Raw genomic sequence first — 57671 nt, 5'->3', positions numbered from 1 at the left:
TTGTGCTAGCGGATTTATGCAAGGTGAAGTTGCAGAAGCGGTTGGCGATATTATTCCCGATGCATCTTGGACAATGAGTTCACTAGAGACGGTTATTGGTACGCTAGACACTACAGGTGTGGGGACTGTTGTTAAGATGGAAGGCGCACCAATGGAAAAGTCTAAGCCTGTTGTTGCAACAACGGGTACCGTTACTTTTACTACTGAAAACACTGAAAGTGTTGAAACCGCAATGGGCACAGAGTTGAAGCCTGGTCAAAACATCGAAGTTCACACCGTTATCAATTCAGCGAAAGCTATCTAAGCCTACGTTTTCCTCAGACTTATCAAGAGCCAACTATGACTTATATAAAAGTTATTTTTTCTGCATGTCTACTATTTGCGGTAAGTGATGCCTTGGCTCTTGATATGTCTGCTTCTGGTGAACAGCGTGAGTTTCATGTTGATACCCAAATAGAGCTGGATAAGTTTTATGACCGAGAGATCATTAAATTTGAGTTTGTTAAAAAGAACTGGGAGCTGCAGTTCGATGGTCGTAATTTCAAATTTAATGATATTTCAGATGTACTGCAATTAGAAACCTCGATAGGTAAGAGTGATCCACTAAACACTTACACCCTTAATCTGCTTGAAAATAGTTCCGCCTGTTATGACGTCAATGGTGCGCCGACTGACAGTAAGAATTTAGTGTCTGTAACCGTAGATGGTGAAGCGATCAATAAGGGGGAAGGGCTAGATAACTTGGAGTTTGACGGCGTTAACCGCGTAGGTAAATACAGTCACTTTGACGTTGAGCTTAAGTTTGCACCTGTCAGTTTAAAAGATGACTACTGCGAAGGGATGATCAAGATGAGTATAGAGCTAGCAATATGAGATACAACAAAATCGCCCTATCGATCCTATTTGGCTTATCTTGCACGCTTACCCCACAGTTATCTTTACCCGTATATGCCTCGGTGAAGAGTGAGGGGATTGCAATCCCTGATGAGTTTGCCGAGCTCTATTCTGGCAGCACTGAGGCGTTTGATTTTCAGCTAGCCAGTGCTAAAGAGCAGTTGGTTATTAAGCTCAACTCAACGCCTACCTCTGCGTCTTTAAATAGGGAAAGCAAGGTCAGTGTTGAGCAATACTTGACCCGTCTGAATGTTAAGCGAGAGGCGGTGGCTGACATTATCACGGCAATGAAAAATATTACGACATCTTCTTTATGTCTGGGAAAGGTGTCTGAATGTGAGTTGATGCCTGAGCGCTATGCCTTTACTTATGACTTTGAGCATAAAAAGTTGAGCTTATTTATTAATGCTGACTTGATTGATAGCCAAAAAACGACTCGCCAGTTTCACGAGGCAACTAATCAGCAATACGGTGTGATTAATAGTGTTAATTTGAACTATCACTACTTTGGTGATGGCGGAGCGTCGCTTATAGGCCGTGATGAAACCTTGATAGGCTTAAAGTATGGCTCGATAAAATCGAGTCTTTATGCCGATACTGCGGCGAATAAATTTGAAGCCGAGCAGCTATCTTATGACTTTGAAAGTCAAAATCGACGCTTTCAATTTGGCCACTTTAAGTATGGCTATGAGCAAAATACCACAGCGTTTATGGATCTATCCGGTAGTTATTCTCAGGATATTATCAATTACTCGTCCTCGCAAAACTTGATCGATGGTGGTAAGCAAAATAATCGCCGCTTGTTTTACATCTTGCCCAATAAGGGACGAATAGAGGTCTATCGAGATGGACACTTAATCTATAGCAAGAATGTGGATGCCGGGCAGCAAAGTATCGCATTTCGTGATCTTCCCTATGGTTCATACACGGCCTCGATAGTGGTGATCTCTGCCGGGCGAGAGATCTTAAAGGAGCGCCAGCAGATTGTTAATAACAGCGCTTTCTCGCTGAATAAAGGTGAATATGACTACAGTTTCTCTGCGGGGCGATTCAACGATAGATACGATAATAGTTATGACGGCGGCGTAGAGCAAAGTCAGCTAACTAAGATACAAGCTAAGTTAGGTTATTTAGTTGGCCCAGACAGTTTTATACAGGCCGATGGCTTTATTCATGATGGCGATTACTCCTATAAACGCACTGGCGGGCTTAATGCCTACCTTAAAACGCTAACGGAGCCTTATTCGCTGCAACTCGAAAGTAATAACTTTGTTGAAGGTAAGCTTTCATATCAGTTAACAGATAGCACCATGATAGGTGGGCGAATTTTGTCAAACTCAGACAGTACCTTGTCTGAGCTAGGCGTTAAGACATCATTGAGTGATGACTCTACTGCGCAGTTGAAATTCGCTTCGTTTTCAAATGGTAGCCAATTTATTGCAGCAGATGTGAGCTTTTACAATATCGGTGTTGGCTATGAGAAGTTTGATTCAGCCGACAGCGATTTTGGTTTAGATAACTTCATGTTGTCCAATACTGGTTACCAGCGCCTTAATGTGAACCTTTCTTCTGATCTTTGGGGCGGACAGGGCTATGTGCTTTATGTGAATAATAAGCTCGATGCTGAAAACGAGGCGCAACCGTTTCTTGATCAAAGTGATTATTGGTCGGTGAGTGCAGGTTTTTCACATTCGTTTGTAGCGGATTCAGTGATTAACTTTTCGGCGACATTTCAAGGCGGCGAAAGCTTTGGTGTTAAAGACGACTGGTATGCCAGCGTGCTGTGGTCTGTGCCTTTGTCTGCTGGATGGAGTGCAAGCTCATCGGTATCGGTGAGTCGACAAGGGCTCGATGAATTTAGAAACAGTGTGGCTAATGACAGGCAATTGAGTCGTAACTTGTCGATGAATAACGAGCTCGGGATCAGCTATAACGGCACCGATATCGAGCGCAATATGAGTAGCGATCTATCCAGTAATATTAATTACAACAATGGCTATGTGGCGTCAGATACCTATGCCTATATCAGCTCAGATGGCACCCACTCTGTAAGCTCAAGTTTTAATAGCACTCAGGTGTTATCGGGGAAAGGAGAAGTCTATTTTAGCTCAGAGCAAAGTGACGCTTACATCATTGTTGATGCGCAGAATCAGGGAAGCGATGACGCTCACCGTGGGCTGCTTTCTATTTATGATGATAACACGCTGAGCTATAGCGAAAATATTGATCGAGAAGAGACGATTATTCCAGTCAATAAATATAAGGCATTCAATGCGCGTTTAGACACGGATTCATCAAATTATATTAGCGATCAAACGCGAGAAGTCTCCGGTTATAGCCTGCCTGGTACCGTGATCTCACTGGATCTCGACTTAGTTAAAGTGAAAACCTTTATCTCTTCTTTTGATGATGTGAATCATCAAGTCATTGCTGACGTTGAGTGTACAGGAGAGGGCTGTATTGATGTCGAACAGGTTGAAGAGGGCGTGTTTAAGATTTCTGTGATTGCGGGCTCTGATTACCAGTTGGTATCAGAAAACCAAACTTGTGTGACACCGACCCTAGATAGAGACTCGACTCACATCGTTAATACAGGCAATAACTATTGCCTACCGGGTTTAGACAATGATGACACATTAATGCTGGCACAAGATAAGTCGCTGCAAGCGGTCACTATTGATGGCAATGAGTATTACTTTATTGGTGTTTTTACCAATGAAGATGAACGGGTGAATACAAACCGCAAACTTGAAGAAGTGGGTTTGGCAGTCATCACTCGCATCGTCGGTCAGCGGCAATATCTTTACGTGACTAATGAGTCAAGTCTTAGCGCTAGCCAAGTATCGCTGTTAAACGAATTAAGCCTTTATGCAAAGAGTCTGATTGAAGATGACAGCTTTGCTCACAACTGGAATTAAATTATGAAGATGACGAAACCTTTATTATTGATCATATTATCTCTGTTTGTTTTCGATGCATCAGCGATGGCGATCAGTAGTTTAATGCTAACAAATCCAGAGACCAAAGCTGGGGTGTTTACCTTAGATAATACAGATGAAATTACTTACTTCCTTAAGACTTCAGTGTCGAAGGTTGAGATTGTTGATAACAAGATTATCAAGACGCCTTACACTCGCGATAATCTTGATTCGTGGGGCATAGCCACTAAGCCTTCTAAATTGGTCATTGAGCCAAATATGGTAAAAGAGATCCAAGTGGAAAGTATCTGTGGTGAACGCTGTGATACTGACAAAGACCAAGTTTATCAGATTAATATTGAGCCGGTCTCCTACAGCACCGAAGGTAAGCAGCAATCGAAAATCAACATGTTATTTGGCTTCTCACCTTATTACATCGTACCGGCTAAAGTGAGTCAGGTTGAATATTTACTCGACTATAAAGGCGACACGATCACGGCGAAAAACTCAGGTAATACCATGATCGATATCGTCATTGATCAATGCGATAAAGATGGGATTATCGATGAGGATGATGACAGAGCATTATGTAAAGCCAATTTCACCATATTGGCTGGCAGAACCCGTGACGTTCACGTTCCTGAGGTATTACAAGCCGAGGAGTTAGAAGTGATGGTGTTAAATCATGATGAGTCATACCGCGAAGAGATCCGCTTGAGCCGAGGAGAGTAAGATGTGCCTTGCAGTCATCAAACAGCCACTAAAGGCCTGCTTTGATTTTGTCTTGATGCCGTTGTTCGTCAGTGTATTGCTTAGTACATCAATGTCCGCGAGTGCATTTACCATCAATGGTACGTTAACTGGCGATAAGCTCGAGTGGGCTAATGCCAGTAACGATGGTGAGTATATCCGCCCAAATTACTGGTTTACTCCTGTTAGATTGCCGCAGACGACAATGTGGGTGCCTGGTACTTACACCACACCTACGCAGATGAACATCGAGTTGTCGAGCGGTACTGAGCATGTGTCTATGCCGATTAAATTAAGCGGGGTGAAGTATCAGCTTAGTGGGCAGCTCTCGCAAAGTCCTTATGCCGATAGTTATCCAGTTTGTGAACAGTCGAGTGTAGCCGCAACTACGACTGTAATGAACACCAGTCGCAATGGGTTCTGTATTGCCGATAAAAGCATTCAGTTTGCTAGTCCTACTACGCCCTTTAAGCGCTATCAGCCAGTCATTCGTTTCGATAAAGCCGAGCTTATTACCCGATTAAAGGGCAAGGCTAAAGGAATATATTCGGGTACCGTAACTGGGGTCATTAGCTATGGATTTAAGGCCAATATTTCTGAAGCGGTAAAAACCTACCGTAATATTCCCATCACTTTTTCGATGCAGATCGCCTACAACCCGAGTGTAATTAGCCGTATTAATGTATTGGGTCACGGCCATATAACTCCTGAATATGACACCTACAAACATACTGTGAGTGGCAATACGGGGTTTAAGGTTTCGGTGTTAGGCCAATTTCAAAATGGACTGACATTTCGGTTAATTAACAAAGATACCGATGACTATAACCTAAAGCCGGACTCTGGCAGTGCGACTCAGATCCCATACAGCATTAGCTGCCAAGGATGTAGCAGCCAATCAGAGTTAGTCGCTAATGGCCACTTAGTTGACATAGGCGAAGCAAAGATAGATGCGCCAGGTGCCACTATGATCCCCTTTATGCTCGATGTTGGCTTTGAGAATGTCTCAGTGAATGACGTAGAAGAGAAACGTTATAACGACAATTTTACCCTGATGTTTGAGGTGCAGTTGTGAAGATAACTCTGAATAAATGGAGTTCGATGGGAATGAGCCCGATAAAGTTTATCTGTTTTGTCAGTATATTCTTGCTCTGCCAGGATGCTGTGGCAGCTAAAAGTTTTTATAGTGATGGTGATTTTTATTTTGGTGGCAAGCTGGGTGGCGTATTACTGGACAGTGAAGAGCCGCTAGAGCCGGGGGAGAACAAAATGGTTAACCTTAGCTCGGGTTTGACCCTAGGATATAACATCAACTCTTATTTATCGGTAGAAACGGATATGAGTTATCTAGGCCAGTATCAAGATGAGCTATCTGGAGAAGATAAAAACTTATTTGCAATCGGGGCTTCTTTGTCGACTCGATATCGACTCAGTGATGATGCCGCGCTGTATGTTAAATTAGGTCCAGCCTGGGTTGAAGATAACGTGTCGCTTAGTAGTGGTTTAGGTATCAAGTATCGACTATCACCCAACTGGGAGCTTGATAGCGGATATCGCTGGATTAAAGATACCCCAAGCACTGATGATGACTTGTATGAGTTTACGCTAGGGATTAACTATAAGTTTGGTGTTGTCTCACATCAGCCTGTACGCCCAGCGGTAGAGCCAACGCTTAAACATAAAAAGAAAGTTGAACTCCTTGACGCAACATCGACAACCGCCATTACGGTATCGAAACCCGTATCAATCAGTGCTAAAAGTTTATTTGGATTTGATAGTAGTAAGCTTGTTGCCACTGAAGCTTTAGCTGAGGTGCTAAAAAATGTAATAGCGAGTAAGGATACTGAGATCTGTATTACCGCCTACACTGACAGCTTAGGCGCGAAGGAGTATAACTTAACGCTATCGAAACAACGCGCCGAAGCGACTCGAAGCTATTTTATCTCCAACGGCGTAGAGCCAAGCCGTATCCATGTCGATTGGAAAGGGGAGGCGAGCCCCGTAGCTACAAACAGAACCGCTGAGGGGCGAGCGTTAAATCGTAGAGTCAAAATCGAGCTCAATTAATGCCCTTGGTACTATATAGTGCTGGTATTAACAGCCAGAGGATCACTGTTTACGGCTAAAATCTTTTGATTAAGCGTCCTGCAACTAACAGTCACTGTGTTTGACGGTAATGACAGGCTCTGTGGCGTTAATGGCATTTTCATAACGAATATGGCAGTTAAAGCTGACGCTTTTATCATTAAGATCTTCAGAGAAAAAGATATAAATGTGATTATTAGCCGTGGATTTGTCGACAAAGAAAGGCGCTGCATCATTATCAAGTTTGATAGTGGTCAGTGATACTGAGTCGATATCAAGCCAAGCGCGAACCTGACGATTAAGCTCATCGAAGCTATCATTGCCATCAACGGCGGGGTAGCCATTGTAAAGCGGAATAGTGACTCCTGCATATTCAATGCTTCCAGAACCGACATTTTCTCCTTCAATAACAGCCTTGCTGTGGACTAAATCCAGGCCACTTTTCATGGCACCAGCGATACCATCTAGCACTGCGACTTTACTGTCGGCGTGAAAATTAACAAACTTGGGCAAGGCGATAACCGCTAAAATTCCCAGTACGATGATGACCACGACCAATTCGATTAATGTGAAGCCATTTTTGGCAGTCTTGCTGAGTATCATATCTTACCTTTGCTTAGGTTGTTCTAGCATCACTTGGCCAATATACAGCTGCAATAACCCATCTAGCTGATTGAGGTTTGCACCCGTTATTTGCTGGATCCTATCGAGTCTATAGCGTAGCGTATTTCGATGAATAAAAAGAACATTAGCACATTGCTGCAGATCACCAAAATGCAATAAGTAAGCATTCATCGTTTTTATCAATTGACCATTTTTGTCAGCCTTGACTAATGCTTGATAGGGGCTGAGTAGTTCTTTGCCGCGCCAATTATCCTTAAGCACTGATAATAGCACCTGTAGCGAATAGTCTTCGTAAAGGTATTTACTGTGTTCGGGCTGCATCTGTTGGCCAATGGTCAAGGTTTCTAATGCCGTCTGGTAAGAGCGATTAATCTCTTCAGGTTTAGGAAAGAAATGTCCTAGTGAGATCTTTAGGCGACTATTAAGCTCTTTTGGAAGCCTACTGAGGAGTTGATCTATACGTTCACTTTCAAGAGTCGGGTCCCAAGATTTCCCATCAAGAAAAGCGGGTTTTAAAATCACTAATTCGGTCATCGACGTCATCGCTACAAGATTTCCGCGCGACGGATTCTCTAGCAGGTGCAATACTTGCTTTAGCATCGAGTTAGCTGTGGTTTCCTCCTCGTCGGCCTGTACTTGAATAACTGCAGCAACACGCGGTGCATTGAGATCAATATTAAGCTGTGAAGCCCAGTTACGTTGATGCGAAGTAAATGCCCCCTCTGATTTAATCAGCTCAATGATCAGCTCCTCTTTTTGCCGAGACTGCCATTGAGCTTGTTCTATGGTATTGGCTTGCTCGACGATGATCTCGGCGGTCATCTTGAGTAGCTCACCGTAGCTACGCAGCTTTTCTGGTTCTCCAGTGATACCAATAACACCGATGATCTCCCCTTTATAGTGCAATGGAAGGTTGATACCGGGCTTTACGCCTTGGAGTGTACCTGTGCTGTGAGTGCTGATCTCTACGGTGCGCTTTTGACTAATAGCCAGTAATGCACCTTCGTGTATGGCACCTATGCGATGGAGTTCTCCAGAACCTAAAATAACGCCATGATTATTCATAACATTGATATTATGACCGATGATCTTCATGGTGCGCTTAACAATCTGCCGTGCTAATGAACCATCTAGAAAGTACACGTTTATCCTCACTAACGACTCAAACTGATGAAAGAGACTAACTGAAATCGAGCGATGATACAGTGCCTTAAACTTCTAACTTGTGGCATTACTTTTTCAGCTAATTGTGAGCTTAATACGTAATTAGCCGCGCAGGTTATGGCTGTTTTATTAGTGCAGCAACCCGCTGTTGCAATTGAGGAACGATCTCTTGTTCAAACTCGCTATGACGCTTAAGCCAGATATTGTTTCTTGGGCTTGGATGTGGCATTACCAAGGTATTTGGCCACAGCGCCTGCCAGTTAGCCACAGATTGTGTGACACTGAGTTTCTGTTTTAGGTGCCACTCGATAGCATATTTGCCGACTAATAGCGTCAGCTCAATATGTTCAAGCCGGTTTAATACGTCCTGACGCCACTTTTTGGCACATTCGGGGCGCGGCGGTTTATCGCCGCTCTGTTTATCGGCTGAGGTGTAACTGCCTGGATAACAAAAACCCATGGGCAAGATGGCAAACAAGTTAGGGTCATAGAACTGTTCTTTAGTGACACCAAGCCATGTGCGTAAACGCTCGCCGCTAGCATCACCGAAGGGGCGTCCTTTATAATGCGTCTTTTGCCCAGGGGCCTGACCAGCTATAAGGATTTTGGCGTACTTGCCTAACTGAACAATAGGCTTAGGTTCAAGAGGCAAAAACTCAGAGCAGATCTGGCATTGAGCGATATCTGCTTGGAGTTGAATGAAGTTACGTTCGTTAGGCATAAGACCTGTCTTGGTATTAGTGCTGCTAATTTAGCTATATTGAATGATTTGGTAAGCCCAATAGCCTAAGTAACCGTAGCCAATAGCCAGAGTTGATAGGCTTAAAAACTTCACCTTAATATCGTCTTGGCTAATCAAGGCTACATGGGCGCAGGCGATAGCGAAAACGGCGATGGGTGTCACGTAAAAGGCAGCGATTAATAGCGCGATAGCGGCAAGTGCGATAATAAGTGCACTGTTTTTAGTGGGGGCCTTAGTGGCAGATAGATTTAGCTGTAGAGGTAATAAGCTTAGTCCTACGCTAACAATTATCACACCGATATTCATCCAAATTGCGCCTGCGCTATCGAAGTAAATCAGTGCGATAAACAGTGCGATAACGGCAGGGATAATCGCAATTAAAGTGTGCATCTTGGCAAAATCACGGCTGTGATACTTACCCGTAAAATAAAACAGGCCGTTGAGCAGTAGGTTGAAGAAGCTAAAACCACCTAGAGTGATGGCTAATAGCAATACATTAGTCGTATCTGACTGCATGGCAAAGGCTGGTAGCGGTGCAATAAAGATTGATAGAAGAACTGCTTTATACAAAGTTGTTGAACGAGTCATGAGAAGTCTTTAGATGAATATGATGATATTAAGATCTACTAAAGCAGCAATAAGTTCAAGATGAATGGAGAGGAAGCCCGTTTTTAGCGCTAGTTTTTATCTCTGCGGTGATCGAGCTCACTTAATTTGTAGTAATACCAACTATATCCTCGTAACGATTAGAGCTGAGATTGGCCTGATAGTGTTATCGTAACCAACTCCATACTTGTGCTGGAATTCACTTAATTGTTCGGGATGTTAGGATCGACTTGTAACTCTATAGTTTCTGCACTAGCTAAACCGTATTAGGGTAAAAAAGGCTCACCACAAAGGGCACGGAGGACACTAAGAAAGGTAACAGCTCAAGCCTTAAGCTTTTCCTCCGTGAACTTGGAAAGCGTAGCGCTTGGTGGTAGATAAGCCTTATGGAAAAATAAGAGCTGACCTAGATTTGTCCGAGCCCATTAATTTTAGGCAATAAAAAACCCGCATTAAGCGGGTTTTTTGTGTATCTAATACCAGTGACAGATATTACTACAAACGGTAACTTACGCTAAGCATGATCAAATGTGCGTTATAGTCGTGGCTATTGCTGCCAAAACTCAACACATTCGAGATGCTATCAGGCGCGATGTCATTTGCTGCATCATTGTCTTTATAGTTTTCCATCTTATAGTCTAAGCGCAGATCCATCTTTTCTGTCGCTTTGTATAAGGCGTAAACGTTGACGTTATGCACTTTAGCGTAATAATCACCGTAGTCACCAGTAATGCCCTGAGTGACTTGGGTGTTACTGTTAGAGTCTGAGTACGTGTAATCAACACCTAGACGAAGCTTCTGATCCATTAGATTGTTATAGCTAAAGCCTGCACCGATAATATCGAATTGATCTTCAACTACACCAAACCAGTTGGCTGCACCATTATTGCTGCTACCCGCTTGATCTGAATCGATGTTCTGACGGTTATAAAACGCCGTTACTGTCATGTCATCATTGATTAGGTAACTAACACTGGCGTCATAACTCATATCTTTCGATTCAGTTAGGCCTATTTGTGTTTCGTTATAATCATCAAGTGCGTAACGAGCACCAAAGTCTAGCGTCAGACTATCGATTGGGCTGTGAGTCACACGGGCTTCGATTTGCGTACGCTTTCTATCGGCAAGATTGTATCTGCGCAGTAGATCATTTGACTCGTCAGAAGTCCACTCAGATGCTTGGTAATGAGAGCCATCACGTTGACCATAGCTACCCTTGACCCACATGTTCCAGTTAGCAAAAGCGCTGAGCTGGTACTTAGCCCAAAGTGTGCTTTCGTCAGTGGTTTCGCGATCAGAATAGCTACGCTCATCTTTACGGTAGTCGAATCCACCTTCAAGCTTATGGCCGCGTGCTAGACGGTAGTCTGCACCCAGCTTAGCTTTATGAGTGGTGATGTCGTAAGGCGTATTGTAAGCCACTTGACCTGTTGTTGAATCGATGCTGATCTGCGTCCACTCTTCAACATTAGTCTTGTTATCGCGGTCGCTATAATCGTAACTTGCGTTTAAACGTAGCTGACGATTAATACGAGAAACAACCTTCAGGGTTGCACCTTGAGTATCGACCCGGCCATCTAGTGATTCGCTTGGCATTTGATAGCCGTAACCCGATGTGTTGAAGTCCTGATCTTGAGTCATCTGGCCCAAGTAGACTCGACCATTCATCACGGTACTGCCTGCAACATATTGACCAAGAACTGAAACGGTATGCGCTTCGTTATCAGGGTCTAAAGACATGTAGCCAGTTGTTTGCGCACCAAAAGTTGGGCTGAACGCATTTTCAAAAGACAGTTCACTATACTCATTCTTGAAGATTGAGCCGTTATAGTTTACTGAAGTAAACCAGTTGTCACCAGAGAAGCTAACGCCCGCTTCAAGGGTATCTGTGGTGTAATCAACAGGCTCGGCAATCATCATAGATTGATTATAAAAACTACCCGATGCTTGTTTTAGACCAGTCTTGTCTTCACGTTGATAGTTAACGTAAGTGCTCCACAGCGTTTCAGCTTGATACTCGAAACCTAAGCCTGCGCGTTTACGCTTAAGTGAAAGCTCAAGTGGATTAAGACTTGAGTACAAGTTTGTCATATCTTGCGTGCTGCCGCCATGAACCCAATCACCCGGTAGGGTAAGGTCATCGCCACCGATACCTTGATAAGGGCTCATCGCCTTATCAGTTTTGTAGGTTGCGATTTGACGGTAGTTTAGGTTCAAGTTGTATTGACCCGCTTTACCTGCATTGATCTCTGCGCGGCTATCTTCCATGCCTAGATTTTCAGCTTCGATAGTGGCTTGGTAGCCATTTTCGCCGGTGTATTTCACATCGGCGTCAACTTTACCGGCAAAGCCATCTTCGGTAGCAAAAGCATTCGCAGAGCGAATGTCATCGCTGTCGCTATAGCCTGCGCCAATACCAACAGTACCAGCTACACCTTTTTCGACTTTACAGTTTTTGCAAACCCACTTGTCGAATTTTACTTTTTCAGTGTTCGCATTTTGAATGCCATAACCATCAGCCGCAATCGCAGCGCCAGACATAAACATGCCAGCATTGGTTAGCAAAGCGAGCGTGACTAAATTTAATTTGAATTTCATCTTCTCGTCTCCGTTAGCGCTGCAGTAGCTTGCCAGATGGATGGTTTGAACCATGGATCTGGTTATGACAGTTCAGACAGCTACGGCCGCCTGTCATGGCATTGCCGCCGACAGTTGAACCTTGAGCTGTGTTGCCAAAGAGTGCTTGACCGCTATGCGCAGAAGAGTGGCACTGTTGACATAGCTGTGGAGCACGAGTCTTAAGCATACCTTCGTTAACGCTTCCATGTGGGTTGTGGCATGTCACACAGTCTTCAGTAACGGGTGCATGCTCCCACAGTTTTGGGCCGCGCTTCTCCGCATGGCATGAGTAGCAGGTTTCATTAACGTTAGGCTTAACAAGATCCGCCTCGCTCATGGTGCCGTGTGGATTGTGACAATCGCTACACACCATTTGCGCCCACTTCATTGGGTGGCTTGAACGCTTGTTCATGTCAGCTTTTTGCTGAGTATGACAGCTAGTACACACTTCCATTTCAGTGTTCTTAGAAAGAACAGGATCTTTGGCTGTATGTACAGAGTGACAAGAAGCACAAGCAACATCTGCATTGTCATGGTGTCCACCATTCCAATCCATACGCTTGTCATCTTTATGACAGCTCATACAAACACTGTTTTGCAGCTCTGGCGCCAGAGTAGAGTCTGGACCGAAGGCGATCATTGGCTCGTTGCCGCCGCGGTTATGCTTACCCATAGGGCCGTGACACGCTTCACATTGAAGGCCAGCCATTGGGCTCTTGCTCGAATCTACTGAACCGTGAACGCCTTTGAACAGGTCCATCACTTTTTCAGACTTGCGGTGACACATAAGGCAAGAGTCAGCACCTTTTGGTGAGTACTTACCTTCGGCAAATTTCTGATCCAGTATGACTTCGACTTCATCAGGCGTCATCTTGGCATCCCACTTAGAAGCAGTGGCTGTTTGAGCAAAACCAAGTGACAGTACCGCCGTCGCCATTAAGGCGGGTAGTAGGGTTTTTAATCTTTTTGTGATCTTCATAATAGCTTCCTAAACTTGCACAATTTTGAAGAGAAAGTGGGGGGGAGAGACCTCCCCCTTTTTTCAAAACTCTTTAACTCAGTCGATAACGACGAGTCATTGAGAGTTGCGCAAATTACATCTTCACAGAAGTGTGATCGCTTGGTGTAGGTACGTGGCAGTAGAAACAAGTTTCTAGTTGCGCAGCATCTGTTACAGCTTGCTTGTCTAAGCTGTTAACAATTGCACCTTGACCTTCGACGTGAGCTTTGAAACTGTCCATGTTGTAGCTATGGCAAGATACACACGTTGCAGCGATAGGAGTTGTGTATTGTCCGCTATCTGTTGCTAGGGCGCCTTTCTTCTTGAATGCATCAAGATTTAGGTCGTTATGACACTGGTCACAGTTCATGCCAGGGATAACTGCGTAGTCACCAGAGCTGTGTACTTTGTGAAGCTTAAGCTCAAGAGCGCCCATCTTACCACCAGACATATAGGTTCCGTCAGGAGTATGGCATGTAACACAACCATCTACGCCAACAACCATTTCACCATCAACTTCACGGCCTAGTTGCTCAGTCATCACAAAGCCTGCGTGGTACTCTTTATGGAGCTCCCATTCGGTGCCATGACAACTTTCACAAGCTTTGAAGTTAACTGAATCGGTATGACGTACACTTGGGGCTTCACCAGATAAAGTGCCATGTGCCATTGCAGCCTTCATACTTGTAAGCGATACACCTTCTTCACACTTAACGGCTGTTTCACCGTCATTACAAAGAGATAAACCGATTAAGCTAAATGCTGTGTCTGTATCTGTTTTAGCGTCACCGTAAGGTAGTTCTTTAATTACCGTTACGAACTTGCCATCAACAATTTCAACTTTTGGCTCAACAGATAACTCACCATCTTTAACTAAGTTGATAAGAACTTTATGTTCGCCATTGATAGGGTTGTTGTTGTAACCCATAACTGGGTAGTTAGGGCCAACGTTAGTGATGGTTTCTAGCTGTTCGATGTTTGCAATAATAGTTGCAGCATCAATCGCAGTGCCTGCTGCATCGGTAATTGTCACGCTTAATGTGGTATCACTACCAGCGTCAGTTTTAACAGCAGTTAAACTTGCTTCCATACCATACTGGTCGATGAAAGCTTTCTTTTGAACGAAGCCTTCTGTGTGGATCTCTTCAGTCCAGCTAGCGTTATGACACGCAACACAGTTTGAGTTGTCAGCTTGCTGAGAGTGACCTTGACCAGCCTTAAAGTCAATGTTCACGTGACAGCTAGTACAAGTTTCCATGGTTGGAACGCGTGACCAGTTACCCCATTCTGCTAGATCTGTTTCACCTTCTTTAGGTGCAACGTGACAGGTTGTACAGTTATCTTGAATTAAAGCATGTGCTCTTTCTGCGGACTCATTTTGCTTTTCATCATCAGGTAAATGTGCTTCTTCGATATTGTTGTGCACATTATGGATAAGGAAATTATAAGCAACATATGGCTTACCTTTGCTATCAGCCATCTCTTGAGTATGACAAGATGCACAAGTCTCAGAAGAGGTATAGCCGTGGAAGATTTTCTTACCTTCAGCATGACATGAGTTACATGTCTCGGTGGCTACAATATCTTTAGTGTATGTGGCTTCATAACCTGTACCAGAAAAATCTTGAGATAGTTCGGTGCGTGGCACAGCCGTTTCGCCATCGGCGAGTGTTGAAGCGCTGGCGATGATGTTATAGCGCTGAGTCAGCTCAGCATTATAACCTTCAACTGGAATAGTAAAGCTGTAGTTACCGTTTTTTAGATCGACAGGCTTTAACTTGTCTGCATTACTACGAGGTGAGCTATAAGTCTGTTGCCACTCTGCACTGTTACCCGCACCCGTAGCGCCTTGTGGGATAAGTTGTACAACTTTTTTCACTTCAAGCGCAGTTAGACCAACAACAGGCAGGTCTTCTTCGTTTGTCGCAAACACATTGATTGTCGGAACGCCATCGGCATAAGTAACATCGGTCACTTTTAGATTAAGTGTATTGATGTAATCAGCAGCTGGGCCTCCTGGGTTGCCAGGATTACCGTCGTTACCATCGTCGCCACCACAGCCTGTTAGGGCCATAGAGACAGCACCTGCTGCTAGAAGCAGCGCTATTTTAGATTTGTTCGTATTCATCATTTTTTCCCTGCATAGGTTTGGCACTGTCTTAGGCGTGTGGCTCGATTTAGTGAAGCCGACTGTAATTTTTTAATTTCCGCTTAAGTCAATGCTGGAAATAAGATTCCCCAAGGAAAGGCTAACGTAATGTAGGGTTAAAATCTGCATAACAGGTGCCAAGATGTGACATGGATCTTCCTATTTCTAAAGAGGTATAGGGGGGAGGGGGGAAACGTTGTAAAAGTTAAAAATATCGGACTTATATACGTGATAAATGTAATAAAAGTTTTCAGAGGTTGTTGGTTGTGGTTTTCCAGTTATATTCCAAATAAAAAGGGAGGCTAAGCCTCCCTTTTTTGTATTACACGTTAACGATGAGCATAACTAACTAGTAGTTACTTGCCCCAGTTTGCGTGTGCCTCTAGTAGAGAAGCATCTTTATGACAAGTAGCACAAGTCTCTTGTACATCAAGCTTGTCATAGTCTGAAGCTGGAATACCCAATGTGCTTAGAGAAGCACCTTCTTGAACTAAGATACCGCCCATAGACTGGATGTGTGAAGCCCCTGAGCTATCCAATGCATATGGTGCTTGGTGGCAGCTTACACAAGCCGCTGTTTGTGGAGACACAACAAGCTGCTCATCGGTATAGACTGGCTTTCCTTCAGGATCAACACCATTCTGAACCTTACCGAATGCAACAGGAGCTGCATCACCTTTGATCTTACTTAGCGAGAAGCCATCTTCACCGTGACATGCTTGACACTCAGCCTTCTTGAAGAACATCTTTCCACCGCTGTCATACAAGTAGTGCTTGCTGTGAACGATATAAGCTAAGTTAGAGCTTGATGTCTTTCTATCACGAGTACCGTTGTGACAAGTTGCACAGCCATCCATATCGTTGCTGAAGCGGTGCTTGATGTCAGTCGTGTGACACTGCTGACAGTCTGTCATTGCAGCGTGTTGTACGCGTGGAGACTTTTCAACTTTAGTGCCATCTACTTCGAAGTAGAAAGTATCAGATACTGCATATGGGCCAGAGTTAGAAATTGAACCATCTGTAGCCTTTTCACAGTCAGCTACAGCACCTTTGCCGTCAAAACAAACGTGTAATTGGCTGCTTAGAGCGGCTTTAACACCCGCAGTTTCCATTACTTCAGCAACTTTATAATCTGCATCAGTAAAGGTCACATCGATAGAGCCTTCAGCACCCGCTGCAAACTTGTCGTAGCCAATTTTTTGGTAGTTAACAACAAAATCATCATCTACTACACCATTGAATACGATAGCGCTTGTAAATCCACCGTACTTGTATGGGCTAGGGTCGATCTGTGCAAGAGTGACTGTTGCATCGCCATTGGTCACTGTCATGTTAGCAGTTACAGTTTTAGAGGCTGCGTCATAGCTCATGCTGTTAAACGTTACTTTAGTAACAGCAGCTTGTGCGTTGTCGTTTTCAGCATAGTGACCACGTTCTGCACCACGGTAACCGTCTGGATCGTTGTGGCAGCTTACACAGTTTTTCTTGCTGTCTTGAATTTGGTTGTTATCAGAATCCCAGTGCCAGCTTGGCACTGCGTATGGGCTGTTGTGACAGTTCATACAAGTGGCAGTGTCGATATCGCCTTTCCAAGCGTCAGCCATAGCTAGATTTTCATCTGGTTGGTGACAAGTTAGACAGTTTGAAGCCGACTGTGGGTAGATACCGTTATAGTAAGAGTGGCTGTGAATATCGTGAGCCATGCCCTTGATTGAACCATCGAACTGGTATGCTTCACCAACAGCATTACCGTCTGCATCTTTGTCTTGCTTCATGTAAGTGTTGTAATCAGCATGACAGAAAGTACAAGACTCAAGTGTAACGTGTTTGCCACCGTGTAGTGCTAAGGCGCCATCTTGACCTGGACGGTGACAAGATTGACATGTTTCGTTTGCAATGACTGCCTTTGGCAGTTCTTGAGCAGTGTCAGAACTTGGCTGCCAGTAGAAGAAGCTATTATCAACTAGTGTTGAACCAGCATCATTTGCGGATTTCACGCCTAAGTAAATACCGTTAGTCGCTTCTGCATCAAACGCATATTTATCTAAAGTATCAACAGCTTTGTTTAATACTAATGTGTAGCTACCGTCGCCATTGTCAGTTAGACAATCATCACAGTTTTTACCTTGGAAGTATGAAGAGCCAGTGTAGTGGCCTTCACCTTTATCTTTGTTGAAGTAGCTCAACCAGATTTCGCGAGGTGAACCTTCAATATCAGTAGTGCCGACTTCGTCTTCATTACCCATACGACCGAAAGAAACAGCACCAATATCATCTTGCTGTAAACCAAATACTGCTGCGCCGTTTGCGTCAGCTAGATTGAAGTTTACGGTTAGGAAGCCATCTTCACTCACACTCGCTGAGGTGATGTCAGCTTTTACTTGTGATACTGAACCGATAGGTGAGCCAACTGGACCTGGCTTGCCGTCTTCACCATTTTTACCATCATCGCCGCCACAACCTGTGACTGCTAGTGATAGCATGCCCGCTGCAAGCAACGCTTTTGAAGCAGCGCTTAAGTTAAAAAATTTCATCATTTTTGTCCCTGCAATAGTTTTAATCATCACTAACTGCAGGTCTTTTATGAGAATTATTCTCACCTAGCTGCAATTAGTGTGTGGAATTTTATTTCCAACTCTAAGGCTAACTAAGAGGGAGATATTTAGCAGGTGTTTTAACCCCTTTATGTGATTAAGGTCAGACTATTTCTTTAGGGGTAGAAGGAAAAGTGTATTTTTAGGGCTATTTTAATTATCGATTAAGAATTACTCTCAAATAAAATGCTAGTTGTTGCGTAAGTGTGATTAAAATGGTGCTTAAGTTCACCCAGCTTTATTTGAATGTTTCTCCCTTATCTAGTTGATACATAGGGTCGACATTGTGGGTTAAAACATTACCTTATTGGGGATAAAAAAAGCGAAAAGATAATCTTCTCGCTTTTTTTAACTTCATAAAACCTAGCCGATGTTTCCGGCTAAAGTTTAGGCTTATTTGTAGTTAGTCGGATGTACTTTATCTACTCCGAAAGATTTACCTTCTGCATGACAAGTTGCACAGCTTTCTGTGCCTAACTGATAACTACCTTCACTGCCTCGGTATACACCGCCATTTGATTCGAAATGGCTTATCACTGAGCCATTCCCCTCAGTTGTTGGTGCGTGACAAGAAGCACAAGCGGCAACTGTTGGTGAGTAAGTACCATCCTTTGAAAGCGTTGGAGGAGTATCTGATAGGTTAACTAATGTTAACTGCCCTTGATCATGACAGGCTGCACAATCAGCTGCATCTGTAGGATAGGTGATATCACCCTGAGCTTTGTCTCTTCCTCTTGCATACTGTGTACGAGTATCAGCATGTACACCATGAATTAGAACTTTATAATCAAAAGAATGGCTGAAATCATAGTATTTGTGGCCTGGAGCACCAGTTCCATTATGACAGGCAACACAACTACCGTCGGCTAAATTGATAACAGTATTTGGTGAGCCTGAGTGGCAAGTACCACAACTTACATCTGGTTTATCACTGCCTTTATAACCTTGATGAGCGTAAGAGAAATCTGCTTGTTCACCATGGCATGCCGCGCACTTTTCTTCAGACACTGATAAAGAACGAGTCTGTAGCTCACTTGCATCAACAGAGAAAGAAGCTTTGTTACCTTTTACTGCAAGCTCAAAATTGTATGGATCGCTTTCTAAACGTTCGCAATCAATCGTTGCTGTAGGAGTTGGAACTCTTTCGCTGCCTTGTGCGCAAACCATTAATTTGCCATCAATGAATCCTTGACCTAATTCAACAATCTGTGTGTGTATGCTGTCAGCTGTAATCCCGCTGATTGTATAGGTTATAGCGTTGCCTTCAATAGCTGCAGTCAAGTTTTCGTTGTTTTCTAATCCAGCTAGATTCATTGATATTCTTGACTCTGAACGTCCTAGTTCTCCATTTGTAGAGGGTCTAGGTCCCATAACAAACTCAACACCATCGAAAGCCTGAATATTAATCCAGAAGCCATTAATTGCGCTGTCTTCATGTGGAGCAAGTTCGCGATCCCAAGTTAGGGTGAACTCAAGTGTGCCAGCTTCTGCATCAAATACACCATTACTCAACTCATAGGCATATTGCTTTCTAATATCGACGGTCTCATTGGCTTTAGCCATATGGAATAGAGCCGCGCCTTGTGGGTTGCTATCATCAGCATGGCAGCTTGAGCAAGATTGGTTTTCAAACACGCCACGTACATCTGCACCTGTAACGCCATCGGTTTCAGGATCGGCATAATAGTGGAAGTAGTTACCGACAAAACCTCTGTCTTTGCTTTCTCCTGGAGGGGTTAGCCACTCTGCATTATCGACAGGGTTGAAGTCGGCCATGTGACAAGATGCACACGCTTCTTGGCGATGGAACTGGAAGTTTTCGGCTTGTGCTGGAGAGTGCTCCTCATTGATATGACAGGTCTGGCAATTACCCATATCTGTCGGGAAGGTGGTCTCTGTGTAATCGTGTACACTACCGCCGTATCCGGCCATGAGGTAAGTGCCGTCATGGATGCGATGCAACATTGAGCCAAAGTCGATTGTCGCACCCGTTTCAGGATCGCCAGAGTAGGTTGTATGACAAACTACGCAGTTTTCAATTTCGATACGCTTGCTACCATGTAGCATTAATTTTGATGCTGCTGAGTCGTAGTCATCACTGTGACAGCGAATACAGGACTCTTGCAGATCAACGAGATTACGCGTCTCATCAGCTCTAGCTGCACGATCGAGTGCAGGTACAAAATCATAATGAGTGTTAACAAGAGTGGCGGCGCTAAATGTACTCGTTGGTTTAAGCTCTAATGTGACACGGTGTGTCAGCTCTGCATTAAACTCTGTATCTACCGCATCTATCTGTTCATATTCTGAAAGTGCTTTTTGGAAGGTATAGCGATAGGTGCCATGTTCTAGCAGTTCAATACATTCAGTCTTACAGCCTGTCTCAATATTGGCTTGGATTTGGTCGCCAGCTAGATGATTAAAGCCCTCAGGAATGTGCTCTAAATTAGCGCTCTTCACTGTGTTTATATAGCTGGTCCATTGAGTAGGTTTTACTCCTTTATATTGTTCTGGCGTAGCTGGCTGGCCTACAGCATGCATATCACGCCTTTGTAGTGCATCAAGCTTAGCGATGCCAAAGCCCAAGGTGTTAATGTTATCGAATGACTCTAAGCCTGATACCGCGACGTCGTTAGCGTTCTCTAGCTCAAAATCAACGGCGACAACGCCTTCAGTGACTGTGGCATGGAGTATATTGGCTTTTAAGCTAGTAGCCTGTTGAATGTCGACGCCGATGTTACCATTCTCACCGTCTTCGCCATCTTTGCCGTCACTGCCACAACCCACAAGCGCAATAGAAAGTGCGCCAATGCCGATTGCTGACTTTACAGCACTTGTTAATTTATACCGATTCATCATCATTTTCATTCCCTGCATAGGTTAGCTGCTATCTGCTATGAGGTTTTTACCTCTTATTTAGCATGAGGGGGTCCTCAACACGATCCTACCCAAAAGAGGTAGTCGCCTTTGAGGTGGTAGAGGTAAATGTGACTTAGGTCGTTACGCTGATGTTGAAGTGTTAATTTATGTTAAATTTCTTATATATTAGGATGTTGAGTTGAATGGGGTTGGTGATTTAAGCTTGTATTAATTTTAAACAGTCGAAACTTAAGTTAGGCTTAATTGCTGGCGCGAATTTGAGCACTAACTTGATTTGAATCAAAACCGTTGAGCCATAGCAGACTAATCCGTTAACCAAAACTTTACATTTTCAGTGGCGAAATGTTGCTCAGGTTATCGTCAGTGTTTATACGCTGTTAGTGTTTGTTGGTGCTGATGTTGTATCAACTGAGCTGTTGTCGAAAGCAGGTGTTATCGAAGCCATTGGGTGGACAATAAAAAAGAGGCCGAAGCCTCTTTTTACTCGTATTTTAGCGAGAACTTATCGCATCCAGCGTTAGTTGCCGTGGATCTCCATTAACTGCGTTGGATTGTGGCAAGTTGCACAAGCTTCGGCTGCACGAGTTTTCACGTCATCAGCACTCATACCATCTAAAATACCGCCATTGGCAGCGATATGATTTGCTCCTGAGTCGCTTAAGTATTTCTGGTGACAGCTTAGGCAGGCGCCTGCATCTGAAGACACCCAAATACCGGCTTGCTCTTTGGTCTCAAGGTTTGGATAGTTCCATACCCTGTCAGGTGCGCGCCCTAGTTGAATACCGATAACATCACTTCCTTGAAGGCTATGGCAAGTTAAGCAGTCAGTTTTGAGTACGGTACCAGATTGTACGCCTGCATACTTCAAGTAATGTCCGTCGGCTTCATGGGCCTTAAAGGCATAGCTTGTTGCCTTATCATAGTCGCCAGAACCTCTAACAGACTCTTTGGTTGGCTTATCAGATGTATGACAGGTCTGACAGTTATAACCGTTGTTGTAGTGGTAGTTTTCCTGATTGTGGCAGCTCTGACACTTTGCCGCATCAATAATCGAGCGGCGCATAGCGGCTTGCATTGTGTCATCGACACCTGTACCTGACCAAACAAATTGGTAAGGTGGTTGTTTAACGGCAATCGAGCGTGTCTTGTCTGAGCACTCTGTCATGTTGATCTCTGCAACCAAATAACCGCCATTGTTAAAACAAACCTCGACTGCAGACCATAACTCGAAGGTCTTGCCATCGGCATCGGTTGGCATATCGAAGGTTGTGCCAATAATAGTGAATGTCTTGGTCGCGGCATCATAGGTACCGTCTGATAGCTTGAATCGACGTTGACTGTATGAGGCGTCGCTATATGCAGGGAAGTCTTTGTTAGTGTCCCAAGCTACAACGACACGGGTGCCAGTTTCGATAAACTCAGAAGCAACAGCTGCGCCACTACTATCTTGAATTTGAACATCAAACTTAAGTTTGCCGCTAGCATCTAAACCTATATTGCTAAAGGCGACGCCCATTGCTTCGGCATCAACAAACGCTTTGAGTACATCGCCATGACGTTTCTCTGCACTGCCTGTTCCAGGGTAGGTATCGGTTGAGTTATGACAGGATACACAATTGGTGCTGCTGTGAGTTTGAGATGGCTTCTCTGTATGACAACTGACACAAGCTGTGTTGCTTAAATCTGCTTCAAACAGGTCAGCATTAGCGGGGGCACCTTCACCTTCAACGTGACAAGAGGCACAGTTGGCAGCGGGTTTTTGCGGGAACATCACCTTGCCATAATCGTGTACGCTACCGCCGTAACCGACAATTTTATAGGGTGCGGGTACCATGCCCTCGGCAGTGCTGGTTTCTCTATCTTGACCTTTGTGAATAGCATGGATCATATAGGTGAAATCGACACTGTTGCCGCTTTCAGGATCGCCAGAAGTTGAGGTATGGCAGCTCGCACAGTTCGCTAGCGCAATACGTCGACCGCCATGAAGCTCAAGGCTCTCAGGCTGGTGACAGGTATAACAGGTTTCGATAGTCACAACATTACGGGTTTGAATGTCGGTTGTTGCACCAGTAGAGGGCTGCCAGTCGTAATGTGCATTTGCCGTTACCTGAGGTAGTTTTAGCTCTAATGTTGCTCTATGGGTATTATCCTCACCGTAGACAATGGTCAGTGGCTCAGTGACATTGGCGATGTTTTGTTGGAAGGTGTAGCTATAACTACCATCACTATTATCGACTAAGCAGTCATCACAATTACTCGCAGCCTCAACATTTGCTTGAAATTGTGGGGAAGGGTTTAGGTCGCTGGTGTCATCTGGTAGGGGACCGGGCTCTTTTAGCACATTAATATAAGCCTGCCACTGATAGCCTCTATTGTATTCAACTTCATCGATGGTTTCGCTTACTTTGGCAAGCTGAGCAATACCAAAGCGCAAGTCATCGTCTTTATCTAGACCAAGCACGGCTACACCGTTAGCATTTTCTAGATTGAAGTTTACGGTAACTGTACCATCTGTTACCGAGGCTTCGGTAAATAGCGCCTGGACGCTAGAGGTAGAATCAATATTAACGCCAACGACACCATCTTTACCGTCAACGCCATCATCGCCATCGCTACAGCCAAAAAGAAGAGCCGATGCGGTGAGCGCAATTAAACTTAGTTTTAAGTGTTTAATTTTTATATCCATAATTTTGCGTTCCATTGTTTTTGTCACTAGTTTTTGTCGCTAATTGTTTACGTCACAAATCGTTTCTCATCACAAATTGTCGTAGGCCTAAAATGGTCTATTTAGGCCTACTCGTTGTATTATTGTATTGGGTGAACTTTTAACACATCGACCGTAGCGCCTTGTCCATGACAGGTTGCACAGCTTTCGGTGCCGGCAGTGGCATCGGCCTCAGAACCTTTAAACACGCCGCCTTGCTGGGTCATATGCGCCTTTGCGGTGTCACTTAAGTGACAGTCACTACAAATAGCCGATGTTGCACTGGTAAATGTGCCATCACTAAAGGCGAGAGGTTGCACGGCTTTATTAAGAGGCAAGGCTGCCGTTAATACACCTGCCGCATCAGTCGTGTGGCATTGGGCGCAATTACCAATATTGCCGGGGTAGTTAATGTTAGGGTAACTCTCACGAGAGCCTGCATGTAGCGTATGAGCGAGATGTTTATAATCTGCCGTTGACGCTCCTGGGTTTGTTGCAGTCGCATCGGCCACCATATTGCGGTTATGACAAACCTGACACTGCTGTTCTAGATCGTTACGAGAACCATGATAGTTCAGCTGTTGATCACCATGACAACTACCACAGGTCTCATTGGTCACTACCACTCTACGGCCAAGTTCTGTTACCGCTGTGGCACTAAAGAACTGGTGGCTCGACTTGATGGTTGTGCTTGAGTCGGTGTTGGCGCAGTCGGCGAGCATAGTTTGATCGCTACAAAGCTTACCCTGAAGGGCGAGCGTGCCTTTATCTGTTGCAGGATCTGCACTGAGAGTAAGACCTGAAATTTGATAATGGTAAACGCCATTACTACCCGATATTGGCGTAGCATCTTGGAGTTTTATTGATTTAGCACTTCGTGTTGTGTAATCGATGCTTATGCCCCAGTTAGCATAAACACGCAGATCACTAATAAAGCTAAGCTTATCGGCGCTGTCGACGTAGACTTCATTCGTTGCCGGATTTGATAACCTTATTGCGAAGTTAACAGCATCGCCATTAAGCTCAGCACTAACGACTTCAGCCTTGAACTGCCCAAGTACAGTATCGGTTGCTTCTTGACTGTGCGCGCTTATGGTCCAGTCTGAGTTATGACAGGCGACACAGTTGCTGTTATCGACTTGAGTTGGGTGGCCTTGGCCTGCGGGGAAGTCGATATTGGTATGACAACTACCACAGGCTTCCATCGTCGGTACGCGAGCCCAATTCATATTTTGTGCTAGTTCTTCATCGGGAGCGTGGCAGGTTTGGCAGTCAGCCAGTGATACCGGAAACCCGGTTAAGTGCTTCGTGTGCACCATAGGGGCAAATACGTTGCCGGGGTTGCTAACTTTGGCGAGGTTGTGACAAGTCACACAGGCTTGTACTTCGTTGTACTTTCCTTTGCCAACAGGGCCATGAAAAGATAAGTCATCATGACAAGTGTTACAACTCTGCATGTCGAGAATATCTCGTGTGTAAGCGGGTTTACTGCCTTCATCTTGCCAGTCTAAGTATTGATTGGTGATAGGCAGCGCTGTGCCGTCGGGTAAACTGTCACCACCTACTTTTATCACCACACGTTGTGTCGCACCATCAATAAAAGCAATATCATTCATGCCATCAAATGGACCGCTAAATGTGTAGCTGTATTTACCATTCTTATGATCGATAAACTCGCCGTCACAACTGCTAGAGCAAGACTCTGCGGTAAAGTATTGCCACTGACTGGCATTACCTGCATTGGTATAGCCTTGGGGCAGAAGCTGTGCCGCGATATAGGTGGCCGATGGAATGCCGACAACGGGTTCATCGACCTCATTGGTAACGCGGTAATTAATCGTTGCTACACCTGAATCGAATAACACTTCATTTACCGTGATATCTAAGCTGTTGATTTCGCTTGCTGGTGGGCCTCCAGGTTCACCTGGGTTGCCAGGATTTCCATCGTCGCCACCACAGCCTGCTAATACGGCTATTAGCATTAGTGGAATGCTTTTTATTGCGAGTGATTGAGTGACTCGTTTCATATTAATGTCCTTGAATTCCTTTTAATTGACATGGCTTTTGTTAGTAGCTCATGGCTATTACTGGTCGCTCATGGCTGTCATTGACAGCTTAAGTGTTAGCAGCTTATGGCTAACACTGTTCGCTTATGGCTACAGCTGATAACTGAACGTTAGGCCAACGTAGTGAGCGTTATAATCATGGCTAAGATCGCCAAAAATTAACACGTTCGGTATTGAATCAACTGTCAGCCCTTGGTTTAGCCAGTCTGAATCTTTGTAGTACTCAAATATCCAATCAAAACGTAATGCCATTTGCTCGCCTAGTTGATAGGTAGCGAATGCATTAATATTATGTTTATCAGCAAAATAATCGCCGTAAGGGGAGGTCAGCCCTTGGGTTATTTCTGTATCACTCTGACCATCTGAGTAGCTGTAATCTAATCCTAGATCGAGCTTTTTATCTAACAGGTGTATATAGTCGAACCCTGCGCCAACGAGCGTGGACTTTTCATCGGTATTGGCATACCAATTTGGAAGGCTAAAGTTACTGCTGCCGGCTTGGTCGCTATCGCGCCAATCTTGATTGAGGTAGGCATTAATACTGAGTTGGTCGCTGAACATATAGTTAGCTGAAATGTCATAACCTTGAGTATCGACTTTAGTGAGTCCCACCAAGGTGTCGTCGTAGTCGTCATGGCTTGTACGGATATTGGCACTAGCCGAGAGAGCGGATGTAGGGCTATAGCTAACACTGAGTTGATACTCTTGGCGCTCTCTGTCTGCTAGGTACGACTTTCTTAAGTAAGGATTACTTGGATTATTAGTGGTGCTAACAGGATTGTAAGCGCTGCCTGTTCTGTCGCTGAAGTCGGCTTTGAACCAGGCTGACCAAGAAGAGGATATGTTGTAGCTTAATCTGGCGAAGAGACTATTTTGTTGTAACGAATCCCTGTCCAAATCGCTGAAGTCGTTGTGGTCATACTGATAACCCGAGTCTAGATAGATAGCGCGTGAAAAGCGGTATTTTGCGCCTAACTTTGCTTGTTGCTTAGTCCGATCGTACTCGGGGTTTATTGCCGTACCGGCATAATAGCTATCTGTGATGACTTGAGGGTAGGGGTTGCGTGCGGTCTTATTATCTCTATCTGAATAGTCATAGCTGGCTCTAACACTGAGGCTACGAATAACTCGCCCGGTATATTTGAGCTTCATATCGGTAGTATCGACTCTACCATCGAGGTTTGTAACGGGTAATGCAGGGCTTGGTCCGTTAATCGTGGCGGGGAGGAAGGCTTCGTCTTGGGTGAAGCTTGCTAGCCCCATATGCACTAATATTTGCTGACCATTACCACTAAGTTGAGCGTTAGCGCCAATACGGTAAGCTTTGTTGTCTGGTGAAACTGCACTTTGGCCTGTATAGGCTGCTCCAAAGGTTGGAGAAAATGCATTTTGCCAGGTTAAGCTGTTATGGTCGTTCTTGTACTGGCTAAAACTCGAGTCGATACCCGCGAGCCAACCTTTACCGTTAAAGTAAATTTTAGCACCGAACTCATCGGTAGTGTCATCAATAGCCTCTGCAAGCATGGCACTGTTGGTGAGAAAGTTACCAGAAAAGACTCGTTTACCTTCACGTTTTTCATGCTGGTAGTTAATATCAGCCTGATAAAATGTTCCTTTATATTGCGCATCCAATAAGAACCGGTCCCTTTGGCTCTTTAATTCAACATAGTTAATATCATCAAATAAACTTGGCATTTGTGAGGTGACGGCTCCAGTTTGCCAGTTGGCTGGCAAGTAAAGGTCATCACCACTATTAAGGTAAGGCGTTAGGGCGGCATTGGTGTCATAATTTGCTAGGCCTCGGTAGCCTAACGCAATTTGATAATGACCAGGCACACCGGTTTCTACTTTGGCGCTGCCAGTATCATAACCGAGCTTGTTGGCAGTAAAGCTTGTCTCATAGCCAGATTCAGACTTATTAATTAGATCAGCTTCTAGGTGACCAACTGCACCATCGGTATCGGTTCCTGTTGTATTGCCGAAATGTATATCTGACGCATCATTATAAGCGGCTCCTATGCCGATGCTGCCTTCAAAACCCGACTCGCTAGTACAACGCTTACATTGCCACTTAGTGGTATCTGCTTTAGCTCTGTTGGCGTTTTGCAGTCCGTATCCGTCGGCGAATACTGGAGATATACTGGCACTGATTGCCAGCGCTAGTACTGAGAGCTGCTGTCCTGTGCTGATATTTTTGTTTATTCCAAACATAACGGCCACTCCTTGTTAGCGCTGTAATAACTTGCCAGATGGATGATTAGAGCCATGAACCTGCGAATGGCAGTTCATACAACTTTGCCCAGCGTTAAAGGCGTTTGGTTGACCGCCAAAGACCGCATTCGATGTATGGCCAACCGATGCGTGACATTGCTGGCAAAGCATAGGGGGCTTACTGTTTAACATAGCTTCGTTCACACTACCGTGTGGATTGTGGCAAGTCGCACAGTTATCAGTCACGGGCGCGTGCTCCCAGAGCTTGGGTCCGCGCTTTTCGGCATGACAGGAATAGCAGTTTTCATTCACGCTCATCTGTTTGAGATTAGCATCAGATAAACTGCCATGGGGATTGTGGCAATCGGTGCATACCATCTGTTGCCACTTTAATGGGTGAGGTGAGCGTTTATTGATATCGGCTTTTTGCTGAGTGTGGCAGCTCGTGCACACTTCAACTTCGGTACTTCTATCGGCGATAGGGTCGTACCCTGTATGAACTTGGTGACAGTCTGCACAGCTCACATCAGCATTATCATGGTGGTTACCTTGCCAAGCCATGCGTTGGTCATCATTATGGCAACTCATGCAAACGCTGTTTTGTTTGGCGGCAGGAACAGGGGAGTTTGAACCGAAAGTGATCATCGGCTCTTTACCGCCACGATTGTGTTTGCCCATGGGACCGTGGCAAGCTTCACATTGAAGGTCGGCCATGGGAGAGCCTTGAACCTCGCTACCATGTACTCCGTCAAATAATGCCATCACCTTGGGGCTTTTGCGGTGACACATTAAACAAGAGTCGGCACCTTTTGAAGAGTATTGCCCCTCTGCAAACTTTTTGTCGAGTACAGCTTCAACCTCTTGTGGATCTTTATCTTGCCAGGGCGTTGCGAAAGCATTAACACTGCAAATTAGCAACGTTAACGATAACAGGCGCACAAGTTTGCCTGTGAACCATCCAATGTTCATGTTCATCATCTCATTCCCATTCACTTTAAAAAGCGATATTTTTTACTACTTGTACATTAGTAGTTTTGTAAATTACTAATGTGTAATGATAGAGCATTTTTGTGACAAACCCATAACATTTGTGGGGTGTTAATTTTTAAATGTGTCTGGTTTTTATACTGCAAATCAATTAAGTGTGATCTGTGTCAAGTTTACACTTTTAAAGATGTTCGGCTTTGATAATGAAAATGATAGGTGTTTGCGTTTGAGGTGGCAGTTGTGAGGTCAATTTATCTTTAGAGAAGCATTTATTAGTTGAGATATTTATCACATAATGGTGAACACAATTGAAAATTATTATCGTTTACAGTTCTAAATGTTGATCTAGGTAAAGTTATTCGTTGTTCGCCTGCTTTAGAATCAACGTTAATTTCAAAGAGAGTCGAGGCCTGTAAATAGGTGGAATGCAGAATGAAGCTAAGTGAATTAAGTCCGGGCGATATCGCCAGAATTTCTCAAGTGGGTCATATAGACCTACCTGCCGTAGTAAAGCGCAAACTACTTTCTATGGGGATCACCCCAAATACTCGATTCTCCTTGATCCGTAGGGCACCAATGGGCTCGGGTGTTGAATTGGATATCCGCGGCAGTAAGTTATGCATGCGTCGCGATTTAGCAGATATTATTGAGGTTGAAAAAGCGAATGGATAAACAATTTAACTGCGTAACAGTGGGTAACCCTAATGCGGGCAAATCAACACTGTTTAATGCATTAACCGGATCTAATCAGCAGGTTGGTAACTGGTCAGGCGTAACCGTAGAGAAAAAAACAGGCCAATTTGCACTGCAAGGTTCAGACGTTTTCTTAACCGATCTTCCGGGTATATATGATCTTCTTCCTGCAGGTAATAGCTGTGACTGTTCTTTAGACGAGCAAATTGCCCAGCAGTATCTAGCCGATCAACCTATTGACGGTATTATTAACTTAGTTGATGCGACCAATATCGAGCGCCACTTATATCTAACGGTACAGCTTCGTGAGTTGGGCATTCCAATGGTGGTTGTGCTTAATAAGATTGACGCAGCAGTTGAACGCGGTATTCATATCGATATCGCCAAGATGACTGAAGAGTTAGGCTGTCCTGTTGTTGCCGTGTGTTCACGTGAACCTAAAGATATCGAAAAAGTTAAGCTGCAGTTTGTTGCGCTACTCGATGGCAAGGTCTCTGAAGCGCCACTGGTGCTAGATTATGATGAAGAGATTGAATCAGCTGTATCGAATCTATTGTCTCAAGATCCAGAGTTAAGCCGTGGCCGAGCCTTGGCAATGCTTGCAAATGGCTTAGGCTGTGGTAAATGTAAAAACAGTCAAATGGCGAGCGAAGTCGAGCTGTACTCTCAAGCGCTATCTAGCCAAGGCAAAGATATTGAGATCATGATTGCGACAACGCGTTTTAACTACGTTGAGCAAGTCTTTACTGGCTCAGTGCAGAGCGACGGTGCCGAGACCTTCACCGATAAACTCGATAAGTTGGTGTTGCACCCGATTTTTGGGATCCCTGTTTTCCTATTCGTGATGTATTTGATGTTCATGTTTAGTATTAATGTGGGCAGTTCATTTATTGATTTCTTCGATATTACCGCCGGTGCTATTTTTGTAGACCATCTAGGCGCATTTATGTCTAGTCTAGGTTCTCCGACTTGGTTAGTGACCATTATTGCTGGTGGCGTGGGTCAAGGTATTCAAACAGTTGCAACCTTTATTCCTGTTATTGCTGCGCTATTCCTAGCACTGTCGGTGCTTGAAGGCTCTGGCTACATGGCGCGAGCAGCGTTTGTGGTTGATGGCTTAATGCGCCGAATTGGTCTTCCAGGTCGTGCATTTGTGCCTATGATTGTCGGTTTTGGATGTTCAGTACCGGCGATTATGGCAACCCGTACTTTAGGCAGTGAGCGCGAGCGTATCGTTACTGGTATGATGGCGCCGTTTATGTCTTGTGGTGCAAGATTACCTGTTTACGCACTGTTTGCGGCAGCGTTCTTCCCAGAGTCGGGGCAGAATCTAGTGTTCTTGCTTTATATAATAGGTATTTTTGCCGCTATCGGTACAGGCTTACTGTTACGTTCGACTCTACTTCCTGGTTCTAGCAGCGCAGTGGTGATGGAGCTACCAAGTTACGAGAAACCAAAGTTCAAGACGGTAATGGCTCGTACAGGTAAGCGTACCAAGAGCTTTATTATGGGGGCGGGTAAGACCATTGTGATAGTGGTGACTTTACTTAACTTTGTAAATGCAATCGGTATTGATGGTACGTTTGGTCATGAAGATAGCTCCGAATCAGTATTGAGTGTTGCCAGTCAAAAAGTAACACCACTGTTTGCACCTATGGGTGTAGAGCAAGATAACTGGCCTGCAACAGTAGGTATTATTACGGGTATTTTTGCGAAAGAAGCAGTAGTTGGTACTTTGAATAGTCTTTATTCAGACGCTGGCGCAGGTGATGAAGCATTAGCACCAATTAGCGACACCTTTGGTGAAGCGCTAGCGACAATTCCTGAGAACTTGTTTGGTATTTCTCCTGATGACCCACTGTCTATTTCAGTCGGTGATGTATCATCGGTAGAGGCTGCATCAGAAGAACTAGAAGTTGATACTTCAACCTTTGGCGCGCTACAAGCTGGTTTCGCAGGGGTGACTGCTGCATTTGCTTACTTACTGTTTATTTTACTATACACCCCTTGTGTGGCCGCTATTGGCGCATTGGTGAATGAGTTTGGTAGCCGCTGGGCAACATTTGCAGGGCTTTGGACATTTGGTTTAGCTTACGGTGTTGCCACGGTATTCTACCAAGGTGCAACGTTTGCACAGCACCCATTGCAATCAAGCTTATGGATTGGCTTCTTCGCAATAGCCTTAGTTGTGTTCTACCTCTGGCTTAAGAAGAAGGGTAAGAAAACCCAGACCATTATCCCAGGCATTAAAGTGATTACTGAATAACGCGAATAGCGTATACTGTTATCAAATAATAAAAAGCAGCGATGATTCGCTGCTTTTTGCGCTATAAATATAGCCATTAGAGAGGTTTTTAAACCTCAGTCGTTGATCCTTTACAAAATCTGTAGGATTATGCATTTTTAGTCTTTAATCATCGTTCGCAAAGAGGAATTCCATGAGTCATGTGGACACTGAAGTACGTCCTAGTAACTTCATACGTAACATCATAGATGAAGATCTAGCTACTGGTAAGCACACGAGTGTACAAACTCGTTTCCCGCCGGAGCCAAACGGCTTTCTTCATATCGGCCACGCTAAGTCTATCTGCCTAAACTTTGGTATTGCAAAGGACTACAAAGGTCAATGTAACTTACGTTTTGATGATACCAATCCTGAAAAAGAAGATATCGATTACGTTAATTCTATTCAGGCTGATGTGCAGTGGCTCGGTTTTCAGTGGGATGGTGATATTCGTTATTCATCAAACTATTTTGACCAATTACACCAGTACGCAGTTGAGTTAATCACTAAAGGCTTAGCTTATGTGTGCTTCTTAAATGGTGAAGAGACTCGCGAATATCGCGGTACGCTTAAAGAGCCAGGTAAGAACAGCCCATACCGTGACACTTCGGTCGAAGAGAACCTCGCATTATTTGAAAAAATGCGCTTAGGCGAGTTCAAAGAAGGTGAATGTTCACTTCGCGCTAAGATTGATATGGCATCACCATTTATGTGTATGCGTGATCCTATCATCTACCGTATTCGTTTTGCTCATCACCATCAGACAGGTGACAAGTGGTGCATTTACCCAATGTACGACTTTACTCACTGTATTTCTGATGCGATTGAAAATATTACCCATTCTTTATGTACGCTTGAGTTCCAAGACAACCGTAGACTGTATGACTGGGTACTCGATCATCTTGATGATTTCCAAGCGCCAAACAGAACACGTCAGTACGAGTTTTCAAGACTGAATCTTGAATACACCTTGATGTCAAAGCGTAAGCTTAATGACTTAGTTGTCCGTAACCTAGTAACGGGTTGGGACGATGCGCGTATGCCTACGATTGCGGGTTACCGTCGCCGCGGCTATACACCAGCGTCTATTCGTGAATTCTGTAAGCGCATAGGTGTGACTAAGCAAGACAACATGGTTGAAGTTGCCATGCTTGATGCTTGTATTCGCGAAGAGCTAAATGAATTCGCGCCACGCGCAATGGCAGTGATTAACCCTGTTAAAGTGGTTATCGAAAACTATCCTGAAGGGCAAGTTGAGATCATCAACGCTGCAAATCATCCTAACAAGGAAGAGATGGGCAAGCGTGAATTGTCTTTTGGTCGTGAACTATTTATTGATGCTGACGATTTCCGTGAAGAAGCAAATAAGAAGTACAAGCGTCTAGTTCAAGGTAAAGAAGTGCGTTTGCGTAATGCTTACGTGATCCAAGCCGAGCGCTGTGAAAAAGATGCTGATGGTAATATCACTACTATTTTCTGTACTTATGATGATGAAACTTTGGGTAAAAACCCAAGTGACGGTCGTAAAGTGAAAGGTGTTATTCATTGGGTTGAGGCGAGTACTGCAAAGCCTGCAGAGTTCCGTTTGTATGAAAGATTATTCAACGATCCAAATCCAGCAGCTGCAGAGTCAGTTGACGAAGTGCTAAACCCGCACTCGCTAACAACTAAGTACGGCCTAGTTGAAGCAAGCCTGATGAATGCTGAAGCTGAAAAAGCCTATCAGTTTGAGCGTGAAGGCTACTTCTGCGCAGATAGCAAAGACTCAAGCAAAGATAGCTTAGTGTTTAACTTAACTGTGCCACTAAGAGATTCTTTCGAGTAAATCTTATTGAAGTACACGTTAAAACTAAAAAAGCCGACGAAAGTCGGCTTTTTTGTTACCCAAATCTAAGTTAGTTTCTGAGTTTATTTCTGAGCTAGTCAGAATAGGGCCTTAAGCTTATTGGTACATAGGACCGAAGCCGATACTCCAAAGAATGACACTTGAACCCATAAGCCCGACAAGCAACACTAAGCCAGCGGTCACAACAGAGCTTGCGTAAATAAAGCCTTTCTCCTCGGGGATGTTCATAATAATAGGTACACCGGTATAGAGTAGGTAAACTGAGTAGGCAAGGCCTGCAAGCCCGACAACCATCATAAACCAGAGTGTCGGATAAAGCGCCGCTAGACCCACCATAAACAGAGGTGTTGCGGTATAGGCTGCAAGTTCTAGTGCTTGGGTGTAGCTAGGTTTTGCATCGAATGTTTTTGCCATCCAAAAAGCGAGGTAGGCGAGGGCAAATACACCCGCGATTAAGCCTAAATACATGCCGCCAGACATGATCATGGCACTCTGCGCCGTTAAGAACTGACGATCACCAACGCCTAAGTCCCAGCCAATTTGTGACGTCCCGATGAAGGAACAGATAGCGGGAATAAGCGCGACAATGATGATGTGACTCAAACTGCTGCGCAATGCTTCGTGGTTTCTCTCAATTGTTTGCCACTCTTCTTTCGGATGAGTGTATAGCCCCATTAAGTGATTCAATATCATTATAGTTATCCTCGTTTAGCATTTAACTTCTATATTAAATTTGGCTCGCCAAACTACAGACGAACTGGTTACAGCTCTGTGTTTATTTATTGAGTAAAAACTGCTAGGAGTCAAGCCAATCTATTTAAGCATAGGTGTTAAGCTAAGGTTGTGCAGGGAATTGCTGGTAAAATAATGAGCTCGGAGCAGTACTTATCGCTCGAAGTGATTTTGAACAGGGCACGGATCTCATCGCTAAGGTGAGCCGCTTAATTAAAGAGGAGTTTAAGTTTCATGGCGGCGCGCCGAGCTTAACTGCGACAGTCAATTAAACTTGCCAAATCGCACTGTCTGCATAATTGCATAGTCAGCCACTTAGGCAGCTATTTTGTTAGTCATTAAGGGGATAAATACTCGAGAGGCAAGCAGTAAACTACTTGCCGAAAGGGAGTTCGATAAGCTCGATTTTGTCTTGGCTAACACTTAACATGCTGCCTTGCTCATACCAATCACCTACAACGATACGGCGCCTACCGTTAGCGAGTTGATGAATCGCAGGCCGGTGAGTATGACCATGGATCATTTGCTCGGTTTTCGTCGCATTAAGCAATTCAAGCACCGCATCAGGTTCTACATCCATAATGCTATAGCTTTTTTGCTGATTACTGCTCTGGCTTTTAGAACGCAGTTTTACAGCAATATCGAGTCGTTTCGATTTTGGTAAATGGGCATAAAGCCATTTAGCCCAACCCAAATTGCGAAACTTTCTAAAACGTTGGTAAGGCTTATCTAAGGTACAAAGGCTATCACCGTGCAAAATGACAGTAGGGATCCCATATAAATCTACAGTATAGATTTCAGGTAACAGTGTCATACCGCTACGTTTAGCAAAAGCATTACTGATTAAGAAATCTCGATTACCATGAATAAAGAAAATAGGCAGTTTTTGTGAGGCTTGGTATATCGCTTTAGCAAGTTGCTCAGCGAAAGGCTCTGCAATGTCGTCACCAACCCATACTTCGAAGAGATCGCCAAGGATGTATAACGCATCAGTGTCGTGAAGTTGAGTATCTAGAAACCTAAGAAAAGCTTGGGTGATATCGGGGCGATCGGTACTTAAGTGCAAATCGCCCACAAATAGAGTGCGCATCGAGGCAATATTACTCTTCGATGGTTACTTTTTCGATGATAACAGCTTCAAGAGGAACATCTTGATGCATGCCACGGTTACCAGTGCTAACCGCTTTAATCTTGTTTACTACGTCCATGCCTTCAACAACTTCACCAAATACACAGTAACCCCAGCCTTGAGCTGACTCAGACTTAAAGTCTAGGAAAGTGTTGTCGCCAACGTTGATGAAAAATTGTGCTGTCGCAGAATGTGGATCAGAAGTACGAGCCATAGCGATAGTACCGATTTTGTTCGATAAACCGTTATTTGCTTCGTTTTCAATTGACTCGTTAGGGCGTTTTTGACCCATATCTTCAGTAAAACCGCCGCCCTGAACCATAAAACCGTCGATTACACGATGGAAAACAGTACCATCGTAGAAACCTTCTTTAGCATAGTTTAAGAAGTTAGCGGCAGTATTTGGTGCTTTTTCGGTATTTAAAGCTAATTTGATATCGCCATGGTTTGTATGAAGTGTGATCATATTTAAAACTCTCATCATTTAGTACGCTGTCAATAATGGTGGATTCTAACGTAATTGCATAAATCCATAAAGCACTGAGTGGCTGCGTAATTGAATTATGTGCGAGATTGGAATCGAATGCGCCCCCAGAGCATTGCTGTAAAGCTTGTGAATAATCGGGATAAGCTCGCAAACTTGCTTAGTTGCACTATATCTGCTCATTTTTGCGGGCTTTGTGCACGAAAACAGCTTGGAACAGCGACTTTTGCAGTGGTAGACTGAACAACTTATTTCTAAATATAGCCGTTGAAGAGAATAATCAATGTTGAAGCTTTACAATAGTCTTACCCGCCAAAAAGAGCAGTTTGTGCCATTACAGCCAGGAAAGGTTGGCATGTATGTGTGTGGGGTGACCATCTATGACTTATGTCATATTGGCCATGGGCGTACATTTGTATCTTTCGACATGATTGTTAGATACCTAAGATACAGCGGATATGACGTTAATTTTCAACGTAATATTACCGACGTCGATGACAAAATTATCAAACGCGCAAATGAAAACAATGAGAGTTGTGATTCATTAACTGAGCGTTTAATTGCCGAAATGCACAAAGATTTCGATTCATTGAATATGGCACGTCCAGACAATGAACCTCGTGCCACACAGCATATTCCTGAAATCATTGATATGGTCGAAAGACTGATTGAACGTGATCATGCCTACGTTGCGTCAAGTGGTGATGTGCTGTTTAGCGTATCCTCATTCCCTGAGTATGGCCGTTTATCTGGGCAGAATCTTGAGCAGCTACAAGCCGGTGCGCGCGTGGAAGTTGAAGATACTAAGCGCGATCCAATGGACTTTGTACTTTGGAAGATGTCTAAGCCGGGCGAGCCGACTTGGGAGTCGCCTTGGGGACCGGGTCGTCCAGGTTGGCATATCGAATGTTCAGCAATGAACAGCAAGCACTTAGGTAACCATTTCGATATCCATGGTGGCGGCAGCGATCTGCAGTTCCCACACCATGAAAATGAGATCGCTCAGTCATGCTGCGCCCACGATACGCCATATGTAAACTACTGGATGCATACGGGTATGGTGATGATTGATAAAGAGAAGATGTCAAAGTCTTTAAATAACTTCTTTACCATTCGCGATGTATTAGCTCATTACGACGCCGCGACAGTACGTTACTTCCTGTTATCGGGTCATTACCGTAGCCAGCTTAACTACTCTGAAGATAACTTAAAGCAAGCTAAGGCTGCACTAGAGCGTATTTACACCGCGCTTAAAGACTTAGACTTAAGCGTTGAAGCGGCGCCTGCCCAAGAGTTTGTGGCTAAGTTTAAGACGGCGATGGATGATGACTTCAATACGCCTGAAGCTTATTCGGTATTGTTTGATATGGTGCGTGAGATCAACCGACTAAAAGCAACTGATATGGCTAAAGCGTCAGCTTTAGGTGTCGCGCTTAAAGAACTCGCCGATGTGCTAGGTATTTTGGGTCAAGACGTTGATACCTTCTTTAAAGGTGAAGGCAGTGACGATGAAGTGGCTGAAATTGAAGCCTTAATCGTTGAACGTAACCGTGCTCGTGCTGAAAAAGACTGGCCTGCCGCTGACGTTGCACGCGATGGCTTAAATGCTTTGGGTGTGATTTTAGAAGATGGTCCAGAAGGCACCACTTGGCGTAAGAAGTAATTCTTAGCAATAAGTCATACTGACATTATGTTCCAGACACAAAAAAGCCTGCTTATGCAGGCTTTTTTGTGTCTGGAACACTTATGCCACACCCCATGGATGGAAAGGTGTGGTATCGCTTTTTCACTAGCTAGGTCTGGAACATTTGTACCACACCCCATCGACAGAACGATGGGGGAGTATGGTTGAGCAGTGTTTCCGTCTCGGCTCTTTCCTGCTTTTCCTAGCACCTTCTGTTAAACCTAGAACCTTCTATTAATCGTGATACTGCTCGCAGGCATACAGGGTGTTTTCAAGCAGGCTTGCGATAGTCATAGGGCCAACACCACCTGGTACAGGTGTAATAAAGCTTGCATGCTGGGCTGCGTCGTCAAACTGTACATCACCCACAAGCTGGCCGCCCTCTAAGCGGTTAATGCCAACGTCGATAACGATTGCGCCAGGTTTGATCCAGTCTCCAGGAATAAAGCCAGGCTTACCCACAGCAACAACCAGTAGATCGGCTTGGCGCACTTTATCTTCAAGATTGCGCGTAAAGCGGTGACAGATTGTGGTGGTGCAACCCGTTAGTAACAGTTCAAGCGCCATGGGACGACCGACAATATTTGAAGCGCCAATCACAACGGCATCTAACCCGAAAGTATCAACACCAGTAGACTTTATAAGAGTCATAATCCCCATAGGCGTACAGGCACGCAGTACTGGGATCCGCTGAGCAAGACGGCCGACGTTATAGGGATGAAAGCCATCTACGTCTTTGTCTGGGCGAATACGCTCAATCACTTTAGATTCTTCAATATGCTCTGGAAGCGGTAGTTGAACCAAGATCCCGTCTATGCTTGGATCTTCGTTACACTCATCAATGAGTGATAATAGGGCTTCTTCTGATGTGCTGCTGTCTAGATCATATGAGCGGGATATAAAACCGACTTCCTCACAGGCTCTGCGTTTGCTGCCGACGTAAACTTGTGATGCAGGATCTGCTCCAACAAGAATTACGGCTAAACCTGGGGCTCTTTGACCAGCCTCTTTACGGGCGGTTACTTTATCTTTGAGCTGTGTTCGAATGGTTTGGGCTATCGCTTTACCATCGATGATTTGGGCTGTCATTGGGGTTGGTGTCCTTTATACGGCGCGATAATGGAAAACGACGATATTTTAACAGGACAGACCAAAGGTGTCATTGATTTAGACTGCTAACAAACAATTCTAATATACGGATAATAACTTCCTGTAATGTAACAATGAGTCAGTAAATAACGAGGTGCAGTAGTTATTTTAGCCGCATTGGTTAAAGCGACACCCTTTAGTGTGTAAAGTAGCCATCTGGTCGTGTTTTTTAAAAAAGTCATTGACGACTTTTAGGTATGGGGCTACTATGCGCTCCGTTCTCAACGAGCAGCAAGTTGTTGTCTTTGAGGGCCAGAAACAGTAAAGGGTGTCCCAGCGTGAAAACGTACTTTACAATAGGTTTCAAATTTCGGTGATTAGCGCAGCCCGGTAGCGCATCTGGTTTGGGACCAGAGGGTCAGAGGTTCGAATCCTCTATCACCGACCACATTTAAACTAACGTGTAACGTTAGTTGCCCAGTTCAGGAAATGAATTTATTTTCATTACCGAGCGCCCGTAGCTCAGTTGGATAGAGCACCCGCCTTCTAAGCGGGTGGCCGCAGGTTCGAATCCTGCCGGGCGTACCATTTTTGTGGTGATTGTAGCTCAGTTGGTAGAGTCCCGGATTGTGATTCCGGTTGTCGTGGGTTCGAACCCCATCAGTCACCCCACTCATTCTGTAAAGAAGTTAAAAAAGCGACCCTAGGTCGCTTTTTTTACGCCTGTAAATCACGCTTTGAGGCTCGACTCTGGCGCATTCCATAGCTATAATGTCGCGTCTTGATAATTATCAACTAAAAGATACCTGTGCCGATCTTCAGTATTTATGGGCATTTGGGTGAAATTTACGGATCAAGAAACGAATACCTGAATAGTTGATTTTTCGACTATTGCAAAGGACGATAGACATATTTTTCGAGGTAAAAAAATGCAAGTTTCTGTTGAAACCACACAAGGCTTAGAGCGTCGCCTAACAATTTCTGTACCTGCTGAGCAGATCGAGAACACTGTTAAAGAAGCATTGAAAAGCGAAGCTAAGCGTGCCCGTATCCCAGGTTTCCGTCCAGGAAAAGTACCTGTAAGCGTTATTAATAAGCGTTATGGTAATGCAATTCGTCAAGATATCACTGGTGAAGTGATGCAGCGTAACTTCATTGAAGCAATCATTGCTGAGAAGTTAAACCCTGCTGGCGCACCTACTTTTACTCCTGGTTCAACTGAAGGCGAAAACTTTGAGTTTGTTGCTACTTTTGAAATCTATCCAGAAGTTGAGCTAAAAGGTCTTGAGTCAATCACTGTTGAGCAGCCTACAGCTGAAGTAACAGAAGCTGACGTTGATTCTATGATTGAAACGCTACGTAACCAGCATGCTACTTTTGAAGTAGCTGAGCGCGCAGCGGCTGAAGGCGACAAAGCTAAAATTAACTTTGTTGGCTCAATCGACGGTGAAGAGTTTGAAGGCGGCAAAGCTGACGATTTCGAACTACAACTAGGCAGCGGCCGTATGATCCCAGGTTTCGAGTCTGGTGTTGAAGGTCACAAAGCGGGTGAAGAGTTCAATATCGAAGTGACTTTCCCTGAAGATTACCACGCAGAAAACTTGAAGGGTAAAGTAGCAACTTTCGCTATTACTCTGAACGAAGTTCAAGCGGCTAACCTTCCAGAAGTTAACGACGAGTTTGCTACACTATTCGGTATTACTGAAGGTGGCATCGACGCACTACGCGGCGAAATCAGCAAGAACATGAGCCGTGAACTTGAACAAGCGCTTAAAGCGAATGTTAAAGAGCAAGTACTTAATGGTCTAGTTGAGCAAAACGACATCGAATTGCCTGCAGCACTAATCGACGGTGAAGTTGAAGTATTGCGTAAGCAAGCTATGCAACGTTTCGGCGACCAAGCTGCAAACATGCCTGAGCTACCAGCTGATCTATTCACTGAGCAAGCTGCACGTCGCGTTAAAGTAGGTCTACTACTTGGCGAAGTGATCAAGGCAAACGAGCTAAAAGCTGAAGACGAACGTGTTCAAGCTTTGATCGCTTCTATGGCTTCTGCATATGAAGATCCAAGTGAAGTTGTAGCATACTACAATGGTAACGAAGAACTTATGCAGAATATGCGCAACGTTGCTCTAGAAGAGCAAGCGGTTGAAGCTTTGTTAAAAACTGCAACTTTGACTGAAAAAGCAGTCAACTTTGAAGAATTTATGAACAAGGCTACAGGTCGCGCGTAACCATCGCTTGACTTAAATGGCTATTAGCCATTTATAATGGCTCGTATGAGGTTCCTCATGCGGGCCATTTTTATTTAGGGAAGTTTAATCATGCACAAAGCGCCAGAATCAGTACTTAACGCACTCGTTCCTATGGTTGTCGAACAGACGGCTAAAGGTGAACGTTCATATGATATTTATTCTCGCCTGTTAAAAGAGCGAGTGATCTTTCTCGTTGGCCAAGTTGAAGAACATATGGCTAACCTTATCGTTGCTCAGTTACTGTTTTTGGAATCAGAGAGCCCAGATAAGGATATCTACCTATACATCAACTCACCAGGCGGCAGCGTAACTGCAGGTATGGCAATTTATGACACTATGCAGTTCATTAAGCCTAATGTGAGTACCGTGTGTATTGGTCAAGCGGCGAGCATGGGCGCATTTTTATTGGCAGGCGGTGCAGAAGGCAAACGCCATTGCTTACCAAACTCAAGAGTGATGATCCATCAGCCATTAGGTGGTTTCCAAGGTCAAGCGTCAGATATCGCTATTCATGCTCAAGAGATCTTGGGTATTAAGAATAAACTTAATACTATGCTTGCAGAGCACACAGGCCAGCCTCTTGAAGTGATCGAACGTGATACAGACCGTGATAACTTCATGAGCGCGACAGAAGCCGCTGAATACGGATTAGTCGATTCAGTGATAGCAAAACGAAGCTGATTTTTACTTCGCTCTGAGCTATGCTCAAATAAGAAGTAACGAAAAGATTTAGGCAGTGAAAATACTGCAAATAGAGGTAAAGTAATGGGTGAAGACAAAGGTAACGGTGACGGCGGAAAACTGCTGTACTGCTCTTTTTGTGGCAAGAGCCAGCATGAGGTAAGAAAACTCATTGCAGGGCCTTCTGTATATGTTTGCGATGAGTGTGTTGAACTCTGCAATGACATCATTAGAGAAGAAATTAAAGAGATTTCACCAAAGCAAGATCAAGACAAGTTGCCGACCCCTCATGAGCTAAGAGCTCATTTGGATGATTATGTAATTGGTCAAGATAAAGCTAAAAAAGTACTTGCTGTTGCAGTGTATAACCACTACAAGCGCCTTAGAAATGCTACCCCTAAAGATGGCGTAGAACTGGGTAAGAGTAACATCTTGCTAATTGGCCCAACGGGTAGTGGTAAAACCTTACTAGCAGAAACACTTGCACGTGTCCTTGACGTGCCATTTACGATGGCCGATGCAACCACGCTAACTGAGGCGGGTTACGTAGGTGAAGATGTTGAGAACATCATTCAAAAGCTACTGCAAAAGTGCGACTACGATGTAGAAAAAGCCCAGCGCGGTATCGTGTATATCGATGAGATTGATAAAATCAGTCGTAAGTCTGATAATCCATCGATTACTCGTGACGTATCGGGTGAGGGTGTGCAGCAAGCACTGCTTAAGCTAATTGAAGGCACTATTGCAGCTGTACCGCCACAAGGTGGTCGTAAGCACCCACAGCAAGAGTTCTTACAAGTCGATACTTCTAAGATCTTGTTCATCTGTGGTGGTGCATTCGCAGGCCTTGAAAAGGTCATTGAGCAGCGTGCTCATGTTGGTACCGGTATTGGTTTTGGTGCTGAAGTAAAAGGTGAAGCAGATAAGAAGTCTATCTCTGATACGCTTTTACAAGTTGAGCCTGAAGATTTAGTTAAGTTCGGTCTTATTCCTGAATTTATCGGTCGTCTGCCTGTACTTGCGACACTGTCAGAGCTTGACGATGAAGCCTTGATTCAAATTCTGTCTGAGCCAAAAAATGCGATTACTAAACAGTTTGCCGCATTATTTGAGATGGAAAATGTAGAGCTTGAGTTTAGAGACGATGCATTAAAGGCGATTGCTCTTAAAGCACAAACTCGTAAGACGGGGGCTCGTGGTCTTCGTTCTATTGTTGAAGGGATCCTACTTGATATCATGTATGATCTGCCATCGACAGATGATGTCGCTAAAGTGGTTATCGATGAGTCTGTGGTTAAAGGTGAGTCAAGTCCTATCTTGATCTACGCTAATAGCGAAGCACAAACCGCATCGGCAGAATAAAATCTCGTCTACACTCATGAGTGAATTATAAAGGAGCCTATTTGGCTCCTTTTTTGTACACTTATTTAATTAATTGTTTTTCGGCATTGAATCCTATCTAATCACCCCAATATACTCATAAGTAATCATAAAAAACGGAATCGAGCTATGACCCTAGAGCGTGATGCGCGAATCGAACTACCCGTACTACCACTAAGAGATGTGGTGGTTTATCCCCACATGGTAATTCCGTTATTCGTCGGTCGAGAGAAATCAATTCGTTGCTTAGAGAAAGCAATGGAGCAAGGTAAACAAATCATTTTAGTCGCCCAGCGTGATGCTGAGTTAGACGACCCAACAAGTGATGATATTTTTGATGTCGGTACAGTCGCATCGATATTACAGCTACTTAAGTTGCCAGATGGCACGGTAAAGGTATTAGTTGAAGGCGGACAGCGTGCTCGCATCGATAACTATTCAGAGCAAGAAGAGATCTTCCAAGCTACTGCCCACTATCTTGAATCTGAGCCATTGTCAGAGAAAGAAGAGGAAGTCCTTGTTCGTTCTGCTGTTGGACAATTTGAAGGCTATATCAAGCTTAATAAGAAGATCCCACCAGAGGTCTTGACCTCGCTATCGGGTATTGACGAAGCTGCAAGACTTGCCGACACTATGGCCGCGCATATGCCACTTAAGCTAGAAGACAAACAGTCTGTGCTTGAGATGGTCAATGTTAGCGAGCGTATCGAATATTTGATGGCGATGATGGAATCGGAGATTGACCTACTTCAGGTTGAGAAGCGTATTCGTAGCCGTGTTAAAAAGCAGATGGAGAAGAGTCAGCGCGAGTACTATTTGAATGAGCAAATGAAAGCGATTCAAAAAGAGCTGGGTGATATTGACGAATCTCACGATGAATTTGAAAGCTTAGCGAAAAAGATTGAAGAGGCGCAGATGCCTACTGAGGCGAAAGAAAAAGCCTCTGCTGAGTTAAATAAGCTAAAAATGATGTCACCTATGTCCGCTGAAGCGACCGTGGTGAGAAGTTATGTTGAATGGATGGTGTCAGTGCCTTGGCACAAGCGCTCGAAAATCAAGCGTGACTTAGCTAAAGCACAAGATGTCTTAGATACCGACCACTTTGGTCTTGAAAAAGTCAAAGAACGCATTTTAGAGTATCTAGCGGTACAAAGCCGAGTTAAACAGCTTAAAGGTCCGATTCTGTGTTTAGTTGGACCACCAGGTGTGGGTAAAACCTCACTGGGTCAGTCAATTGCAAAAGCAACGGGTCGTAAGTATGTGCGTGTTGCGTTAGGCGGCGTGCGTGATGAAGCGGAGATCCGTGGTCACCGTCGTACTTATATTGGTTCTATGCCAGGTAAAGTCATTCAAAAAATGTCTAAAGTGGGCGTTAAAAACCCACTGTTCTTGCTCGATGAAATCGACAAGATGAGTAGTGATATGCGTGGCGACCCGGCTTCAGCCCTGCTTGAGGTGTTAGACCCTGAGCAAAACTCAGCGTTTAGCGATCACTACATGGAAGTCGATTATGACTTGTCTGATGTGATGTTCGTGGCAACGTCAAACTCGATGAATATTCCAGGTCCTCTATTAGACCGTATGGAAGTGATCCGTTTATCGGGTTACACCGAAGATGAGAAGCTTAATATCGCAAAGCAGCATCTGCTGCCGAAGCAGATTGAGCGCAATGGTTTAAAAGCCAAAGAAGTGACGGTTGATGATAGTGCCATTATCGGTATTATTCGTTACTACACTCGTGAAGCGGGCGTACGTGCACTTGAGCGTGAGCTATCAAAAATCTGTCGTAAAGTGGTTAAACAAATTCTGCTTGATAAGAGTATTAAGCATGTTGAAGTTAACCAAGACAACCTTAAGTCATTCCTAGGCGTACAACGCTGTGACTACGGTAAAGCTGAGTCTAATAACCAGATTGGTCAAGTTACCGGTTTGGCGTGGACCGAAGTGGGTGGCGATCTGCTTACCATCGAAGCCACCTCAGTGCCTGGTAAGGGTAAGCTGACGTATACCGGCTCACTTGGCGATGTGATGCAAGAATCGATTCAAGCGGCAATGACGGTTGTGCGTGCTCGTGCAGAGCAATTGGGTATTAACCCCGACTTTTACGAGAAGCGTGATATTCACGTCCACGTACCAGAGGGCGCGACACCGAAAGATGGTCCATCAGCAGGTGCGGCTATGTGTACTGCGCTAGTATCTAGCCTAACGGGCAACCCTGTTCGTGCTGACGTGGCAATGACAGGTGAAATAACCCTTCGTGGTGAAGTATTACCGATTGGTGGATTGAAAGAAAAACTATTGGCCGCACATCGTGGCGGTACGAAAGTTGTTCTAATTCCAAAGGAAAATGAACGTGATTTGGAAGAAATTCCACAAAATGTCATTGCCGATCTAAAGATTTATCCCGTGAAATGGGTCGATGAAGTACTTAAGTTGGCGCTAGAGCGACCAGTTGAAGGCTTCGAAGTAGTAGAAAACGTGGACTAACGCAATAAATTGTAGGATTGCTTTAAAAAAACAGTAAAAAGGGGCTTACCTAAGTATCAAGCTGTGGTAGCCTAAGTCTGTGGAGAGTCAGTCGCTCCAGCCCTTGGAGTGACTGGTTTTGAGTAGTATCCTAATTTATTTCTTTGGTTTTCCTATAAGGCTTGAACTTTGGTTCTAAGCTTGTTATAAAAAGCCTCCGCAGACCGCTCTAGACAAGGATTTGGGTGCGGCGCACAAATTACATTCAAGGGGATGACATGAACAAATCTGAACTAATCGAGAAAATCGCTTCTGGTGCTGACATTTCTAAAGCGGCAGCTGGCCGTGCATTAGACTCTTTCATCGGCGCTGTTACTGACGGCCTTAAAGAAGGCGATAAGATTGCTCTTGTTGGTTTCGGTACTTTCGAAGTGCGTCAACGTGCAGAGCGTACTGGTCGTAACCCACAAACGGGTAAAGAGATCAAAATCGCTGCAGCAAATATTCCAGCATTCAAAGCTGGTAAAGCTCTAAAAGACGCTGTTAACTAATAAAAGTTAGCAATGCAGCCTTTGTAAGGCTATTGTAAGAAAGCACTGTTTTAACAGTGCTTTCTACAAATAGAAAGGGCATAAATTAAGTATCACCTTAATTTCGCCAGCAGGAGTTTGAAGATTTTGGTATTTTCTCCTCCTTTAAATTACAAAAAGGCGCATCCAAACAGTGATGCGCCTTTTTATTATATTAATCGCAACAAGCGAGAAGTCTGATGTTAGAAAAGATTCGCGAAGGCTCACAAGGTGTCATTGCTAAAAGTATATTAGTCCTTGTGATACTTTCTTTTGCATTTACCGGTGTAAGTAGTTATTTGGGTTCTTCAACTGAGGTTGCAGCTGCTACCGTAAATGGTGAAGAGATCAGCAACTCAGCTTTAGAGCAAGCATATCAAAATGAACGTAGTCGTTTAGAGCAACAGTTAGGCGATATGTTTGCCACACTGTCAGCTGATGATAACTACATGCAAAGCGTTAAGCAAAGCGTTTTAGAGCGTTTAGTGGCTGAGACGTTATTAGACCAAAATGCGGCTGAGTTAGGATTGCGCGTATCTGATGAGCAGATTAAAGCGGCAATTATGACAGAGCCTGCATTCCAAACTGACGGCCGTTTCGATAACGATCGTTACCAAGCTATTCTGCGTCAGTTAGGTTATCAGGCGAACTCTTTCCGCGACATGATGCGTACCGATATGACTCGCCGTCAGCTTGTTGCTACCTTAGTGGGTTCTGAATTTGTTTTACCTGGTGAAGCCAAGTATTTGGCCGATCTTCAAGGTCAGACACGTGATATCGACTACAAGGTTATCGATGCGACTCCTTTCCTAGCTGACATCAGTGTTACCGATGAGCAGATCAAGACTTATTACGATTCAAATCTAGACCAATTTATTCGTCCAGAAGTCGTTAGTCTTGACTACATCGAGCTTGATGCAAAAGATCTAGCTAAAGATGTAAAAGTAACCGATGCTGACGCACAAGCTTATTATGACGAGCATAAAGCTAACTACACACAAGCTGAGAAGCGCTTAGCGGCGCATATCCTTGTTCAAGCTGGTGACGATGACGCAGCGGCTAAAGCGAAAGCCGAAGCTATCTATAAGCAACTTCAAGACGGTGCTGACTTCGCAGAACTTGCAAAGACAGAATCTGAAGATACTTTTAGCGGTGAGCAGGGTGGTCAACTAGATTGGTTTGAAGCGGGTGTTATGGAGCCTGAGTTTGACACCGCACTGTTTGCACTTAATAAAGGTGACTATTCAAATGTTGTGAAAACAAACTTTGGTTATCACATTATTAAGTTGTTGGATATCCAAGCCGGTGCAGAGGCCCCATTTGCTGACGTTAAAGAAAAAATCATTGCTCAACTTCAAGAGAAGCAAGCGGTAGACAAATTCTACGAGTTACAGCAAGTGTTAGCCGATACCAGCTACGAAGTGCCTGATACGCTAGTCGATGCGGCGAAAGATTTAGGTGTTGAGGTTAAGACAACTGTTGAATTTGCACGTACTAATCCACCAGAACTATTTAGCAATCCTGACTTGCTAAAAGAAGCATTCTCTTCGAATGTGTTACTGGATGGTATGAATAGCGATGTGTTAGAAGTAGAGCCAAACCATGTGGTGGTTATTCGCGTGAATACCCATAAAGCTGCGGGCACTATGGACTTAGCTGACGTTCGCAATGCAATCGCTAACCGTTTAAAGCAAGAGCAAGCTAATGAAGCAGCACGCAAGCAAGCTCAAGAGCTGATGACTGCGGTTGAAGCCTCAGGCGTTACCTCAGACTTTATCGTTAAAGATAAGCTTGCACGTTTTGAGCAAGACGTTGATGGCGCGATTGTAAATAAGGCGTTCTCTATGGCACAGCCAAGCGACAAGGCTTCTGTTGATACCGTAGCGCTTGCAAATGGCTACGCAGTCGTAGTGTTGAAGCAAGTTAATGCTGCTGAAGATGTTGATGCAAGCCTTCTTGAAGCGCTTAAACAACGTTTGAACTCCCAGTACAGTGAAAACGATTACCGTGCGGTTATCGCGTCTCTAAAGGCTAAGGGTGAAGTACTTTACCCAGTTGCTGAGTAAGAGCTACTGAGTCAGCACTACTGAATAAATAGAAGTGAGTCTCATATGAGGCAATAAAAAACCGGCTGAAGCCGGTTTTTTTATGGACGTGTATTAGCTAATTTCACCACGAAGCGCGTCGCTTTCACGAAGAGCACGAAGAGCACGAAGATAAAGATTAAAAGCTTGCTGTTGCTTTTCTTCATGATTCTGTGTGGTGAGTCGCTGATGATCCAATAACGATGCGTCAACAGCTCTCATCGATAGCCATAATAACAAACCCGCTAGGCATGCATGTTGTGAAGACACAATAAAAAACGCCGCAATATTACATTGCGGCGTTTACTTCAATACAGGTTAGTATTGGCTAAATCACGAGGTGATTTAGATTGAAACTACATCAAACTTAACGTTTGGGTTAACGTCCGCTTCATAGTCGATACCTTCGATGCCAAATCCGAACAGTTTTAGAAACTCTTCTTTGTATTCACGGTAATCGGTCAACTCTGCCAAGTTTTCGGTAGTCACTAGTGGCCACATATCACGGCAATGCTGCTGGATCTCTTCACGAAGCTCCCAGTCATCAAGGCGTAGGCGATTTGAATCATCCACATCTGCCGCAGTGCCATCAGCTTTAAATAAACGCTCGCTGAACATACGGTTAATTTGTTCGATACAGCCTTCATGTAGGCCTTCAGCGCGCATCTTCTTAAATACCATTGCGATATAAAGCGGCATGACAGGGATTGCCGAGCTTGCTTGAGTCACTACACTCTTTAGCACTGCAACGTTAGCACTGCCGCCAGTTGCTGAAAGCTTAGCGTCTAACGCATGAGCGGCGCGGTCCAAGTCCATCTTGGCTTTACCAAGAGCGCCATGCCAGTAGATAGGCCAAGTTAGCTCGGTACCAATGTAGCTGTAAGCAACGGTTTTGCAGTTGTCTGTTAATACGCCAGCTTCAGACAAGGCTTGCATCCACAGTTCCCAATCTTCGCCGCCCATAACGGTAACGGTATCGGCAATTTCTTGCTCACTCGCAGGCTCTACAGTTGCTTCGATGATGATGTCTTTGTTGGTGTCTACAGCCGTTGCTGTGTAAGTTTCACCGATTGGCTTTAGTGAAGAGCGAATAAGCTCACCAGTGTCAGGCATTTTACGCACCGGAGAGGCGAGTGAATAAACCACCATGTCCACTTGACCTAAGTCTTGCTTGATAAGCTCAATGGCTTTTTGCTTAGCTTGGTGGCTGAATGCATCACAGTTGATGCTTTTAGAATAGAGTCCTTCAGCTTTAGCAAACTTGTCAAATGCAGCAGAGTTATACCAGCCCGCAGTACCAGGTTTAGTTTCTGTACTTGGCTTTTCAAAAAATACACCTAACGTGGCGGCATCGCTACCAAAAGCGGCTGTGATGCGTGAAGAAAGACCGTATCCACTAGACGAGCCTATCACTAATACCTTTTTAGGGCCGTTAGCTATTTTACCTTTAGCTTTGGTAAAGTTGATTTGCTCAAGAACATTGGCTTCACAGCCAACAGGATGGGTCGTAGTACAAATAAAACCACGGATTCTAGGTTTGATGATCATATTTTTTGATTCTCTTAAAAAATTGTCTCTAGGATAATTAAACCGACATCAAATGGCACTCGTTTTTCTTAAAAATCGGCTTTTTTCACAGTGGTTGGAGCAGTTTACTGACTTAAAAACAAGCCTTAGAGGCATAAATCAACGGTTTATGCACAGTAAAGCAGCAAGTAAGATAGTTGCTTATTTTTTGCGAGTAAACAAGCTTTGCTCTTGGATCAGTCTTTGAGTGTATTCATGTTTAGGCGCGTTAAATAACTGCTCTGTAGTTGCCTTCTCGACCATTACACCTTTTTTAAGCACCATGATTTTGTCACTAACATGGCGAATAATATTCATATTATGGGAAACGAAAATATAAGATAAGCCCATATCTTGTTGCAGTTCGAGCAGCAAGTTTAAAATCTGCGATCTTACTGATAGATCAAGCGCAGTTAAGGCTTCGTCGGCAATAATGATTTTTGGATCCAGCATTAACGCTCTTGCTACTGCTACACGCTGTTTCTGGCCCTCAGAGATCATATGCGGGTAAAATTCAACATGTTCGGGTAGTAGGCCAACTTTTCTTAGCTTATCAATAACCTGAGCCTTGCGTTCACTGCTATTGAGCTTGGTATTAAACTTTAAAGGTTCATCCAATAACTCGCCAATTGTTAGTCTTGGATTGAGCGAGGTATTTGGGTCCTGAAAAATCATTCGAATAAGGCGGCAGCGCTGTTTCAGATCGTGTTTATCTAATGGTTCACCTTCGAAGAAGATCTCTCCGCCACTTCTGATTTCTGCACCGACCAAGATTCGAGCGATGGTACTTTTGCCTGAGCCAGCTTCGCCAACAATCGCCAAAGTTTCACCTTGGTTTAACTCAAATGATACCGGTGAAAGCGCTTTGTTATATTGACGCTTAAAACGTTTATAACCAGCGAAATAGCTCTTGCTTAGATCGTTAACTTTAAGAAGTGGTGTCGTCATTACATGGCTCACTGTGATAGGGGAAATGACACGCAAAATAGCGGTCTTTTTTACGACATAAGCTAGGTTTACTGACGCAACGCTTCTGTGCTTGTGGGCAGCGCGGCCCGAGTCGACAACCTATGGGAAGGTGTTGCAATGCTGGTGCCGAGCCTGGCAAGGTTTTCATAACCGACTTGTGGGCTAAAACACCTGAGTAGTCAGGCATGTTGTCGAGTAGAGCTTTAGTATAAGGGTGAAAAGGCTGCTCAAGAACTTCGGATGTTGGTCCTGACTCCATCACTTGGCCACTGTATAGAACCGTGAGTTGATCGCACCAACCTGATAGGGTCTCTAATTCATGGCTAATCAGCAAAATGGACACATTGTGTAGCTGATTAAGCTTACTCAGTAATCTAAATATCTGTGCTTGAGTGCTGAGCTCCATCGAATCTGTTGGCTCATCGGCAATCAACAGGCGTGGCTGATTAGCAATCGCCATAGCAATCATCACTTTTTGGCATTCACCGGCAGAAAGCTCCCAAGCATAACTGCTCATGACCTCTTCAGCGTTTTTAATACCAACTTTATGCAACCACTTTTGAGCTGTCGCTTTACGAGCCTTATTGCGTTTCCAAAATGAAACTTGTTTATCTTTAGGCATGGCTTCAATTAGCTGACTACCCACTTGGATTGCGGGATCTAAGCTGCCAGTTGGATCTTGAAATATCACCGCAATTTCACTGCCCATTAAGTTACGCCGCTGCTTGGTAGACATGTCCATTAGGTTTTGGCCATCCCACATCATACGATCGGCAGTAATGGTCCAGTTATGACCCGGTACCCCTAAAATAGCACGAGCGAGCAGTGTACGACCTGAGCCTGATTCACCCACTAGGCCGTGTAATTCGCCTGGGTTAATCATCAAGCTGACGCGTTCCAAAGCTTTGACTCGCCCATGAGGCGTATCAAGTTCAATGGTGAGGTTACGTATATCGAGTAAAGGCATAGTATTAATTTCTGATGGGCGATAACGCCGATCTCAGACCATCACCGACTAAGTTAATAGCAAGAACGCTACATAAAATCGCAACGCCGGGGATCGTTACAGTCCAGGGGGCAGTCAATAAGTTATCTAATCCTTGAGACACCATAGCGCCCCATTCTGGACTCGGTGCTTGTGCACCAAGATTTAAGAATCCTAGTGCAGCGATGTCCAAAATTGCAGCAGAAATCGCTAACGTAGTTTGAATAATCACGGTTTCCCATACGTTGGGCATAATGACATACCAAAAAACTTGCACGGAGTTTGCTCCGTCTAATTTGGCTGCCGTGACGTAATCTTTTTGCAGCTCTTCGTGCACAGCTTGATGGATGGCTCTGACAAACTGCGGGGTTAAGGCGATACCCACCGCCCAAAATACGTTTTCTAGGCCTGGCCCCATGACGGCGACAACCAAAATGGCTAACAGTAGTGATGGGATCGATAATAAAGCGTCCAGTAAGTGACTCAATATCGACGACTTAAGGCCCTTCATCATGCCGGAAATCGAGCCGATGATAAAACCGACCACTAACGAGGCCAGTACAATACCTAGTGCCATGCCAAAAGTAAGGTGAGCGCCATGGAGCAGACGACTGAAGATATCTCTGCCTAAATCATCGGTGCCAAGGAAGTGTTCAACCGTACCGCTAGCATCCCAAGATGGCGGTAACAGTAGCGCTAACGGGTCTTGCTGTTCGGGTGAAAAGGGGGCAATCCAAGGACCAAATACGGCTAATGTGAGTAAACAACACACAGCCCAAAGCCCCATTAATGCAAAGGGATTATCGGCAAATGCTTGCCACACCTTTTGCATCGGTGAAGGGATGTGGTCTTCTTGATAAATTCTAATTCGCGGCATAGAGCTCTTTCCTGCTTAGCGGATTATAAGCGTTATGAAGTACTTCAATTAAAATACTTAAAAAGATGATGATAAGGGCGACGCCTAACACGCCACCTTGGATAACCGTGTAATCACGCTGATAAATACCTGATACCAACCAACTGCCAACACCCGGCCATGAAAAAATGACTTCAACTATCATGGCGTAACTTGCAAAAGTACCTAACATTAGTCCCAAGTTCTTTAAAACAGGAATGAGTGCGTTTGGCAGTGCATGTCGTAAAACTATTGTTCCAGTGTGCAAACCACGGGCTTCAGCAGCTTTTATGTAAGGTTGCTCCATGATGTTTAGCATTGCAGAACGGGTGATCCGTACAACCACAGTAAAAGGCAGTACCGCTAATGTTATCGACGGTAATATGAGATGAAACAGTGCATCTTGAAACGCCGAAAGGCGATAAATAGAGTCTGAGAGCAGGGTGTCTACCAACATCAATCCGGTTATGGGCTCGATTGCATATAAAAGGTTCATACGTCCTGAGACAGGTAGCCACTCAAGCTGGACACCAAACCATAATGACAGAGTCAACCCCAACCAAAATACGGGAATTGAGTATCCCGTTAGGGTGATCGCCATAATGCTGTGTTGGGTGACTTTATTTTTGCTTAACGAGGCTAGCACTCCTAAAGGTACGCCAAGTAGAGTCGCGATTAGAGCTGCGATGAAAGCCAGCTCGAATGAAGCTGGCAGTGCTTGAGTTAACTCTTCAATAACCGGACGTTGAGAAGTGATAGATAAACCTAAATCACCACTTAAACGCGTCTGTGCATAGGCAATAAACTGTTCTAGTTGATTACCATTTAGCTGATAGGTTTCCTCTGTTTGCTGCAATTGCTCAGCAGTTGGGGCTACAATTCCTGTTAAGGCAAAAGCTTTATTAACTGGGAAATGTTCTGTTGTTACAAACAAAACGCCAACTAATACAAGAGTTGTGGCAAAAAATAGGTTTAATCTGCGTAAAAGATATCGACCCATTATAAGTCTCCCTCAGGCGTAATAATTTTGGCTCGTTCAAATGAGATCCCGCCAAAAGGGGTAAGCTGTGTTTGTTTGACGTTTTTACTCTTAAAAGTCAATTGTGTTGCATGGGCAAAGGTCATCATAGGGATGTGCTCTGCAAATAACGCTTCAGCTTGTTGATAAAGCGCTTTTCGTTTGGGCTCTGAGGTTGTCGCTCTTGCTTTTGCCAAGATGCGATCCATCTCTAGATTGCACCAATGTGCACGGTTACTCGAGGAAGTGAGGGAAGCACAACTCATAATCGGTGAGAAGAAATTGTCTGGATCGCTATTATCGGCATTCCAACCAATCAATACAGAGTCGTAGTCTTTTCGATTAAGCTTTTGGTTAAACACGCTCCAATCATAGGTGACAATATTCACATTCACACCAATATTGGCTAAATCTGCCTGGATTAATTCGGCCGTTTTAAGTGCATTGGGATTATAAATACGCGCCACAGGCATAGCCCAAATATCTATACTTAAATTGGTTATTCCGGCCTCCTTCAATAAGGTGCGTGCCTTTTCTGGGTTATATTGATAAGTACTCTTATTGTAATGGTAAGCCCAAGACTGTGGTGGCAACATACCCGTCGCCTTTATTGCCGTTTCTTGGTACACCGCTCTTAGGATGCTGTGTTTATCGACTGCGTAGGCTAATGCTTGACGTACCCGAACATCATTAAAAGGTTTCTTTTGTGTGTTGAAGGCCCAGAATGCGACATTGAAACCAGGTTGAGTATCAAGCTCAAGGTTAGGGTGTTGCTTAATCACGGGGAGCTCGCCAGCCTTTGGCAGCGCGGAGACGCTGCAATCACCAGTGATCAACTTAGTGAGTCTGGCACTACTTTGTGGCGTGATATTATAAACAAGCTGTTCAAATTCAGGCAAAGTGCGCCAGAAATTGTCATTGCGGTGGTAACGAATAAATTCATTTTTGACATACTTGACCAGTTTAAACGGGCCGGTACCGACTGGCTGTCTATCGAGTCGTTCCGGAGTGCCTTCAACCAGTAGTTTATCGGCATACTCTTTCGATAAAATGACCGAGAACCCGGTTGCTAAATTAGCGAGAAATGATGCATCGCTTTGATCTAAGTGAAAAATGACTTCATCATCGGCAACTTTTTCTATATTGGTGACGGCTTGATTAAAACCGATACTCTGAAAGAAAGGGTAGCCACTTTTTGATACTTGATGGTACGGGTTATCGTTATCGATGATCCGATTAAAAGAAAATAATACATCATCTGCGTTAAATTCGCGTGTTGGTGTAAACCAAGCGGTATGATGGAACTTTACTCCTGAGCGTAACTTAAAGTGATAGCTTAAGCCATCCTCTGAGGTTTCCCAAGAGGTGGCAAGCGCTGGCACGATTTCACCGGAGACGGGATCATAATCGACCAAACTGTCATAGATCTGTTGTGAAGTGGCATCGATAGTGGTCCCAGAGGTCACTAACTGAGGATTAAAGGTCTCAGGGTTGCCTTCCGAGCAGTAGACTAAACCCGCGGGAACTTGCTGTGGCCCACAGGCGGTGAGTAACAAGTTAATCGCAGAGATCCCAGTGATCAACTTTATTCTCTTTAGCAGCTGTTTCATTAAGCAATCATTTTTGAGCTGAACGTTATTGGCTATTTTAACAGTGCCTACTAGCTAACAGCAATTATTTATCCAGCAAGTTGTATTTCTTTAAGATCCCGCGTAGTTGATGGTAGCTCAGCCCTAGTAATTCAGCGGTTTTCTTTTGGTTAAATTGTCCTGCCTCTAACGCTTGTTTTAAGATGCGTACCTCACCTTGCTCACAGTGGGTTTTAAAGTCGATAGGAAAGCTAACGGCTGCGTTTGCTAGTGTACTCGTGTTAGCACTTACTTCGGTGGTGCTATCTGGCGCAGTTACGTTTACCTCCGGCGAAACAATTTGCTGTCGCTCTTTGGTTTTAACGCGTTTAGTTGGACGATAAGGCGATGCAAAGGGGTCGATAATAATTTGTTCTATCGCCGCGTTGGTATCTGCATTTCGGTAGACGCTACGCTCAACAACGTTCTTAAGTTCACGAATATTACCCGGCCACTGATATTCCATCAGCTGTTCGACAGCGCTGCGACTAAAACCTTCAAATAACTCAAGCTTCAACTGTCTTGCCATGCCCACTGCAAAATATTCAGCCAGAGCCATGATATCTTCGCTTCGGTGTCTCAATGGTGGCAAAGTGATCACATCAAAAGCCAATCTATCGAGCAGATCGGGTCTAAACTCTCCAGCTTCTGCAAGCGAGGGCAGATCTTCGTTAGCAGCACAAATGAGTCGCACATTTGTCTGTACTGTTTTACTGCCACCCACTCGTTCAAATTCGCCGTATTCAATCACGCGCAGTAATTTTTCTTGGATAAGCCCTGAGGTATTGGCTAGCTCATCTAAAAATAGGGTGCCGCCATCGGCGCGTTCAAAACGGCCTTCATGCTTTTTACTGGCGCCAGTAAATGCGCCCGCATCGTGGCCAAATAACTCACTTTCGAGTAAATTTTCACTTAATGATGAGCAGTTGAGCTTGATAAAGCTTTGATCCCAACGTTTTGATAAGTAATGTAAACGCTCTGCAATAAGTTCCTTACCTGTGCCGCGTTCACCAATAATGAGCACCGGCTTAGATAAAGGCGCTACTTGAGAAATATGTTCAAGGACTTCCAGTAAGGCATTGGATTGTCCGATAAGATTATCTTGCTGAAATTGATTGCTCACAGTAAGTTTTAGTCTTTCACGCTAATAATTGGTGAAAATAATAATATGATGCTCAGTTTATAAATGAAAGGAAAAGTTAAATAATTGTTTAAGGTGTTGTATTATAAGTGAAAGGCAATGTTGGCACGGAAAGTGGATTATATTTATCGAATCCAACGTTAATTAGAGGAAATTATTATGGGAATCTTTTCACGCTTTGCAGACATCATTAACTCGAATATCAGTTCACTACTCGATAAGGCTGAAGATCCAGAGAAAATGGTTCGTCTGATTATACAAGAGATGGAAGATACGTTAGTTGAAGTGCGCTCTACCTCTGCAAAAGTATTAGCAGAGAAAAAAGAGATCATTCGCCGTATTGCTAAGGTGCAAGAACAGGTACAAGATTGGGAAAGTAAAGCAGAGCTTGCATTGTCGAAAGACCGTGAAGATCTTGCTAAAGCCGCTTTAGTTGAAAAACAGAAAGCCAATGAGCTTGCCCAAACACTTGCTGCAGAGTTAGTGGTTGTTGAAGAGCATATCTTGCGTCTTAAAGAAGAAGTTAACTTGCTACAAGAGAAGCTAGCCGATGCTAAAGCACGTCAAAAGACTATCATCATGCGCAAGCAGACTGCCTCTTCACGTTTAGAAGTAAAGAAGCAGCTTGATTCAAGCAAGATTGATAATGCCATGAGCAAGTTTGAGCAGTATGAGCGCCGCGTAGAGAATCTAGAATCACAAGTTGATTCTTATGATTTAGGCAATAAAAAGTCGCTTAATGATGAGTTTGCGGCCCTAGAAGCTGAAGATTCAGTTAACGCTGAGCTTGAAGCGCTTAAGGCAAAAATGAAGGGAAGCAAAACTAAAGCTAAGTAATAAATGAGATCAGAGGTGAGTTATGAACATGGATATTTTGATGGCCCCAATTATTATTTTTTTAATATTTGTGGCTCCAATATGGCTAATACTTTATTACCGCAGTAAGAAACAGGTTAGCCAGGGACTTACTGAAGAAGAGTTTAGCCAGTTAAATGAGTTGATTGCCAAAGCTGATAAGATGTCACATCGCATCGAGACCTTAGAAGCAATCTTAGACAGTGAGGCACCGCAGTGGAGGAGTCGAAATGATTAAACAACAT

General features: G+C 44.2%; 43 protein-coding genes and 3 tRNA genes (1 of these 46 only partly in view). 21 read left to right on the top strand and 25 right to left on the bottom strand.

What is annotated here, in order from left to right:
• The 6 genes in view from SHAL_RS14500 to SHAL_RS14475 are tightly spaced (at most 35 nt apart) and all read left to right on the top strand, a layout consistent with a single transcriptional unit that may run on beyond the window.
• Nucleotides 1-304, top strand: partial view of a hypothetical protein gene (locus tag SHAL_RS14500; RefSeq protein WP_012277877.1) — the 3' portion only. Its footprint begins 275 nt before the window's first position; only the last 304 of its 579 coding nucleotides appear in the window; its start codon lies beyond the left edge, outside the window; it ends in the stop codon at nucleotides 302-304.
• A gap of 35 nt (nucleotides 305-339) precedes the next feature.
• Nucleotides 340-873, top strand: a complete 534-nt coding sequence (locus tag SHAL_RS14495; protein WP_012277876.1) for a hypothetical protein — start codon at nucleotides 340-342, stop codon at nucleotides 871-873.
• Entirely contained in the window at nucleotides 870-3812 is a 2943-nt protein-coding gene (locus SHAL_RS14490) for a CS1-pili formation C-terminal domain-containing protein (RefSeq protein ID WP_012277875.1), read from the top strand. Before SHAL_RS14495 ends, SHAL_RS14490 begins: the two co-directional genes overlap by 4 nt.
• Nucleotides 3813-3815: 3 nt before the next feature.
• Entirely contained in the window at nucleotides 3816-4544 is a 729-nt protein-coding gene (locus SHAL_RS14485; protein ID WP_012277874.1) for a fimbrial biogenesis chaperone, read from the top strand.
• Between the two features lies 1 nt (nucleotide 4545).
• Nucleotides 4546-5637: a hypothetical protein gene (locus SHAL_RS14480; RefSeq protein WP_012277873.1), complete on the top strand. Its 1092-nt coding sequence runs from the start codon at nucleotides 4546-4548 to the stop codon at nucleotides 5635-5637.
• Nucleotides 5638-5669: 32 nt separating this feature from the next.
• Complete coding sequence (locus SHAL_RS14475; protein ID WP_223296195.1) at nucleotides 5670-6629, top strand: OmpA family protein; 960 nt, start codon at nucleotides 5670-5672, stop codon at nucleotides 6627-6629.
• Between the two features lie 84 nt (nucleotides 6630-6713).
• Here SHAL_RS14475 and SHAL_RS14470 read toward each other — a convergent pair whose 3' ends face one another.
• The 13 genes from SHAL_RS14470 to SHAL_RS14410 all read right to left on the bottom strand — a co-directional run bounded on the left by SHAL_RS14470 (nucleotide 6714) and on the right by SHAL_RS14410 (nucleotide 28981).
• Entirely contained in the window at nucleotides 6714-7250 is a 537-nt protein-coding gene (locus SHAL_RS14470) for a pilus assembly FimT family protein (protein ID WP_012277871.1), read from the bottom strand.
• Between the two features lie 3 nt (nucleotides 7251-7253).
• Nucleotides 7254-8414 carry a sugar diacid recognition domain-containing protein gene (locus tag SHAL_RS14465; protein WP_012277870.1) on the bottom strand — a complete coding sequence of 387 codons (1161 nt, stop codon included), beginning with the start codon at nucleotides 8412-8414 and terminating at the stop codon, nucleotides 7254-7256.
• A 136-nt stretch (nucleotides 8415-8550) separates the two neighbouring features.
• Entirely contained in the window at nucleotides 8551-9156 is a 606-nt protein-coding gene (locus tag SHAL_RS14460; protein ID WP_012277869.1) for a uracil-DNA glycosylase family protein, read from the bottom strand.
• A 30-nt stretch (nucleotides 9157-9186) separates the two neighbouring features.
• A complete protein-coding gene (locus tag SHAL_RS14455; RefSeq protein WP_012277868.1) occupies nucleotides 9187-9765 on the bottom strand; it encodes a hypothetical protein in 579 nt (192 codons plus the stop codon).
• A gap of 513 nt (nucleotides 9766-10278) precedes the next feature.
• Nucleotides 10279-12381, bottom strand: coding sequence for an MtrB/PioB family decaheme-associated outer membrane protein (locus SHAL_RS14450; protein WP_012277867.1), 2103 nt, complete (start codon nucleotides 12379-12381; stop codon nucleotides 10279-10281).
• A gap of 13 nt (nucleotides 12382-12394) precedes the next feature.
• Nucleotides 12395-13381: a DmsE family decaheme c-type cytochrome gene (locus SHAL_RS14445; RefSeq protein ID WP_012277866.1), complete on the bottom strand. Its 987-nt coding sequence runs from the start codon at nucleotides 13379-13381 to the stop codon at nucleotides 12395-12397.
• Between the two features lie 115 nt (nucleotides 13382-13496).
• The gene (locus SHAL_RS14440) at nucleotides 13497-15533 is read right to left on the bottom strand and encodes an OmcA/MtrC family decaheme c-type cytochrome (RefSeq protein WP_012277865.1); all 2037 of its coding nucleotides are present in this window, start codon (nucleotides 15531-15533) and stop codon (nucleotides 13497-13499) included.
• A 374-nt stretch (nucleotides 15534-15907) separates the two neighbouring features.
• Nucleotides 15908-18088, bottom strand: a complete 2181-nt coding sequence (locus SHAL_RS14435; RefSeq protein ID WP_012277864.1) for an OmcA/MtrC family decaheme c-type cytochrome — start codon at nucleotides 18086-18088, stop codon at nucleotides 15908-15910.
• Nucleotides 18089-18538: 450 nt separating this feature from the next.
• Nucleotides 18539-21007: an OmcA/MtrC family decaheme c-type cytochrome gene (locus SHAL_RS14430; protein WP_012277863.1), complete on the bottom strand. Its 2469-nt coding sequence runs from the start codon at nucleotides 21005-21007 to the stop codon at nucleotides 18539-18541.
• A 535-nt stretch (nucleotides 21008-21542) separates the two neighbouring features.
• Nucleotides 21543-23726: an OmcA/MtrC family decaheme c-type cytochrome gene (locus SHAL_RS14425; RefSeq protein WP_012277862.1), complete on the bottom strand. Its 2184-nt coding sequence runs from the start codon at nucleotides 23724-23726 to the stop codon at nucleotides 21543-21545.
• Between the two features lie 104 nt (nucleotides 23727-23830).
• A complete protein-coding gene (locus SHAL_RS14420; protein WP_012277861.1) occupies nucleotides 23831-25756 on the bottom strand; it encodes an OmcA/MtrC family decaheme c-type cytochrome in 1926 nt (641 codons plus the stop codon).
• A gap of 129 nt (nucleotides 25757-25885) precedes the next feature.
• Entirely contained in the window at nucleotides 25886-28006 is a 2121-nt protein-coding gene (locus SHAL_RS14415) for an MtrB/PioB family decaheme-associated outer membrane protein (RefSeq protein WP_012277860.1), read from the bottom strand.
• Between the two features lie 15 nt (nucleotides 28007-28021).
• Nucleotides 28022-28981, bottom strand: coding sequence for a DmsE family decaheme c-type cytochrome (locus tag SHAL_RS14410; RefSeq protein WP_041416025.1), 960 nt, complete (start codon nucleotides 28979-28981; stop codon nucleotides 28022-28024).
• A 444-nt stretch (nucleotides 28982-29425) separates the two neighbouring features.
• Between SHAL_RS14410 and SHAL_RS14405 the strand changes: the two genes are divergently transcribed.
• From SHAL_RS14405 to glnS, 3 genes are all read left to right on the top strand, one after another.
• Nucleotides 29426-29665 carry a FeoA family protein gene (locus SHAL_RS14405; RefSeq protein ID WP_012277858.1) on the top strand — a complete coding sequence of 80 codons (240 nt, stop codon included), beginning with the start codon at nucleotides 29426-29428 and terminating at the stop codon, nucleotides 29663-29665.
• Complete coding sequence (feoB, locus tag SHAL_RS14400) at nucleotides 29658-31952, top strand: Fe(2+) transporter permease subunit FeoB (RefSeq protein ID WP_012277857.1); 2295 nt, start codon at nucleotides 29658-29660, stop codon at nucleotides 31950-31952. Before SHAL_RS14405 ends, feoB begins: the two co-directional genes overlap by 8 nt.
• A gap of 172 nt (nucleotides 31953-32124) precedes the next feature.
• Nucleotides 32125-33795, top strand: a complete 1671-nt coding sequence (gene glnS, locus SHAL_RS14395) for a glutamine--tRNA ligase (protein ID WP_012277856.1) — start codon at nucleotides 32125-32127, stop codon at nucleotides 33793-33795.
• Nucleotides 33796-33912: 117 nt separating this feature from the next.
• Here the strand turns inward: glnS and SHAL_RS14390 are convergent, their stop codons facing one another.
• The 3 genes from SHAL_RS14390 to SHAL_RS14380 form a co-directional block, all read right to left on the bottom strand.
• Entirely contained in the window at nucleotides 33913-34509 is a 597-nt protein-coding gene (locus SHAL_RS14390; RefSeq protein WP_012277855.1) for a Yip1 family protein, read from the bottom strand.
• A 412-nt stretch (nucleotides 34510-34921) separates the two neighbouring features.
• Nucleotides 34922-35638 carry a UDP-2,3-diacylglucosamine diphosphatase gene (locus tag SHAL_RS14385; RefSeq protein WP_012277854.1) on the bottom strand — a complete coding sequence of 239 codons (717 nt, stop codon included), beginning with the start codon at nucleotides 35636-35638 and terminating at the stop codon, nucleotides 34922-34924.
• A 10-nt stretch (nucleotides 35639-35648) separates the two neighbouring features.
• Nucleotides 35649-36143: a peptidylprolyl isomerase gene (locus SHAL_RS14380; protein ID WP_041416455.1), complete on the bottom strand. Its 495-nt coding sequence runs from the start codon at nucleotides 36141-36143 to the stop codon at nucleotides 35649-35651.
• 301 nt (nucleotides 36144-36444) lie between these two features.
• Here SHAL_RS14380 and cysS point away from each other — a divergent pair, with 301 nt between their 5' ends.
• A complete protein-coding gene (gene cysS / locus SHAL_RS14375) occupies nucleotides 36445-37824 on the top strand; it encodes a cysteine--tRNA ligase (RefSeq protein ID WP_012277852.1) in 1380 nt (459 codons plus the stop codon).
• A gap of 255 nt (nucleotides 37825-38079) precedes the next feature.
• Here cysS and folD read toward each other — a convergent pair whose 3' ends face one another.
• A complete protein-coding gene (gene folD, locus SHAL_RS14370; protein ID WP_012277851.1) occupies nucleotides 38080-38934 on the bottom strand; it encodes a bifunctional methylenetetrahydrofolate dehydrogenase/methenyltetrahydrofolate cyclohydrolase FolD in 855 nt (284 codons plus the stop codon).
• A gap of 371 nt (nucleotides 38935-39305) precedes the next feature.
• Between folD and SHAL_RS14365 the strand changes: the two genes are divergently transcribed.
• The 9 genes from SHAL_RS14365 to SHAL_RS14325 all read left to right on the top strand — a co-directional run bounded on the left by SHAL_RS14365 (nucleotide 39306) and on the right by SHAL_RS14325 (nucleotide 48351).
• A tRNA-Pro gene (locus SHAL_RS14365) sits at nucleotides 39306-39382 on the top strand.
• 63 nt (nucleotides 39383-39445) lie between these two features.
• Nucleotides 39446-39522 (top strand) — tRNA-Arg (locus SHAL_RS14360).
• An 8-nt stretch (nucleotides 39523-39530) separates the two neighbouring features.
• Nucleotides 39531-39606 (top strand) — tRNA-His (locus tag SHAL_RS14355).
• Between the two features lie 257 nt (nucleotides 39607-39863).
• A complete protein-coding gene (gene tig / locus SHAL_RS14350; RefSeq protein ID WP_012277850.1) occupies nucleotides 39864-41168 on the top strand; it encodes a trigger factor in 1305 nt (434 codons plus the stop codon).
• Between the two features lie 90 nt (nucleotides 41169-41258).
• Nucleotides 41259-41870 carry an ATP-dependent Clp endopeptidase proteolytic subunit ClpP gene (gene clpP, locus SHAL_RS14345; protein WP_012277849.1) on the top strand — a complete coding sequence of 204 codons (612 nt, stop codon included), beginning with the start codon at nucleotides 41259-41261 and terminating at the stop codon, nucleotides 41868-41870.
• A gap of 84 nt (nucleotides 41871-41954) precedes the next feature.
• Nucleotides 41955-43232, top strand: a complete 1278-nt coding sequence (clpX, locus tag SHAL_RS14340; protein WP_012277848.1) for an ATP-dependent protease ATP-binding subunit ClpX — start codon at nucleotides 41955-41957, stop codon at nucleotides 43230-43232.
• A 147-nt stretch (nucleotides 43233-43379) separates the two neighbouring features.
• A complete protein-coding gene (gene lon / locus SHAL_RS14335; protein ID WP_012277847.1) occupies nucleotides 43380-45737 on the top strand; it encodes an endopeptidase La in 2358 nt (785 codons plus the stop codon).
• 242 nt (nucleotides 45738-45979) lie between these two features.
• Entirely contained in the window at nucleotides 45980-46267 is a 288-nt protein-coding gene (gene hupB, locus SHAL_RS14330) for a nucleoid-associated protein HU-beta (protein WP_220736800.1), read from the top strand.
• 218 nt (nucleotides 46268-46485) lie between these two features.
• The gene (locus tag SHAL_RS14325; RefSeq protein WP_012277845.1) at nucleotides 46486-48351 is read left to right on the top strand and encodes a SurA N-terminal domain-containing protein; all 1866 of its coding nucleotides are present in this window, start codon (nucleotides 46486-46488) and stop codon (nucleotides 48349-48351) included.
• Nucleotides 48352-48444: 93 nt separating this feature from the next.
• Here SHAL_RS14325 and SHAL_RS23100 read toward each other — a convergent pair whose 3' ends face one another.
• From SHAL_RS23100 to pspF, 8 genes are all read right to left on the bottom strand, one after another.
• On the bottom strand, nucleotides 48445-48639 hold the full coding sequence (locus SHAL_RS23100; RefSeq protein ID WP_150102097.1) for a hypothetical protein: 195 nt from the start codon (nucleotides 48637-48639) through the stop codon (nucleotides 48445-48447).
• 75 nt (nucleotides 48640-48714) lie between these two features.
• The gene (fabV, locus tag SHAL_RS14320) at nucleotides 48715-49917 is read right to left on the bottom strand and encodes an enoyl-ACP reductase FabV (RefSeq protein WP_012277844.1); all 1203 of its coding nucleotides are present in this window, start codon (nucleotides 49915-49917) and stop codon (nucleotides 48715-48717) included.
• A 180-nt stretch (nucleotides 49918-50097) separates the two neighbouring features.
• Nucleotides 50098-50883 carry a peptide ABC transporter ATP-binding protein gene (locus SHAL_RS14315; protein WP_012277843.1) on the bottom strand — a complete coding sequence of 262 codons (786 nt, stop codon included), beginning with the start codon at nucleotides 50881-50883 and terminating at the stop codon, nucleotides 50098-50100.
• Nucleotides 50864-51871, bottom strand: a complete 1008-nt coding sequence (locus SHAL_RS14310; RefSeq protein WP_012277842.1) for a peptide ABC transporter ATP-binding protein — start codon at nucleotides 51869-51871, stop codon at nucleotides 50864-50866. Before SHAL_RS14310 ends, SHAL_RS14315 begins: the two co-directional genes overlap by 20 nt.
• 4 nt (nucleotides 51872-51875) lie before the next feature.
• Entirely contained in the window at nucleotides 51876-52766 is an 891-nt protein-coding gene (locus tag SHAL_RS14305) for an ABC transporter permease subunit (protein WP_012277841.1), read from the bottom strand.
• Nucleotides 52753-53784, bottom strand: a complete 1032-nt coding sequence (locus SHAL_RS14300) for an ABC transporter permease (RefSeq protein ID WP_012277840.1) — start codon at nucleotides 53782-53784, stop codon at nucleotides 52753-52755. The genes SHAL_RS14305 and SHAL_RS14300 overlap by 14 nt, the downstream gene beginning before the upstream one ends.
• Nucleotides 53784-55412 (bottom strand): ABC transporter substrate-binding protein, encoded by a 1629-nt coding sequence (locus SHAL_RS14295; RefSeq protein WP_012277839.1) that lies wholly within the window; start codon nucleotides 55410-55412, stop codon nucleotides 53784-53786. The genes SHAL_RS14300 and SHAL_RS14295 overlap by 1 nt, the downstream gene beginning before the upstream one ends.
• A gap of 64 nt (nucleotides 55413-55476) precedes the next feature.
• Nucleotides 55477-56553: a phage shock protein operon transcriptional activator gene (gene pspF / locus SHAL_RS14290; protein ID WP_012277838.1), complete on the bottom strand. Its 1077-nt coding sequence runs from the start codon at nucleotides 56551-56553 to the stop codon at nucleotides 55477-55479.
• Between the two features lie 177 nt (nucleotides 56554-56730).
• Here pspF and pspA point away from each other — a divergent pair, with 177 nt between their 5' ends.
• A complete protein-coding gene (gene pspA, locus SHAL_RS14285) occupies nucleotides 56731-57408 on the top strand; it encodes a phage shock protein PspA (protein WP_012277837.1) in 678 nt (225 codons plus the stop codon).
• 28 nt (nucleotides 57409-57436) lie between these two features.
• Nucleotides 57437-57664, top strand: coding sequence for an envelope stress response membrane protein PspB (pspB, locus tag SHAL_RS14280; protein WP_012277836.1), 228 nt, complete (start codon nucleotides 57437-57439; stop codon nucleotides 57662-57664).
• Nucleotides 57665-57671: the final 7 nt, after the last annotated feature.

This window comes from Shewanella halifaxensis HAW-EB4, assembly GCF_000019185.1.
Lineage (GTDB): Bacteria > Pseudomonadota > Gammaproteobacteria > Enterobacterales > Shewanellaceae > Shewanella > Shewanella halifaxensis.
This window is presented reverse-complemented; position numbering and strand designations above follow the sequence as displayed.

Bases quoted from the DNA above. Each gene is read 5' to 3' on its own strand.
- SHAL_RS14495 (WP_012277876.1), top strand. From the start codon at position 340: ATGACTTATATAAAAGTTATTTTTTCTGCATGTCTACTATTTGCGGTA.
- SHAL_RS14490 (WP_012277875.1), top strand. From the start codon at position 870: ATGAGATACAACAAAATCGCCCTATCGATCCTATTTGGCTTATCTTGC.
- SHAL_RS14485 (WP_012277874.1), top strand. From the start codon at position 3,816: ATGAAGATGACGAAACCTTTATTATTGATCATATTATCTCTGTTTGTT.
- SHAL_RS14480 (WP_012277873.1), top strand. From the start codon at position 4,546: ATGTGCCTTGCAGTCATCAAACAGCCACTAAAGGCCTGCTTTGATTTT.
- SHAL_RS14475 (WP_223296195.1), top strand. From the start codon at position 5,670: ATGAGCCCGATAAAGTTTATCTGTTTTGTCAGTATATTCTTGCTCTGC.
- SHAL_RS14470 (WP_012277871.1), bottom strand. From the start codon at position 7,250: ATGATACTCAGCAAGACTGCCAAAAATGGCTTCACATTAATCGAATTG.
- SHAL_RS14460 (WP_012277869.1), bottom strand. From the start codon at position 9,156: ATGCCTAACGAACGTAACTTCATTCAACTCCAAGCAGATATCGCTCAA.
- SHAL_RS14455 (WP_012277868.1), bottom strand. From the start codon at position 9,765: ATGACTCGTTCAACAACTTTGTATAAAGCAGTTCTTCTATCAATCTTT.
- SHAL_RS14450 (WP_012277867.1), bottom strand. From the start codon at position 12,381: ATGAAATTCAAATTAAATTTAGTCACGCTCGCTTTGCTAACCAATGCT.
- SHAL_RS14445 (WP_012277866.1), bottom strand. From the start codon at position 13,381: ATGAAGATCACAAAAAGATTAAAAACCCTACTACCCGCCTTAATGGCG.
- SHAL_RS14440 (WP_012277865.1), bottom strand. From the start codon at position 15,533: ATGATGAATACGAACAAATCTAAAATAGCGCTGCTTCTAGCAGCAGGT.
- SHAL_RS14435 (WP_012277864.1), bottom strand. From the start codon at position 18,088: ATGATGAAATTTTTTAACTTAAGCGCTGCTTCAAAAGCGTTGCTTGCA.
- SHAL_RS14430 (WP_012277863.1), bottom strand. From the start codon at position 21,007: ATGATGATGAATCGGTATAAATTAACAAGTGCTGTAAAGTCAGCAATC.
- SHAL_RS14425 (WP_012277862.1), bottom strand. From the start codon at position 23,726: ATGGAACGCAAAATTATGGATATAAAAATTAAACACTTAAAACTAAGT.
- SHAL_RS14420 (WP_012277861.1), bottom strand. From the start codon at position 25,756: ATGAAACGAGTCACTCAATCACTCGCAATAAAAAGCATTCCACTAATG.
- SHAL_RS14415 (WP_012277860.1), bottom strand. From the start codon at position 28,006: ATGTTTGGAATAAACAAAAATATCAGCACAGGACAGCAGCTCTCAGTA.
- SHAL_RS14410 (WP_041416025.1), bottom strand. From the start codon at position 28,981: ATGAACATGAACATTGGATGGTTCACAGGCAAACTTGTGCGCCTGTTA.
- SHAL_RS14405 (WP_012277858.1), top strand. From the start codon at position 29,426: ATGAAGCTAAGTGAATTAAGTCCGGGCGATATCGCCAGAATTTCTCAA.
- feoB (WP_012277857.1), top strand. From the start codon at position 29,658: ATGGATAAACAATTTAACTGCGTAACAGTGGGTAACCCTAATGCGGGC.
- glnS (WP_012277856.1), top strand. From the start codon at position 32,125: ATGAGTCATGTGGACACTGAAGTACGTCCTAGTAACTTCATACGTAAC.
- SHAL_RS14390 (WP_012277855.1), bottom strand. From the start codon at position 34,509: ATGATATTGAATCACTTAATGGGGCTATACACTCATCCGAAAGAAGAG.
- SHAL_RS14385 (WP_012277854.1), bottom strand. From the start codon at position 35,638: ATGCGCACTCTATTTGTGGGCGATTTGCACTTAAGTACCGATCGCCCC.
- SHAL_RS14380 (WP_041416455.1), bottom strand. From the start codon at position 36,143: ATGATCACACTTCATACAAACCATGGCGATATCAAATTAGCTTTAAAT.
- cysS (WP_012277852.1), top strand. From the start codon at position 36,445: ATGTTGAAGCTTTACAATAGTCTTACCCGCCAAAAAGAGCAGTTTGTG.
- folD (WP_012277851.1), bottom strand. From the start codon at position 38,934: ATGACAGCCCAAATCATCGATGGTAAAGCGATAGCCCAAACCATTCGA.
- tig (WP_012277850.1), top strand. From the start codon at position 39,864: ATGCAAGTTTCTGTTGAAACCACACAAGGCTTAGAGCGTCGCCTAACA.
- clpP (WP_012277849.1), top strand. From the start codon at position 41,259: ATGCACAAAGCGCCAGAATCAGTACTTAACGCACTCGTTCCTATGGTT.
- clpX (WP_012277848.1), top strand. From the start codon at position 41,955: ATGGGTGAAGACAAAGGTAACGGTGACGGCGGAAAACTGCTGTACTGC.
- lon (WP_012277847.1), top strand. From the start codon at position 43,380: ATGACCCTAGAGCGTGATGCGCGAATCGAACTACCCGTACTACCACTA.
- SHAL_RS14325 (WP_012277845.1), top strand. From the start codon at position 46,486: ATGTTAGAAAAGATTCGCGAAGGCTCACAAGGTGTCATTGCTAAAAGT.
- fabV (WP_012277844.1), bottom strand. From the start codon at position 49,917: ATGATCATCAAACCTAGAATCCGTGGTTTTATTTGTACTACGACCCAT.
- SHAL_RS14315 (WP_012277843.1), bottom strand. From the start codon at position 50,883: ATGACGACACCACTTCTTAAAGTTAACGATCTAAGCAAGAGCTATTTC.
- SHAL_RS14310 (WP_012277842.1), bottom strand. From the start codon at position 51,871: ATGCCTTTACTCGATATACGTAACCTCACCATTGAACTTGATACGCCT.
- SHAL_RS14305 (WP_012277841.1), bottom strand. From the start codon at position 52,766: ATGCCGCGAATTAGAATTTATCAAGAAGACCACATCCCTTCACCGATG.
- SHAL_RS14300 (WP_012277840.1), bottom strand. From the start codon at position 53,784: ATGGGTCGATATCTTTTACGCAGATTAAACCTATTTTTTGCCACAACT.
- SHAL_RS14295 (WP_012277839.1), bottom strand. From the start codon at position 55,412: ATGAAACAGCTGCTAAAGAGAATAAAGTTGATCACTGGGATCTCTGCG.
- pspA (WP_012277837.1), top strand. From the start codon at position 56,731: ATGGGAATCTTTTCACGCTTTGCAGACATCATTAACTCGAATATCAGT.
- pspB (WP_012277836.1), top strand. From the start codon at position 57,437: ATGGATATTTTGATGGCCCCAATTATTATTTTTTTAATATTTGTGGCT.